We start from the raw sequence: 57671 nt of genomic DNA on the forward strand, positions 1-57671 counted from the left end.
TCCGCGCCCCTCTCGCGGGTTTTTTTCCGCCTTCGTTATATGGGGTTATACCAACGCGTGCGCGAGGGGGGGGGGGCCCCCCCCCCGCCCCCCGCCCCTCTGTGTGTGGGCTGTGTGACCGCGCGCCTAGGCGGTCAGCTTCGCCAGCGCCGCGTCGATACGGGCCAGCGTCTTCTCCTTGCCCAGGATCTCCAGGGACTCGAAGAGCGGCAGGCCGATCGTGCGGCCGGTGACGGCGACGCGGACCGGGGCCTGCGCCTTGCCCAGCTTGAGGCCGTGCTCCTCGCCGGCGGCCAGGACGGCGTCCTTGAGGGAGTCGGGCGAGGACCAGTCGGCCGCGTCCAGCTTCTCGCGGGCCGTACGCAGCAGCGCGTCGCTGCCCTCCTTCATGGCCTTCGTCCAGGACGCCTCGTCGAAGGCCGGCTCCGGCAGGAACAGGAAGTCGACGTTGTCCGTGATCTCGGAGAGGACCTTGAGGCGGGTCTGGGCGTGCGGGGCGATCGCGTCCCACTGGGCCTGGTCGAAGTCCTCGGGCGCCCAGGGCGCGAAGGGGGCCTTCAGCCAGGGGGCGCAGCGCTCGGCGAAGTCCTTCACATCCAGCAGGCGGATGTGGTCGGCGTTGATCGCCTCGGCCTTCTTGAGGTCGAAGCGGGCCGGGTTCGGGTTCACGTCGCTCACGTCGAAGGCCGCGACCATCTCGTCCATCGTGAAGATGTCCTGGTCGGCGGAGAGCGACCAGCCGAGCAGGGAGAGGTAGTTGAGCAGGCCCTCGGGGAGGAAACCGCGCTCCCTGTAGAGGTTCAGCGAGGATGACGGGTCGCGCTTGGAGAGCTTCTTGTTGCCCTCGCCCATCACGTACGGCAGGTGTCCGAAGGCGGGCACCGACTTGGCGATGCCCAGCTCGGCGAGCGCCTTGTAGAGGGCGATCTGGCGCGGGGTGGAGGAGAGCAGGTCCTCGCCGCGCAGGACGTGGGTGATCTCCATCAGGGCGTCGTCGACGGGGTTCACGAGCGTGTAGAGCGGGGCTCCGTTGGCTCGTACGATCCCGTAGTCCGGGACGTTCTCCGGGAGGTACGTGATCTCGCCGCGGACCAGGTCCGTGAAGGTGATCGTCTCGTCGGGCATGCGGAAGCGGACGATGGGGGTGCGGCCCTCGGCCTCGTACGCGGCCTTCTGCTCCGCGGTCAGCTCGCGGCAGTGGCCGTCGTAGCCGGACGGCTTGCCGGCGGCGCGGGCGGCGTCGCGGCGGGCGTCCAGCTCCTCCGTGGAGCAGTAGCAGTGGTAGGCGTGGCCCGCTTCCAGGAGCCTGGCCGCCACATCGCGGTAGATGTCCATCCGCTGTGACTGGCGGTACGGCTCGTGCGGGCCGCCGACCTCGGGGCCCTCGTCCCAGTCGAAGCCCAGCCAGCGCATCGAGTCGAGCAGCTGGCCGTACGACTCCTCGGAGTCGCGGGCCGCGTCGGTGTCCTCGATGCGGAAGACCAGGGTGCCCTCGTTGTGCCGGGCGAACGCCCAGTTGAACAGGGCGGTGCGGACCAGGCCCACGTGGGGGTTGCCGGTCGGGGACGGACAGAAACGTACGCGGACGGTCGCGTTAGCCACGCTTGATCACCTTGTTGGTGAGAGTGCCGATGCCTTCGATGGTGACGGCGACCTCGTCGCCGACGTTCAGAGGGCCGACCCCCGCGGGGGTGCCCGTGAGGATCACGTCGCCGGGGAGCAGCGTCATGGCCTCGGTGATGTTGACGATCAGGTCCTCGACGGAGTAGATCATCTCGCTGGTGCGGCCCAGCTGGCGCTGCTGGCCGTTGACCGTGCACATGATGGTCAGGTCGGACGGGTCGAGGTCCGTCTCCACCCAGGGGCCGAGCGGGCAGGAGGAGTCGAAGCCCTTGGCCCGCGCCCACTGCTTCTCACGCTTCTGGACGTCACGTGCGGTGACGTCGTTGGCGCAGGTGTAGCCGAGGATGACGTCCTTGACCCGCTCGCGCGGCACCTCGCGGCACATCCGGCCGATGACGACGGCCAGCTCGGCCTCGTGGTGCACCTCGTTGGAGAAGGAGGGGTACGCGATCTCGTCGCCGGGGCCGATCACCGAGGTGGACGGCTTGAAGAAGGCGAACGGGGCGTCGGGCACCTCGTTGCCCATCTCCCTGGCGTGCTCCGCGTAGTTGCGGCCGAAGGCCACGACCTTGTTGGGGAGCATGGGCGGCAGGAGCCGGACCTTGTTCAGCGGGACCTTCGTGCCGGAGAGCTCGAAGTCCGTGAACGGGATGCCCTTGATGATGTCGAGCACGAGCCCGTCGGTCGACCCAGGAGGGCTCTCGCCCTCGACCGCGCCGAACGCGACGTTGCCGTCGATGGAGAACCTGGCGATGCGCACGAGATGCCTGCGCCCCTCACTGAGCTGGCTGGAGTCTGAGGCTCCAGGCTAACGCGGGAGAGGGGCGCGACCTCGCGGAACGGCTGTGGGCGGGGCGTGAGAGGGCTACTTCGCCGCCAGGGTGGCGACCGGGGCGTCCACTGCCGGGGCCGCGACCGGGGCGTCCATCAGGATCGTGCGCCGGGGGTTGGCGGTCTGGGTGGGGAGCTCGACGGAGTGCTCCTGCTGCTCCGGCGTACGCAGCTCTTCGGCGTCCTCGAGGTGCGCCAGCGTCGTGCGTCGCGGATTGGCTATGTTGAGGAACATCATCGTCGTCTTCATCTGCGGTTTCGGACCCTGTCGGTACGGGCGCCGGGCGGCTTCAAAAACCGCCGCGCGGGCGCGGGTTGTCGGATTTGCCATCCCTGTAAAGCGCCAGGCTAAACATGCGCTTCCCTGTGGAACGCGTGAAGGCGACGTGATCGTCGTGTGAGTTTCCTCACTCACAGGTAGGCAATCCGGTCAATACGGACTCCCAACCCTCCTCACCGAAACGGACATTGCCTTACTGAAGCCCCTATTCCGCTCCTGATCATGGCGACTGGGACACCACTTACAGGCGAATGACTCGTGCACCTGTGTCCGATATAAACGGAATCGCTTTCCACGTGCCGTAACACCGCCTTCACTAGGTGTCACGATGGTCACAGCATGACCCATGGGCCTTGTTGGAGATCCGGCACTGTGCTGGAATTCCACGGAACCGCCGCGGGATCGAACCGGCGCGCAAGGGGCGCGAACGCAGCGCCGAGTGGCGGCGGGGAGGGGGGCCTGCGCCGGTCACTCACGACCACACCTGGGGGCGCGTTCAGGGCGCTCCCAAGACGCCGACACCGTCTCGCCGTTCACGCGGAGAGGCGCCTGGTCCAGAGGTTGCGACGCTAGTGCAGGGACGTTTCAAGAGGGATGGCAGCGCTTCGGCGGAGCCGGAGCCGCACGGCGGGACCGGCACCGGTTCCTCGCCCCAGCACGCCCAGAACCAAGGACCGGCAGGGGCCGGCGACGGGGGTGACCGCTCCTCGCGCCCCGGTGCGCCCAAGGGCACCCAGGGCAAGGGCGGTCCGAACGCGGTGACCGGTGGCCCCGGTGCACCGCCCGCCGCACCGCCCAAGGCGAACCCCAGTGGCCCCGGCTCACGAATAGCTCTGCGCAACTGGCGCATCTCGACGCGTCTGGTGTCGCTGCTCGCGCTGCCCGTGGTCGCCGCCACCTCGCTGGGTGCCCTGCGCATCAGCGACACGATGGACGAGATCCAGCAGCTCGAGAACATGAAGCTGCTGACCGACATGACCAAGCAGGCGACCCAGCTTGCCGTCGCACTCCAGGAGGAGCGCGACAAGTCGGCCGGTCCGCTCGCCAACGGCACGAAGGCGTCCGACTTCACCGTCAAGGGCGTCCGCGACAAGACCGACCGTGCGCGCGCCGCCTTCATGGACGGCACCCACGAGCTCGACGACGCGGGCGACGGCGAGAACCTCGACGGCGTCCGGGACAACGTGGTGGCCATCGCCACCCAGCTCAACACCCTGAACGGCATCCGCAACAACGCCTTCCAGGACGACAGGAACTCCTCCCAGTCGGTCGAGGCGTACCACCGGCTCATCGACCAGCTGCTCGGCCTCTCCCAGGACATGGCCGAGGCGACCAGCAACCCGGAGATGATCCAGCGCACGCGCGCCCTGGCGGCCTTCTCCACGGCCAAGGAGTACGCGTCCATCCAGCGCGCGGTCATCGCCGCGGCCCTGCCGGCCACCGACGCGACGTACGGCGAACTCTCCGAGAACGACCGGCAGTACGGCCTCTCGGCCTTCGAGAACCAGAAGGCCGAACTCACCAGCTTCGCCAGCATCTACGAGGGCAACGCCGCCAAGCTCACCAAGGCGCTCGACGAGCCGAGCCCGACCATCAAGGAAGCCGACAGCTACGCGGAGCGCGTGCTCACGCGGGAGAACGGTCTCCAGCTGCGCGACAAGCGCTCGTACCTGGACTGGGTGGACGCCGACTCCGCCAGGTACCAGCAGATGTCGAACATCGAGCTCACGCTGCTCAACGAGATGGAGCAGAAGGCCCGCGAGCTGCGCAACGAGGCCGAGCAGGAAGCGATCATCTCCGGTGCGCTGATCCTGCTGGTGCTCGGTGTCTCGCTGGTCGGCGCCTTCGTGGTGGCCCGCTCCATGATCCGCTCGCTGCGCCGCCTCCAGGACACCGCGACGAGGGTCGCCCAGGACCGGCTGCCCGAGCTGGTCAAGCAGCTCTCCGAGTCCGACCCGCAGGACGTCGACACGTCCGTCGAGTCGGTCGGTGTGCACTCCAAGGACGAGATCGGCAAGGTGGCCGCGGCCTTCGACGACGTGCACCGCGAGGCCGTACGACTCGCCGCCGAGCAGGCCCTCCTGCGAGGCAACGTCAACGCGATGTTCACCAACCTCTCGCGCCGCTCCCAGGGCCTCATCCAGCGTCAGCTCTCGCTCATCTCCGAACTGGAGTCCCGCGAGGCCGACCCGGACCAGCTCTCCTCGCTCTTCAAGCTCGACCACCTCGCGACCCGCATGCGCCGTAACGGCGAGAACCTTCTCGTCCTCGCCGGTGAGGAGCCCGGCCGTCGCTGGACCCGTCCGGTCCCGCTGGTCGACGTGCTCCGTGCCGCCGCCTCCGAGGTGGAGCAGTACGAGCGCATCGAACTGTCGGCCGTGCCCACCACCGAGGTCGCCGGCCGCGTGGTCAACGACCTCGTGCACCTGCTCGCCGAGCTGCTGGAGAACGCCACGTCGTTCTCCTCCCCGCAGACCAAGGTCAAGGTCACCGGTCACGCGCTGCCCGACGGCCGCGTACTGATCGAGATCCACGACACCGGTATCGGCCTCTCGCCCGAGGACCTCGCGGCGATCAACGAGCGGCTCGCCTCGCCGCCCACCGTGGACGTCTCGGTCTCCCGCCGCATGGGTCTGTTCGTGGTCGGCCGGCTGTCCCAGCGCCACGGCATCCGCATCCAGCTCCGCCCGTCCGACTCCGGTGGTACGACCGCGCTGGTCATGCTGCCCGTCGATGTCGCCCAGGGCGGCAAGAAGGTTCCGGGCAACAAGCAGGGCCAGGGTGTTCCCAACGGCGGCGGCCCCGCCGCCGCGCAGGCCGCGGCCGGTGTCGCGGCGGCCCGTCGGGGTGGCGCCGGAGGCGGTCCCGCCCTCGGTGCGGGCGCTCCCACCGGCGGCAACGGCGGACGGCTCAACGCCCCACCGCAGCGCGGCCAGGTCGGCGCCGGTACCGGAGCGCGTGCCGCGCTGCCCAGGCCGGACGCGGGCGGTCGCCCGGGCGGACCGGGCGGATCGCGCGGTCCCCAGCAGCCCCCGCAGGGCAGGCCGGCCCCCGCCGGTGCCGGTGCCCCGCAGGCCTTCAACGACTTCGGCGCCAACGACTCCGGTCGGCAGGACGCGTTCGGCGGACGCCAGGACGCGTTCGGCGGCGGTCGCCAGGACACGATGGGCGGCAACAACCGCGGCCCCGTGCCCCCGCAGCCCCAGCAGCGTCCCACCGGTGGCGACCAGGGCCGTCGTCCGCCCCAGCAGCCGCAGCTGCCGCCGCGCGGTGGTCCGCGTGCCGAGCTGCCCGGCGGCAACCCGCAGCCGCGGGTGCCCAGCTGGAGCGACGACAACGCGCAGCCGCCGGTGCCGCGCTCCCCGATGGACGCCCCGCGCGGCCACGAGGAGCCGGACGTCACCTCGCAGATGCCGCGGATCGACGACCGTCAGGGTGCCGGTTCCACGGGCGAGTACCCGCGGCCGGACTACGACGCGCCGCGTTCCGGCGCGGGTACGCCGCAGAGCAACGGACAGTTCGTCCGCCCGGATGTCTTCGGTACGCCGAATCCTTCCGGCGCGGGTCAGAACCCGTCCGCGGGCGGCCAGTACAACCGCCAGGACCCCGCCTCCACCGGCCAGTTCTCGATGCCCGGTTACGACGCTGGTTCCACCGGTCAGTACGCGGCTCCCGGGCAGGACGTTCAGCAGAACCACACCGGTCAGTTCCCCGCTCCCAACCACGGCGAGCGGCAGGGCGGCACCGGTCAGTTCGAGCGTCCCGGTGCCAACGGCACGAACGGCACCAATGGCTCCCGCCCCCAGCGTCCGCAGTCGCGTCGGCGTCCCGCGCTCCCCCAGGAGCCCGAGGCGCTGCCGCCGGCGACGGGTCCCGGTGACGGGCGTACGCCGCTGTACGACACCCTGGAGACCAACTGGTTCAACCAGGCCCAGGCGGCTCAGGCCGGCAACGACGAGCAGGCACCGCAGCAGCCCGTACAGGCTGCCCCCGCGGCCCCGCAGCGTCCCGCGTCGGCACCCGCCGCATCCGGGTCCGCCTCCTGGCGGACCACCCCCAATGACGAACTCGGCCGGCAGGCCGAGCGGGTACGCCAGCCCTCCGCGGGTGGCGTGACCGTCTCGGGTCTGCCGCGCCGGGTCCCCCGCGCGAACCTCGTCGCGGGGACGGCTCAGCAGCAACAGCACCAAACCGGTCCGCAGGTCTCGCGTGCGCCCGATGACGTACGCGGCCGGCTGACCAATCTTCGTAGGGGCATCCAGCAAGGTCGGCAGGCCGGTACCGGCCAGACCGGCAGCTTCCCCAGCCCCACTCACCAGCAGGAGCGTTAGTTGAGCCAGATGAGCCAGGCGGCACAGAACCTCAACTGGTTGATCACCAACTTCGTTGACAACACCCCCGGGGTGTCCCACACCGTCGTCGTTTCCGCCGACGGACTCCTTCTGGCGATGTCCGAGGGCTTTCCGCGCGACCGCGCCGACCAGCTCGCGGCCGTCGCCTCCGGACTCACTTCACTCACAGCCGGTGCCTCCCGGATCTTCGAGGGTGGCACCGTCGCCCAGACGGTCGTCGAGATGGAACGCGGCTTCCTCTTCCTGATGTCGGTCTCGGACGGATCGTCCCTCGCGGTCCTCTCCCACCCGGACTGCGACATCGGCCTTGTCGGATACGAGATGGCTCTGCTCGTCGACCGTGCGGGTGCGGTGCTCACGCCGGATCTGCGGGCCGAACTTCAGGGCAGCCTGCTTCACTAGCCAGGTTTTACGTACGTCCGAATTTCACCGAACGTCCGCACAATCCGTCGGCCGCCCTCCCCCCACCGGCCCCGTCAGACGGCACGACTGACCGACCTGCTGTCCCGCCCGGAGGATCAATGACCCCGCCCACCGCCTCTCATGATCCGTACGCACAGCCGTACGAGGATGAGGGCGACCAGCCGCTGGTACGTCCGTACGCGATGACCGGCGGCCGGACCCGGCCGCGCTACCAGCTCGCCATAGAGGCACTGATCAGCACCACGGCCGACCCGGCGCAGCTGATGGGGCTGCTCCCGGAGCACCAGCGGATCTGCCACCTCTGCCGTGAGGTGAAGTCGGTGGCCGAGGTGTCGGCCCTGCTGTCCATGCCCCTGGGCGTGGCACGGATTCTCGTCGCGGACCTCGCGGAGGCCGGACTCGTCGCGATCCACCAGCCCGGTGGCGACGAGAGCAATGGCGGCGCCCCGGACGTGACACTGCTCGAAAGGGTGCTCAGTGGACTTCGCAAGCTCTGACGGAGGTCGGGCGACCACCTCCGCGAAGATCGTGGTGGCGGGTGGTTTCGGCGTCGGCAAGACCACTTTCGTGGGTGCCGTCTCCGAGATCAACCCGCTGCGCACCGAGGCCGTCATGACGTCCGCCTCGGCGGGTATCGACGACCTCACCCACACCGGGGACAAGACGACGACCACCGTCGCCATGGACTTCGGCCGTATCACCCTGGACCAGGACCTGATCCTGTACCTGTTCGGTACGCCGGGCCAGGACCGTTTCTGGTTCATGTGGGACGACCTGGTACGCGGCGCGATCGGCGCCGTCGTGCTCGTGGACACCCGTCGTCTCGCCGACTGCTTCCCCGCGGTCGACTACTTCGAGAACAGCGGCCTGCCGTTCGTCATAGCCCTGAACGGCTTCGACGGGCACCAGCCGTACACGCCCGACGAGGTCCGCGAGGCTCTGCAGATCGGCCCGGACGCCCCGATCATCACGACGGACGCCCGCCACCGCGCGGACGCCAAGAGTGCGCTGATCACCCTGGTCGAGCACGCCTTGATGGCTCGTCTCCGCTAGGGATCGCCGTGCTTAGGGCCGTGTCCTCGTCGGCTCGGCGTGCCTGGCACACAAGTTGGCAACGCCGTACGGCAGTTGTCGTAGACGCACTGGAGCCGGCTGTGTCGTTTGACACGGTCGGCCTTGGTGTTCATAACGTTTCGACAGAGATATCGAGTGGCACCGACACGCGTCGCGGTCGTCTGATGCCGCTGTGCTCACAAAAGCCCCGCCTTTTGGCGGGGCTCGCTCTTTATGACCGTTTTATCTAGGGCTTACATCACTCGGAATCCTTGGTTCCGAGTGTTTGGACGAGCACACCCTGACGTGCTGGAATGCCAGAACTGCCCAGTAGTAAGGGCCGGAAGACACACGCGGCACGACGAAGGTGCACACGCCGAGAGGTTGTTGGTCGAGTGAGGCGTAGCAAGAACGGTCCCGAGCCGTCGGCACGGGGCAACTTCACCCCGCCGCCGCGCGGAGCGGCACCCGCACATGTGTCCGGCTCGGAGCCGGCGGCCCCACCCCCGAAGAGCGGCGGCCGTCTGTCCCCGCGCAACTGGCGTGTGCCTACCAGGCTGAACGCCATTCTCCTCATACCCGTGATCGTCGGGCTCGTCATGGGCGGCTTCCAGGTGAAGAGCTCCATCGACACCTGGCAGGAGGCCCAGGACGCGGAGAAGGTCGCCAAGATCGTCAACGCGGCCGGGCAGTACGCCGAGGCGCTCCTCAACGAGCGTGACGTCTCCGCCCAGCCGCTGCTGGAGGGCGACCGCGACAACGCGACGGTCAAGCAGGCCCGTGCCTTCACGGACGACAAGCAGGACGCGTTCCACAAGGAAGTCGTCGGGATGCCGGCCGGCCAGGGCCTGGAGCGCCGGCTGAACCTGGTGGAACAGGCCGAGCCGACGCTGACCCAGGTCCGCAAGACCGCCTTCACCACCGCGATGGACCCGACGAAGACCGAAGAGGGCTACGTCACCGTCGAGCACCTCCTCATGGAGTTCTCGAACGAGCTGGGCCTCGGTACGGGCAACATCACGAGCTACGGCCGCACCGTGTACGCCGTCGCCCTGTCGAAGGGCGCCGCCTCGCTGCAGCGCTCGATCGGCATGCACCTCCTGGTGAAGCCCAGCAGCAACGAGAAGGTCTTCAGGCAGCAGGTCACGGCCTTCACCTCTTACGCATACCTCGAGAACGTGGCCGTCCAGGAGTACGTCTCCGGCGGTACGGCGCGGGACGCGGCGCGTCTCAAGCAGGTCATGGCCGAGAAGGAGGCCGAGGGCAAGAAGCTCGGCGCCGAGGCCAAGAGCAAGACCGAGGCAGCCGGCGGCACCTACAAGGCCCCGCCCTCCATGACCGGCATGATCCAGGCCATCGCCACCGGGGCCTCCCCGAGCGACCTGGCCCAGCAGGGCGTCACGCCCGAGACCTGGATGGCGGCCTCCACCCTCAAGTTCGACGGCTACAGCGAGGTCGAGCAGGAGCTCATCAACCGGGCCGTCGCCGACGCGGGCGACATCGCCACCGACGCCCAGCGCGACGCGTTCGTCAACGGCGCCATCGTCATCGTGGCCCTGCTCGCCGCCTTCATCATCGCCGGGCTCATGGCCCGCCAGATGAGCCGCTCGATGCGCCAGCTGCGCAACGCGGCCTTCGGTGTCGCCGAGCAGCGTCTGCCGATGCTGGTCGACCAGCTCTCGCGCACCGACCCGGGCCGTGTCGACACCCGGGTCACCCCCATCCCGATCACCACCACGGACGAGATCGGCGAAGTCGCCCGCGCCTTCGACCAGGTCCACCGCGAGGCCGTACGACTGGCCGCCGAGCAGGCCCTGCTCCGTGGAAACATCAACGCGATCTTCACCAACCTGTCGCGCCGCAACCAGTCCCTGATCGAGGGCCAGCTGACCCTCATCACCGACCTGGAGAACAACGAGGCCGACCCGGACCAGCTGGAGAACCTCTTCCGCCTGGACCACCTCGCGACCCGTATGCGCCGCAACGGCGAGAACCTCCTGGTCCTCGCCGGCGAGGAGCCGGGCCGCCGCTGGGACCAGCCGGTCCCGCTCGTCGACGTGCTGCGCGCCGCCTCCTCCGAGGTGGAGCAGTACGAGCGCATCGAGCTGTCGGGCGTTCCGGAGGCCGAGATCCACGGCCGCGCGGTCACCGACCTCGTGCACCTGCTCGCCGAGCTCCTGGAGAACGCCACCACGTTCTCCTCGCCGCAGACCAAGGTCCGCGTCACCGCGACCCGTCTGCCGGACGGCCGCATCATGGTCGAGATCCACGACAAGGGCATCGGCCTCACCGCCGAGGACTTCGCGGACATCAACCACAAGCTGGCCAACCCGCCGACCGTGGACGCCGCGATCTCGCAGCGCATGGGTCTGTTCGTGGTCGGCCGGCTGTCCGACCGGCACGGCATCCGCGTCCAGCTGCGTCCCTCGGGCGAGCAGGCCGGTACGACCTCGCTCGTCATGCTGCCCGACATCATCACGCACGGTGGCGGCGGCGAGACGGCACCGCAGCGCGACGAGTTCACCGTCTCGCAGATCATCCCGGAGCAGCAGCCCTTCGGCGGCGAGGAGTTCCAGAGCGCCGGCCAGCAGCCGATGCGTACGGCCGCGGAGCTGGGCTTCGACGACAGCCGCTACGCCGAGGTCCCGGACGACATACGCGAGCTGGACCCCGTGGGCCGTTCGCTGATGCGTGAGGAGCGCAGGGCGGCCCTGGAGGCCCAGACGCACGGCGAGCTGGAGGGCGGCGCCCCGTCGTTCAGCGACGAGTTCGACCCGCAGCAGGGCTACGCCAACGGCCAGCAGGCCTTCGACAACGGGGCGGCTGCGTACGACAACGGAGCGGCCGCGTACAGCGAGGCGCCCGCGTACGACCAGCAGACGCCGTACGAGGAGCCGCAGCAGGCGTCGTACGACGAGACGTACTTCCCGGCAGGCGGCGGATACCCGGAAACTCCCTATGCGGAGCCGGTCCAGGAAGAGCCCCAGCCGGCCCACGCTCCCGCGCGGGACAGCTTCTCGGCCTTCGAAGAGCAGTCCTACCAGGACGACTGGCCGAAGCAGGACTCGTACCAGAACGGCTACCGTTCCGAGTACGCTCCCGAAGCGGAGCCCGTGCAGGCCGCTGACGTGGCCGAGCAGGACCGCGTAGGCTTCGAGCGTCCGGGAACGGCCTCTCCCGCCGCCCACGCGCTGACCGACGCCGGGCTTCCGCGCCGCGGATCCACCGACGCCGGGCTTCCCCGTCGCGGCTCCACCGCGGGCGCGGGCGGCCAGCAGACCGTGGGCCAGGAATCGCCGGCTCCCTTCGGCGGCGGCACCGACGGCAACTCGAGCGGCGGCAAGGGCGACTGGCGGTCGAACAACGACCAGATGTGGCAGCGCGCCGAGCAGCTCAAGAAGCCCAAGGCGGGCGGGGTCACCTCCTCCGGCCTGCCGAGGCGTGTACCCAAGGCCAACCTGGTCGAGGGCACCGCGGAATCGACCCCCCAGGGCGGCCCCCAGGTCTCCCGCGCACCCGAGGACGTCCGGGGCAGGCTGAGCAACCTGCGCCGCGGGGTCCAGCGGGGGCGTAACGCAGGAAGCGAAACGAACGGCCAGGGCTTCGGTCCTGACAGCACCTACAACCAGGAGCGTTAGTGTGAGCCCGATGAGCCAGGCGGCACAGAACCTGAACTGGTTGATCACCAACTTCGTGGACAACACCCCCGGGGTGTCGCACACGGTGGTGGTCTCCGCCGACGGACTCCTTCTGGCGATGTCCGAAGGGTTCCCGCGTGACCGTGCCGACCAGCTGGCGGCCGTCGCGTCGGGTCTCACCTCGCTGACCGCGGGCGCGTCCCGCATCTTCGAGGGCGGGAGCGTGAATCAGACGGTTGTGGAGATGGAGCGGGGATTCCTGTTCATCATGTCCATTTCCGATGGATCCTCGCTCGCAGTACTCGCACATCCGGAAGCGGACATCGGTCTCGTCGGGTACGAGATGGCCCTTCTGGTGGACCGTGCCGGTACGGTTCTGACGCCTGATCTGCGTGCGGAGCTCCAGGGGAGCCTTCTCAACTAGCAGACAAGCGATGCGTTTTGGCGTCCCGTGGCCGTAAGGTTTCGGACGCGGCTCCACATTGATGGGCCCGGCACAGTCGGAGGAGGAGAAAGTGGCAACACCCCCAGGCGGTTCGTCTTCGGGCAACTGGTCCTATGGCCCTGGCCAGGGCCAGGGCGGGAACGACTCGCCGAACCGGTACAACTTCCCCTCCGCACCGTCTCCGCGGCGCCAACAGCCCTACGCACCCCAGGGTCCCGGGCCTTCCCCGTACGACCAGCCGCCGGCGCCGCGCATCCAGCCCGTGCAGCCGCAGCGGCGCTCTCCCGAACCGTCGCCCGCGGGGGGCGCCAGCAACCCGCTGGTCCGCCCCTACGCCATGACGGGCGGCCGCACCAGGCCCCGGTACCAGCTCGCCATCGAGGCACTGGTGCACACCACCGCGCAGCCGCACCAGATGCAGGGCCAGCTGCCCGAGCATCAGCGGATCTGCAACCTCTGCCGGGAGATCAAGTCGGTGGCCGAAATCTCGGCCCTCCTGACGATCCCTCTCGGCGTGGCCAGGATCCTCGTCGCCGACTTGGCGGAGGCGGGCCTGGTCGCCATCCATCAGCCCGGCGGCGACGAGAACGCCGGCGGTCAGCCAGACGTGACTTTGCTCGAAAGGGTGCTCAGTGGACTTCGCAAGCTCTAGCGGAGGGCCTTCCCGCTCCACCACGTCCGCGAAGATCGTGGTGGCGGGCGGCTTCGGCGTGGGCAAGACCACGTTCGTCGGGGCCGTCTCGGAGATCAACCCGCTGCGTACCGAGGCCGTGATGACGTCCGCTTCGGCGGGCATCGACGACCTCACCCACACGGGAGACAAGACCACCACCACGGTGGCCATGGACTTCGGCCGTATCACCCTGGACCAGGACCTGATCCTGTACCTGTTCGGTACGCCCGGCCAGGACCGCTTCTGGTTCATGTGGGACGACCTGGTACGCGGCGCGATCGGTGCGATCGTCCTGGTCGACACCCGCCGTCTCGCCGACTGCTTCCCCGCGGTCGACTACTTCGAGAACAGCGGGCTGCCGTTCGTGATCGCCCTGAACGGCTTCGACGGCAACCAGCCGTACAACCCGGACGAGGTCCGGGAGGCGCTCCAGATCGGGCCCGACACCCCGATCATCACCACGGACGCCCGCCACCGCGCGGACGCCAAGTCGGCGCTCATCACGCTGGTGGAGCATGCGTTGATGGCCCGCCTGCGGTAGGCCTGCGGCGCTCAGCCGAACGAAAAGGGGGCCCCTTCCTTTTGGGAGGGGCCCCCTTTTGTGCTGGGTGGGGACTTCTTCGTGTTCGGCTGCGGGTGCGTCGTGGTTGCTCGCGCAGTTCCCCGCGCCCCTTAGGGGCAAAAACTCGCCTGCACCCCCTGCCTTCAAGGGGCGCGGGGAACTGCGCGGCCAGCCCCCACCGGGCCCGCAGACGGCACACACGCGAATGGGCCCCCTCCGCTGTACGGAGGGGGCCCATTCACAAAGGCTCAGTGCCAGCTGTGCGGGGCGCGGAAGCCCGGCTCGCGCTCCAGCCGGCGCCAGCCGGCCTTCGCGCGGCCCCGGTGGGTCGGGGCCGCGGCCGGCGCGGAGGCGGCGCGGGCCAGGAGGATGGCCGTGATGGCGGCGACTTCCTCGGGCTCGGCGTGGCCCTTCTCGACGCGAATATCAGGGATGTCCATGTGTGTGAGTCTCCGTGAGAGAGGGGTCCGCGGGGTTGCCGCGATGGGTCCGCCGAGTTACTACTGCGGCGGGTTTCCGTGCTTGCGGGAGGGCAGGTCGGCGTGCTTCGTACGCAGCATCGCGAGGGAGCGGATGAGTACCTCGCGGGTCTCGGCGGGGTCGATGACGTCGTCGACCAGACCGCGTTCGGCCGCGTAGTAGGGGTGCATCAGCTCGGACTTGTACTCCTTGACCATGCGGACGCGCATCGCCTCGGGGTCCTCGGCCTCGGCGATCTGCCGGCGGAAGATGACGTTCGCGGCGCCCTCGGCGCCCATCACGGCGATCTCGTTGGTGGGCCACGCGTAGGTGAGGTCGGCACCGATGGACTGGCTGTCCATGACGATGTACGCGCCGCCGTAGGCCTTGCGAAGGATCAGTGAGATCCGCGGAACGGTCGCGTTGCAGTAGGCGTAGAGGAGCTTCGCGCCGTGGCGGATGATGCCGCCGTGCTCCTGATCGACACCCGGAAGGAAGCCCGGTACATCCAGCAGCGTGACGATCGGAATGTTAAAAGCGTCGCACATCTGGACGAAACGCGCAGCTTTCTCCGACGCCTCGATGTCCAGCACCCCCGCCAGGCTCTGCGGCTGGTTGGCGACGATGCCCACCACCTGGCCGTCGAGACGGGCGAGCGCGCAGATGATGTTGCGGGCCCAGCGCTCGTGGATCTCCAGGTAGTCGCCGTCGTCGACGAGCTCCTCGATGACCTTGGTCATGTCGTACGGCCGGTTGCCGTCCGCCGGAACCAGGTCGAGGAGCACGTCCGAGCGGCGGTCGGCCTCGTCCTCGGAGTGGGTCACCGGGGGGTTCTCGCGGTTGTTCTGCGGGAGCATCGACAGGAGGTAGCGGACCTCCGCGATGCAGGTCTCCTCGTCGTCGTACGCGAAGTGCGCGACGCCCGAGGTCTCGGCGTGCACGTCGGCGCCGCCCAGGCCGTTCTGGGTGATCTCCTCGCCGGTGACCGCCTTGACGACGTCCGGTCCGGTGATGAACATCTGCGAGGTCTCGCGGACCATGAACACGAAGTCCGTCAGGGCCGGGCTGTACGCCGCGCCGCCCGCGCACGGGCCGAGCATCACGGAGATCTGCGGGATCACGCCCGAGGCGCGGGTGTTGCGCTGGAAGATGCCGCCGTAACCGGCGAGCGCGCTGACGCCCTCCTGGATCCGGGCGCCCGCACCGTCGTTGAGGGAGACCAGCGGGGCACCGGCCGCGATGGCCATGTCCATGATCTTGTGGATCTTCGTGGCGTGGGCCTCGCCCAGCGCGCCGCCGAAGATCCGGAAGTCGTGCGCGTACACGAAGACCGTGCGGCCCTCCACCGTGCCCCAGCCGGTGATCACACCGTCCGTGTACGGCTTCTTGGCATCCAGGCCGAACCCGGTCGCCCGGTGCCGGCGCAACTGCTCGACCTCGTTGAACGAACCGGCGTCCAGCAGAAGCTCGATCCGCTCCCGGGAGGTCAGCTTGCCCTTGGCGTGCTGCGCCGCGGTCGCCTTGTCGCTGGGTCCGCGAAGAGCCTCCGCACGGATCGCGTGCAGTTCGGCCACACGCCCGCGGGCGTCGGTGGGTTCGCCTGCCGAGGATCCGGTCTCGTCCAAAACGGTCATGTAGCGACCTTACGAAGCCCACCAAGGAAAGCGGGCCGTCGACTCCGTACAGTCTCCGGCCCGTTTTACTGGTACCCCTGAACAGAACCATGACCGCATGCAGGCGATCCGACTGCTCAGAGGGCGTGTGGCTTGTAGGGGTTGTACAAAGCCGTCAGCTGAGAGCCACCTCACATTCATGCGTGGCGCATGCCGTCCCCGGAGTGACACGCACCCTCAGACGGCGCCCGGTGGCGAGCACCTCGACCCCGGGACCGGCGCGCACGACCCGGCGTACGGGACGGTCCCAGACGACTTCCAGGGCCTCTCCGGTGCGCGGCGGTTCGCTGACGGAGAGGGTAGCGGTGCGGCCGCTGCGGCGTACGAGCACGCTCGCGGGGGCCGAGGCGGTGAGCGGGCCCGCGCTGCCCGCCCGCCAGAAGTTGGCGGCGGTCAGACCCAGGGAGGGCACGGACACGGCCTGGCGGCCGGAGTCGTTGGCGAGGACCGACAGCCGACGGGGGTCGGCCGCGTGCGCGGCGACCGTGCGGCGCGAGGCTCCGGGCAGGACGGCGTACGCGTACGTGGCGTCCACCGGGTCCGTGCCGTGGTCGAGCCAGAGGGTCTGCCAGCGGCGCGTCCGGGCCTCGGTGGTGCTGGTGGTGTTGATGTCGGACCAGGCGCCCGTGCGGTCCTCGCGGAGGGTGCGCAGGGCGGACCGGTCCAGGACCACCCAGCCGCCGTGGCCTTCGAGGTGCGCCCACCCGGGACCTCGTACGAGGGTCTGGGTGCCGCCCTCCCCCAGGTTGCGGTTGTCGACGACCGTCTCGACCGGGACGCCGTCGGTGGCCGTGATGCCCGCGCCCAGGCAGACGATCGAGTCCGCGAGGCAGAACCAGGACTTGCGTGCCTCCAGGGTCGACCCGAGGCCCAACAGGTGCTGTCCGACGGCCGCGAACTCCCCGTCCGTCACACCGCCGACCCAGCGCGCGGCGGGCTTGGGCTCACCCCACTCGCCGCCCGCCTTGTCCGCGAGCCGCTTGGTGGACACGGTCGTACCGGGGAGCCGGTACCAGTCGACGGTCGGCCAGTACCAGTCCGTGTACTGGTCACTGGGTCCACCGGCCCACCAGTAGAGCATTCCGGCGCCCGTGTGCCAGCCGCGCGGGTTCTCGCCGTTGCCGCACTCGTAGTACGCGATCCGGTCGCTCGCCATGGCGATGTTCGCGGTGAAGCCGGGGCGGCGGTGGACGGCCCGGTCCATGGCGGCGAAGAGGCGGTGGCCGACCGGCTCGGGCGCGGCCTCGACCGCCGAGCCGGCCACCGCGTGCAGCCGGGCCAGGTCGCCGACGCCGAACTGCGGTGCCGTCAGAATCGGTGTGACGGTGTCCCGTTCGATCCAGCCCTTGACGCTCGCGTGCCAGCGCTCGCGTTCCGCCGGGCTCGCGCCCTGGGCGAGGAGCGCGATCGCTGCGATCAGCCCCTGCCCGTGGAAGTGGTCGCTGCGCATGACGTGGCGGTCGTCGCTCCTGAGGTAACCACGGCTGATGGCACGCCCGTTGACGCTGTCCATCATCAGCCCGTCGTGGATCAGGGGCGCGTAGGCACCCTCCACACTGTCGAGGACGATCTGTCTTTTGGCGTCGGTCACCTCCCACGTCGAACCGGCCAGCAGCGCGAAGAGGCGGCCGAGCCCGTCGAGTAGGACCTGCCCGTACGTTCCCGAGTACGCGACCCAGGTGTGCTGGACGAACGACCCGTCGGCGTACAGCCCGTCCCCCTTCGTGACGTACGGGAAGACCGGTGAGAGCGCGTCCCGGGCCAGCGCGGTCTTCTCGGGGGCGCGGCCGAGGATGCCGCGCAGGGCGACGGAGCGGCACAGGTCGACGCGGTTGGCGCCGGTCGAGGTGCCCGAGTAGTCGCGGAGCATCGAGTCGGGGATGAAGTGGTCGACGGCCGCGCAGGCGGCGGCGACCTGGTCCGCGGTGAGTTCGCCGTGGAGGGCGGCCACGATGTCCATGAGGAGGCGGGGGCTGCCGATCTGCCACTCCCACCAGTTGCCGTAGCGGGTGGTGGAGGGGTTGTAGACGGTGGCGGAGAGGTGGTCGAGGCCGCGGAGGATGTCCGTGCTCAGGCCCGCGTCGCCGGTGGAGCCGGTGCCCTCCTGGACGTACGCCTGCGTCATCGTCCACAGCCGGCTGTAGCTCTGGGTGATGCCTGTCGGCGGGTCGTACGGGTACCCGGGCCAGAGCGAGCCGGCGTTCGGGGCCATGGTCTGCCGGAAGCCGCGGGCCAGCTCGCCGGTCTCGGCGAGGCGGGCGGCGTACGGCTCGGCGGCCGGGTCGTAGCCGGCGCCGAGGGCGATCTCCAGCCAGCGAAGGCGGAGGGTGTCGTACTCGTCGTCGCGGACCGCACGGGCGGACGTGGTGGGCATGAGCGCCGGGCTCGCCGTGAGCGCCGCTGCCAGGAGGAACGTACGGCGGGTGGGGGTCATGCCAGGCGATGGTGCCCGAGGTGTCCGTGTGCTCACCAGGGGTGCAACGGGTGATCTTAGGAGTAGACCAATGGCAACCGGGTGTATTCGGCGCGACACGCCGCGCGTTCTGTTGAAACCCGTAAGGAATAGGTCTATGGTCGATGTCGTTGAACGTTAAACAGCTTCGGCACAGGGCCGCGGCTCGTCCCCAAGGAGTTAGTCATGGGCCTCTTCGGCAGCAAGGAAAAGACCGACAGCACCACCGCGGCGCCCTCCGCCGTGAACCCCGACCTTGCCGCTCTCACGGGCGAGTACACGATCGACCCGTCCCACACGACGATCGGCTTCGTCGCCCGTCACGCCATGGTGACGAACGTCAAGGGCGGTTTCCAGGACTTCTCCGGCAGCCTGCACCTCGACGGCGCCGACCCGTCGCAGTCGACGGCTTCCCTCGACGTCAAGATGGAGAGCATCGACACCGGTTCCGCCGACCGTGACGGTCACCTGAAGAGCGCGGACTTCTTCAAGACCGACGAGTTCCCGACGATGACGTTCCGCTCCACCAAGGCGGAGGCCCTCGGTGGCGACGACTACCGCATCACCGGTGACCTGACGATCCTCGGCACCACCCAGCAGCTCGCCATCGACCTGGAGTTCAACGGCTCCGCGAAGGACCCGTTCGGCAACGAGCGCGTCGGTTTCGAGGGCAAGGCCGAGATCCTGCGCTCCGAGTGGGGCCTCACCTGGAACGCGGCGCTGGAGACCGGTGGCGTGCTCGTCTCCGACAAGATCAAGCTGAACTTCGACATCTCGGCGATCAAGAACGCCGCCTGATCGGATTCTGTTTCGGGTTCGGGTTCGGGTTCTTTCCCGCAACTGACCGACCTACGGTTGCCCTCTGAGCGCGCCCGTCGTCCGGCTCCCCTGGATTTCCTGGGAGTGGGAGGCGGGCGCTCGGGTGTGTGGGCGCGTGTCGGTGGTATCCGGCAGGCCCCATGGCCTGTCGGCACGTCACCGCGCCCGTCGGCCCGACTCCAGACCGGCGATCGCCTTCTCCAGACGGGCCGCCCTCACCTCCGGCGTCCTCGCCTTCAGCAGGCCCAGGACGACCAGGTACTGGTCCGTCCTGCCGAGCCCCTCGAAGAAGGCCTTCGCGCGCGGGCTGCGGTTCAGGGCGGCGGACAGGTCGTCCGGGACCGTGGTGTTCCGCTGGGACTCGTACGCAGCCTCCCAGCGGCCGTCCGCCTTCGCCGCCGCGACCTCCGCCAGCCCCGGGGGCCGCATCCGGCCGGCCGCGGTGAGGGCCTCGACCTTGCGCACGTTGACCATCGACCAGAGGCTGCCGGGCCTGCGCGGGGTGTATTTCTGCAGGTAGTACGAGTCGTCGAGCCCCCGCCGCTGACCGTCGATCCAGCCGTGACAGAGGGCCACGTCGAGGGCCTCCGTGATGGTGATCGACGGCAGGCCGGAACCCTTCTTGGCGATCTTCAGCCAGACGCCGGCGCGGAGCCCGGGACGGGTGGACATCCAGGCTTCGAGGTCCGCCGCGTCCGTGAAGGTCCTGATCTCCGCGCCGCCGAGGGTGTCGGGGGCTTCGGGGGTACCGGAGGTCTCGTTCATGGGAAGACCGTAGGACGGAACTAGGACAGCTTCCGTCCTACAGGGACGGGTTGGCCGTACGGGACTCTGACGTTACTGTGCGCCGGTGTCCGCGTTCATACAGCAACTCCCCGCCCTGATAGGCGTGGTCGTCGGTGCCCTCGGCTCGTATCTGGCGATCGTGCGCGGGGACAAGGTCCGGTTCCGGCGCGAGCAGACGGCTCGGTGGGAGGAACGGCGCCTCACCGTGTACTCCGACTACGCCCGCGTCCTGAAGAAGAGCGTCACCCTGACCTACCGGGTCTCCGCCCACCTCGGCAACGACCCGCACCCGCATCCCCTCTCCCCCGAGGAGGCGGCGCCCCAGCCGGCCTCGGCCCTCGAAGCCCGGTCGGCCCTGCCGGCCCGTCAGTGGGCGGCCCGGGAGCGGTACTACTCCGCGGTGCGCGACGATCTGGCCCTTCCGCCGGGGCACTCGGGGCGGTGGATCTTCGACGAGTCGGCTTCGGCGGGGGCGTGAGGAGGACTCATGAACGAGCGAGGACACATGAACGAGCACGGTCGTGATCCGCACATCCATGTCGAGGCGAAGGTGGCCCGGGGTGACGCCGCCGTCCGCAATGTGCTGGCGTCCACGTTCGGTCTGGCCGGTGATCTGCCGAGTGTGGCCGACACGGGGTGCGGGCTGCGGGTGCCGTACGCGATGACCTCTCCTCGTCCGGACAGCGTCACGTGCCTCGCCTGCCGTGAGCACGCGCGGCGTGAGCATCTGCGGCTCGCGGAGATGGTCGAACGGCTGGGCCTCATGCCCGGATCGGCCATCAGCGGCGCTGAGGCGAAGCAGGCCGCGGACCGGCATCGCGACCTCGCGGAGCGGTTCTCCGGCAATTGAGTGGACCGGGGAAGCCGGGCGTCACTAGCCTGCCCCCATGTCCAGCCCCGAGGCGTCAAGACTCCGGCCACCGGCTTTCCGGTGGCTGCTCGGGATGTCCGGCTGAAGCGTCGCGGTCAAGCGCGTACACGCTCCTGCCGTAGTCACTGTCGTCACAGTGACAGTCACCGTCACCGTGCCCGTCACCGGAACGCCGTGCAGCCTGTCATGTTCGTTTTCGGGTGTACGGAGTTCTGTCATGCCGTTCGGGCTGTATCTGTTGGGGCTCGCTGTCTTCGCTCAGGGGACCTCCGAGTTCATGTTGTCCGGGCTGGTGCCGGACATCGCACGGGAGATGGGGGTGTCGGTACCGGCGGCCGGGTCGCTGACCTCGGCGTTCGCCGTCGGGATGGTAGTGGGGGCGCCGCTCATGGCCGTGTTGGCGCGGCGCTGGTCCCGGCGTGCGGCGCTGCTCGGGTTTCTCGGCGCCTTCCTGGTGGTTCATGTCGTCGGTGCGGTCACCGACAGCTTCGCCGTGCTGCTGGTCACGCGGGTCGTGGGCGCGCTCGCCAACGCCGGGTTCCTCGCGGTCGCCGTCGTGACGGCCGTGGCGATGGTCGACGCCGATGCCAAGGGCCGGGCCATGTCCGTACTGCTCGGCGGGGTCACCGTCGCCTGTGTGGCGGGGGTGCCGGGCGGTGCCGTCCTCGGGCAGCTGTGGGGCTGGCGGGCCGCCTTCTGGGCCGTGGTCGTGCTGTCCGTGCCCGCCCTCTTCGCGATCGTGCGGTCGGTGCCGGGCGGGGTGCCCGAGGCCGCTCGCGCCAGTGTGCGCGGCGAGGTGCGGGCGCTTCGCGCACCCCAGCTCCAAGTGGCCCTGCTTCTGGGGGCGTTGGTGAACGGCGCCACCTTCTGCACCTTCACCTATCTCGCACCGATCGTCACCTCGGTCAGCGGGCTGGGAGAGGCCTGGGTGCCTCTCGTGCTCGCGCTCTTCGGGTGCGGGTCGTTCGTCGGGGTCGCCGTAGCCGGGCGGATCGCCGACGCCCGGCCCGGCCGGGTCCTCGTCGGGGGCGGAGTGGCCCTGCTCGTCGGGTGGGGCCTCCTCGGCCTGACCGCCGGGAACCCGGTGGCGGCGGTCGTACTCGCCTTCGTACAGGGCGTGTTGTCGTTCGGGGTCGGGTCAACGCTGATCTCCCGGGTGCTGTACGAGGCGGCCGGCGCGCCCACCCTGGCGGGCGGTTTCGCCACGGCCGCGTTCAACGTGGGCGGGGCGCTCGGGCCGTGGCTGGGCGGGCTCGCGATCGGGGCGGGTCTTGGGTACCGCTCGCCGGTGTGGGTGAGTGCCGTGCTGGTGGGGCTCGCCCTGGTGGCGGGAGGGGCCGCGTGGCGAACAGGGGCCCTCACGGTTCGCGGGAGCATCGACGGCAACGTGGACGGTCTTCGCGCCAATGACGGCGGGCGTCCCCTCGGACAGCCCACGGAATAACCCGGTGCGGGTCGGCGGGCGGGCGGTTAGCCTCCTGGGATGACCTGGCTGCCCGCTGACTTCGTCCATCCGCTGCGCGTCGACGTGCCCGGTGGGCATCATCTGCGGCCCATCACCGGGGGCGACGCCGCGATCGACTACCCGACGGTGATGGGGTCCCGGGAGCGGCTCTGGTCCATCTTCGGGGAGGCCTGGGGGTGGCCCGCCGCCACGATCACGTACGAGGCAAACCTGGCGGACCTGGAGCGGCACGAGGCCGAGATCGCCGCTCACGAGTCGTTCAACTACGTGCTGTTCGACGAGGCGGAGAGCGTCGAGTACGGGTGCGTGTACATCGATCCGCCGGAGAAGGCCGGGGCCGATGCGGAGATCTCCTGGTGGGTCGTCGACGAGCAGGTGGGGGCCGGACTGGAGCGGGATCTCGACGCGTTCGTGCCGCGGTGGATCGGTGAGGTGTGGCCCTTCGAGCGGCCGCGGTTCATCGGGCGGGACCTGTCCTGGAAGGAATGGCTGGCCCTGCCGGATCTGGCTCGCTGAGCGGTTGGGGGCCATTCGTATGTGTGTCGGCTGCGGGTGCATCGTGGTTGCTCGCGCAGTTCCCCGCGCCCCTTAAAAGCACGGGTGCACGCGAGCTTTTGCCTTTCAGGGGCGCGGGGAACTGCGCGACCAGCCCCCACCCACCCGCAGCCGACACACATACGAATGGGCCCCTCCCAAAGGGAAGGGGGCCCTACGCGTCCCGCAGCCTGAAGGCCGCGCCCGCGACCAGCAGCAACCCGAGCGCGTACGCCGCCAGTACGCCGAGGCCCGGCCAGGGGCCGATCGGGAGGCGGGAGAGGTCCCGCGTGGCCTGGATGGCCAGCCCCGCCGGCATCGGGGCCCAGCGTTCGAGACGGTCCCGCCAGCTCGGGTCGCCCAGGACGCCGGCCAGGAGCGGGACCGCGTACAGCAGGCCCAGGCCCGTCGTGATGGCGCCCGTGCTGTCCCGGAGCAGGGCCGCGAGGCCGAGGCCGAGCAGGGCTGCCAGGGTCAGGCAGAGGACCGAGCCGAAGGCGGCGCGGAGCGTGGGGCCGTCGGCCAGGGACGGGAGCGGGTAGCCGGCTTCCGGAGTGAAGCCGTTGCCGGGGAGGATCAGCCGGCCCGCGTAGAGGGAACCCAGAATCGCCACCGTTCCCGCCACCGCCGTCATGGCTGCCAGGACCACGGCCTTCGAGACCAGCAGCGGCACCCGGTGCGGCATCGCCGTCAGGGTCGTGCGGATCGTGCCCGTGCCGTACTCCGCCCCCATCGACAGCGCGCCGAGGACGAGGGCCGTCGCCTGGCCCAGCCAGACGCCCGTCAGGCTCAGTTTCACCGTGTCCTCGTGGCAGGCGGCCGCCGACGGGCACGCGCCGGTGCCGACGGCGGACACCGCGGCCGCGCCGACCGTGACCGTGAGGACCGCGGTCGCCGCCAGCAGCCACCAACTGCTGTGCAGCGTACGGAGTTTCGTCCACTCGGCGTGCAGCGGCCGCAGTGCCGTCAGGCGGGCGTGCGGCGGCCGCGGAGCCCCCAAGCTGCTCACGCGTCCCTCCTGCGCAGGCGCCAGAGCGCGAGGGCCAGCGCCACCGCCGCGTAAACACCCAGCACCGCCAGGCCGTTCCAGGGGGCCATCGGGTAACAGCCGCTCTCCGGCAGGCAGTTGTGGTCCACCTGGGGGTAATAGGTGACCCCCTGCTGGATCGCGAAGGCCGCCGCCGGGGTCAGCCGCAGCAGCCACTCGGCGGCCGGCAGCGGGAGGGCGAACGCCAGGATCTGCGGCAGGATCACCAGGACCACCACCACCGTGATCGCGCCCGCGCTGCTGCGGAGCAGCGTGCCCACGGCCAGGGCGAGTACCGCCACCAGGGACAGCAGGAGCGCGCTGCCGACGACCGCCCGCGGGACCGCCCCCTCCAGCATCGACAGATCCGGGAAGGCGGGCGGTTCGAAGCCGTTGGAGCGCAGCGTGTCCTGGGCGAGCGAGAAGGCCAGGGCCGCCGCGACGAGCCCCGCCGCGAACGTCACTCCCCCGATCACCAGGACCTTCGCCGCCAGCACCTGTCCCCGGCGCGGACTCGCCGTGAACGTCGTACGGATCATGCCGCGCCTGTACTCGGCGGTGATGAACAGCGCGCCGAGCGCCACCATGAACAGGACGCCCACCCAGACGCCCTGGAAGCTCATCTGGACGGTGTCGCCGCCGGTCTGGTCCGGGGCGATGTCGCCCTGGCCGGTGAGCGTGAAGGCGTCGGCGCCGGTGACCTTCGTGCTGCCGGGGATCGGCCGGGCCGGGCCCGACTGCGGGAGGTTCGGGTCGTCGGGGTCGGGGGCGCCCACGTCGGTGCTGGTCCAGGAGGGGCGCGCGCTGTCGCCGCGCAGTTCCACGTGGTCGAAGGCGGCCGTCGCGGTGGCGATTCCCGCGGTCGCGGAGGTGCCGCCGAAGGAGCGGCGCAGGGTGGTGTGCGCCGGGGTGGTGACGAAGAGTCCCGCCCGGGCCGTCTTCGGCAGGTCCGCAGGGCGGACAGTCGCGATCTTCGTCCACTCGCGGCCGTCCGGCGACTCGTAGCCCGTCATCTCCTGGCCGGAGCGGGTCAGCCGGAGCCAGCGTGCGCCGGCGGACGAGCCCTGCTCGTCGTGGGTGAAGTCCCACTGCATACGGACGCCGTGGTCCGGGGTCACCATCAGGGCCACGTACGAACTGCCGGGCTTCGTACTCGACTTGACGATGACGCCGGCCTTCGCCCAGGGCTCCGGAGTCCTGCCCTCGCGTCCCTCGATGCCGGAGACGTGGACGGTGACGCTGCCGTCCCCGGTGAGTGGCCGGTGGACGAAGCGGAAGGTGTCGTTCACACGGGTGCCGTCGGGGGCGGAGACGATACGGACATCGTCGTTGGAGCCGTTGACGGCGCCGCTCGCGCCGAGTTGCGAGATCACGACCGTGGCGGCGGCGGCCAGCACGAGGACCAGCAGCCAGCTCCGTACGGTCCAGAACTTGCTCCACTCCGCGCGCAGCAGCCGCCCGAACCCGGCCCGGCCCGACCGGAGTTGGGACTTGTACGGGGTGCCCGTCACGCGTGTCGGAGGTGTCGGGGGAGTGAGCGAGGGAGGTGTCGAGGAGGTCGTCATCGCGCGGCCTCGCCGTCCACCGCGGAGACGAACTCCGTGGAGTCCCGGGTCAGTTCCATGTACGCCTCTTCCAGGGTGGCCCGGTGTGAGCCCACCTCCGCGAACGCGATCCCGGCCTCGGTGAGGAGCGCCACGATCCGTTCCGGCGGCAGACCGGTGACGGTGAGGGTGTCGCGGCCGGTCACCGCGACCGTGCCGCCCTTGTGGGCGAGCAGTTCCATCGCCTCCGTACGAGCACTCGTGCGCAAGGCCACACGGTCGCCGGACGCGGCGGCCAGCAGGTCGGCGACGGCCGTGTCGGCGATCAGGCGCCCACGGCCGATGACGACCAAGTGGTCGGCGGTGTCCTCCAGTTCGCTCATGAGATGGCTGGACACCAGGACGGCCCGGCCCTCGGCGGCCAAGTGCCGCAGCAGACCGCGGATCCACTGGATGCCCTCGGGGTCGAGGCCGTTGACCGGTTCGTCGAGGAGGAGCACGGGCGGGTCGCCGAGGAGCGCGGCGGCGATACCGAGGCGCTGGCGCATGCCGAGCGAGTAGCCGCCCGCCCTGCGCCGGGCCGGCTGCTCCATGCCGACCTGTTCGAGGACCTCGTCGACCCGGCGCATGGGCAGGCCGTGCGAGTGGGCCAGCCAGCGCAGGTGGTCACGGCCGCGGCGGGCCGGGTGCAGCGCGGCGGCGTCGAGGAGCGCGCCGACCTCCAACAGCGGGGTGCGCAGGGCGTGGTAGGGGCGCCCGCCGATGTGGGCGTGCCCCGCGTCGGGGGCGTCCAGGCCGAGCACGGTCCGCATGGTCGTCGACTTGCCTGCCCCGTTGGGGCCGACGAAGCCGGTGACCTGGCCCGGTTCGACCGTGAAGGAGAGCCCGTCCACGGCGACGGTCTGCCCGAACCTCTTGCGGAGGTCCCGGACTTCGATGGTTGCGTCCATGTCAGCGAGGCTAGGGACCGCGGCGCACGGAGTCGTCCCGCCCGGGAGCAGTCTTCGCCGCCCCTGGCCCGGGGGACGGCATCCCCCACGCGAGGGACACGGCACTGCTGACCTGGGGGACGCGGTCCGGCGCGGACGGCGGCAGAATGGCGGACGTGGACGAGGTGGCGGAGGCGGACGAGGGGACGACAGGGCGGGCGGTCCCTCCGCCCGCGGAACGCCCCTGGCTGCCTTGGCAGTTGGGGATGCGCCGAGCCTGGCCGTCGGGGCTGCGCCCATCCTGGCCGTCGGGGCTGCGCGGGTTCCGGCAGTTGGGGCTGCGCGGGCCGTGGCAGTCGGGGTTGCGCGAGCCCTGGCAGTCGAGGCTGCGCCGGGCCGCCGCCTCCCGCGACACGCGCTCGCGCAACCGCGGCACGGTCGCCGACGGGCACGGCGCAGGCACCGGCGGCCATGACGTACGTACCCCCGGCCGTGGCGCACACGCTCTCGGCCGTGGCGTAGACGCTCTCGGCCGGGCGGTGCGCTCCCTCTCCCCCGCGGCGCGGCCCGGCTCCCCGGCCCTGCTCTCCGCCCGTGCCGCCGGTACCGCCCGCACCGCCCGCACCGCCCGTATCGCCCGTATCGCCCGTATCGGCGGTGCCCCTGGTGCCGCCGGTGCAAGGCCCCACTCCCCCGTCGTGCTCTCCGTCGGTCTCGCGGGCCTCGCGGCCGTCGAGATCCTGGTCCGCGCGGCCGGGCTGCGCGGGAATCTCGCGCTGGCCGTGCTGCTCGCGCTGTGCACCACGCTGCCCGTGGGGTTCGTCCTAGCTCCGGAGCGCGGGGCGCCGATCCGCGGCACCGCGGCGATCGCACTCACGACCGCCTGTGTCCTGGCCCTGGAGCCCTTCCGCGCCCTCACCCTCGCGGGGGCGGCGGCCCAGCTGATCACCGTCCATGCGCTGGGCCGGGCGGGGGCACCCCTGCTCAGCGGTCTGCTCGTGCTGCCGTACGTCGGTCTCGCGCTGGCCGCGGCAGGCGACCCCGGCGACTCCACCGTCCGTGTCGTGGCCGTCCTGGTCGCCACGCTCGCCTCCGCCGCGGCGGCCACGGGCATCACCCGGCATGTCCGGACGGCCGCGCAGGCGCACAGCGCCACGGAACGGGCCTTCGCCGACACCCTGCTCGAACACGCGGCACGGGGTGAACGGGCCCGCATAGCAAGGGAGTTGCACGATGTCGTCGCCCATCACATCTCGATGATCGCCGTACAGGCCGAGACCGCCCGGCTGACCACCCAGGGGCTGCCCGCCGACGGCGCCACCCGGCTGCTCGCCATCGGGGACACCGCACGGGCAGCGCTGACGGAGATGCGGCGGCTGCTCGGAGTGCTGCGCGAGGACGCGGACGTGGGGGTCACCAGGCGCCCCCAGCCGGGCCTGCGCCAGCTGATCGAGCTGGTCGACGACTCCCGGGACGCCGCGGGCTCCCGTACCCGGCTGATCGTCAGCGGCACGGTCGCCCCGCTCGACCCGGGCATCGAGGTCACCGCCTACCGCATCGTCCAGGAGGCCCTGACGAACGCCCGCCGGCACGCTCCGGGCGCCGCCGTCGACGTGGAACTCCGGTATGGGAAAGACGACTTGGAGCTACGCGTGCGCGACAACGGCCCCGGGCCCGGCCCCAGCCCCGGACCTGGCTCCGGTTCGGGCCCCGCGCACCCCGAACCCCCGGCAGACCCCGCGAACCCGGCCCACCGCGGCCACGCCGGACACGGCCTCCTCGGCATGCGTGAGCGCGCGGCAACCGTGGGCGGCACCCTGCGCACCGGCCCCGCACCCGGCGGCGGCTTCCTGGTCGAGGCACGCCTCCCGGTACGGGCGGAGGCCCTCGCATGACGACCCCCGAGGCCGCCCCCGAAGCCCGCCCCGTCCGCATAGTCGTCGCCGACGACCACGAGGTCGTCCGCGCCGGATACGCCGGACTCCTCGCCACCCAGCCGGACTTCACGGTCGTGGGCACCGCGCGGGACGGCGCGGAGGCGGTCCGGGTGTGCCGCGAGCAGCGGCCCGACGTGGTGCTGATGGACGTACGGATGCCGGTGTCGGACGGCATCCAGGCGACCGCGGAGCTGATGGGCGACGCCGGGCCCGCACACCCGCCCCGCGTGCTGATCCTCACCACCTTCGACCTCGACGAGCATGTGTACGACGCCCTCATCGCCGGAGCGAGCGGGTTCCTCCTCAAGGACGTCACCGCGGAGCGGCTCTTCGACGCCGTACGTGTGGTCGCGGCCGGGGAGGCCCTGCTGGCGCCCGGGGTCACACGCCGGCTGATCGCCGAGTTCGCCCGGCTGAAGCCCAGGGCGCCGCGCCGGGACGCGCTCGCGGTCCTCACTCCACGCGAGTCGGAAGTGCTGCGGCTGCTCGCCGAGGGGCTGTCGAATCCGGAGCTCGCCGGGCGTCTGCACGTCGGCGAGGAGACGGTGAAGACGCACGTCAGCCGGGTGCTCTCGAAGCTCGGGCTGCGCGACCGGACCCAGGCGGTGGTCATGGCGTACGAGACGGGTCTGGTCGTGCCGGGGGCGGGGCACTCGGCCTGACCGCAGCACGGACCTCGGCCTGACCGGATAGGGGCGGCCGAATTTCACCCCTTGTGGCGGCGCTCACAGCGTTCACATAATCCCTCAACAGAAATTGACCGGCTCATGCCAGCAAACGCGAGTATTTGTCGCATTCCTTGGCATGTGCCTGCCATTTCTGTCGCATCCGCATCGGTTCCACCAGCTCGTATGTCAACCCCCCACGGAAGGCATCACGTTGAAGAACCTCATCAAGGCCCTCAAGAGATGCGCGGTCGCCGGTGCGGCCGCCCTCGCGGTCGTCAGCCTTCAGCCCGTCTCCAACGCCCAGGCCGCCCCCGCGCCCGTGGTCGGCGGAACCCGCGCCGCCCAGGGCGAGTTCCCGTTCATGGTCCGGCTCTCCATGGGCTGTGGCGGCTCGCTCCTCACCCAGCAGATCGTCCTCACCGCCGCGCACTGTGTGGGCGCCACCGGCAGCAACACCAGCATCACCGCCACCGCCGGCGTCGTGGACCTCCAGTCCACCACCGGCCGGGTCCAGGTCAGGTCCACGTACGTGTACCGGGCCCCGGGCTACAACGGCAACGGCAAGGACTGGGCGCTCATCAAGCTCGCCTCGCCCATCACCACCCAGGCCACGCTGAAGATCGCCACCACCACGCAGTACAACACCGGCACCTTCACCGTCGCCGGCTGGGGCTCGGCCTCCGAGGGCGGCGCCCAGCAGCGCTACATGCTCAAGGCGACGGTGCCGTTCGTCAGCGACGCCACCTGCCGCACCTACAGCGGCTACAGCGGCCTCATCGCGGGCGACGAGATCTGCGCCGGCTACGCGGCCGGCGGTGTCGACACCTGCCAGGGCGACTCCGGCGGCCCGATGTTCCGCCGGGACAGCGCCAACGCGTGGATCCAGGTCGGCATCGTGAGCTGGGGCATCGGCTGTGCCCGGCCCAACGCGCCCGGCGTCTACTCCGAGGTCTCGACCTTCGCGTCGGCCATCACGGCAGCGGCAGCGACTCTCTGACACCTGCCCATCACTCGTACGACGTCCACGGGCCCGGCGCTACTCCGCGCCGGGCCCGTGCCCGCACCTCGAATGCCTCCGCACCACCGAAGGATCCGCACCGACGAAGGATCCGCACCACAGAACGACGAACGACTCGGCCGTGAGCCGGAGTTGAGCCGGAACTCAGAAACCCCCGCCGAAGTCCCCGCCGCCCCCGAAGTCACCGCCTCCGAAGCCGCCGCCGAAGTTCCCGTAGCCGGAGCCGTAGTCGGCCGCGTACGACGGGCTGGCCATCATGGAGCCGAGCAGGGTGCCGACGAGGAGGCCGGGCAGGATGCCGCCGCCGAAGTAGCCGCCCGCCCAGGGGCCGTACGCCGGGCCCGCCTCCCAGTAGGGGCGGCGGCCGTAGTCCGTGTCGACCTCGCGGACGGCGGGGTCGTGGCCCTCGGCGAGGCGGACCTGGTCGGCGGCGCAGACCGGCACCTCGCGGGATGCCCCGCCCGACGGCGTCCAGGTGGCGTCGGCGACCGACGGGCCGTGGCGCGGATCGAAGAAGCAGGGGGCGCGGCGCTCGGGGACGGGCCGGTGCTCGCGGCGCGCGGCGAGCACGGCGAGCGAGAAGCGCCCGTCCTCCAGGGACTGGGTGACGGCCCGTACCTCCTCGGGGCGGGTGGCCGCGGCCATGAAGGACTTCGCCTTGTCGTAGGAGTCGAGGGCGCGCTCGTAGTCGGCGCGCATCGCGTCGTCCGCGCCCGCCTCCGCGGGGTGGAAGTCGAGCCGGTCGAGCTCCTCGCCGAAGGCGGTGATGTCCTCGTCGACGACGACGCGCAGCTTGTCGAGCGCGGCCTGCCGCTCGGCCTCCTTCTTGCGGCGGTTGCGGCGCACGAGGGTGTACGCGCCGGCGCCGCCCGCCACGATCACCGCGCCGGCCCCGATCAGGGCGCCCGTGTCCACGCCGCCCCCGCCCTCGCTCCAGCCGCTGGGCGCGGAGCCGCCGACGTTGGCGAGGGCCCGGTCGGTGAAGTCGCCGAGCTGGGTCTTCGTGTCCTCGCCCCGGACGCTGGTGACGAGGTTCCGCACAGCGTCCTGCGACAGGACCGAGGAGTCGGCCTTCGCGTCGAACTGGTCGCCGAGCCGGATCGCGTACAGGCCGGTGATACCGGTCGCGGTACGCAGGTTCGGGAAGAGGTCCTGCTTCGGGAAGTCGGCGGGGAGCACGGCGACGAAGACCGGCTTGTCGGCCTTCTCGATCTGCTCGGCGAGAGCGTCGGCGTCGGCCGACGACAGCTGCCCGGACATCGACGGGTCGACGTACACGGGGCTCTTCTTCAGGGCGTCGGCGACCGTCGAGACGTCCGTCGCCGCGTGGGCGCCCGTGGCCCCGACGGAGAGCACCGCCAAGGCCGCGAACGCGATCAGGAGTACGGAGAGTCCTCGGCTGAGGGTCTGTGCGGCCTTCATACCTTCGAAGCTACTCCTGCGTGACCGAAAACGAACCTCAGGTCCGGTGGGCGGCTCACTCGCCGCCCACCGGACCTGACATGTACGGCCCAGCGGGGTCAGGCGGCCCGGTACGCCGCCGTCAGCTTCGCCACCGCCTGCCCGTAGCGTCCGGTCAGCAGCAGGTGATCGGCGTCGGCGAAGGGCTTCGCGCTCGCCGCCGTGATCGTCTGCCCCATCTTCTGCTGGACGAGCAGCCGCGCCTTGGTGACGATCGCGCGCCCTGCCGTCTCCGACCCGGCCTTCTCGGCCACGGCGGCCGCGACGGCGAGGGCCTTCAGGGCACCGGTGCCACCGCCCGGCACGGAGGTCAGCGTGGTCAGCCCCCATCCGTACGGGAACTGCGGATCGTACGAGGAGTCGCCGACGTTGATCGGCAGCTGGGCCTCCGACTTCGGCCAGGTGAGGGGGAGCTGACCGGTGAAGGCCCGCTTCCCGTACAGCACGTCCGCGACGCCGTCGCCTTCCGTGCCCGGCAGCCAGGACGCGACCAGCGCGTCGATGTCGCCGAGCTGGTCGCCGATGAGCTGCGGCCGCCCGGAGACGATCAGCACCGCGCACTTCATGGCGCCGCACACCTTGTCGACGGCGGCCCGGTCGGCGGCGGAGAACACCAGGTCGTTGCCGTTGCCGACATCGCCGATGCCCTCGGCGTACGGGGTCTCGCCGACGACCACGACCCCCACGTCATGGCCGTCCGTCGGCGCCGACGCATCCTTGGAGTAGGTGACCTCGCCCCCGGACGCCTTCCGCATGCCCTCCAGGATCGTCGTCCCGTCCGTGATCTTCCCGGACGAGCCCTGCCAGGTGATGGTCCAGCCGCCGGCCTGGTTGCCGATGTCGTCGGCGTTGGAGCCGGCGACGTACACCTTCTGCGACTTCTTCAGCGGCAGCACGCCGCCCGCGTTCTTCAGCAGGACCTGGGACTCGGCCGCCGCCTCGCGGGCCACGGCCCGGTGCTTCGCCGAGCCGATCTCCGAGGCCCCGCTCGTGTCGGCGAACGGCTTCTCGAAGAGGCCCAGCTTGAACTTCTGGGTGAGGATGCGGGACACCGCGTCGTCGATCCGCTTCCCGGAGATCCGGCCGGCGGTCACCTCGTCCGACAGCGTCCTGTGGAAGTCCTTGTACGCGTACGGGACCATGATCATGTCGAGGCCCGCGTTGACCGACGTACGGACGTCGCTCGCGTAGTCGCCGGGGATCTGGTCGATGGCCTGCCAGTCGCTGATCACGAAGCCGTCGAAGCCCATGCGGTCCTTGAGCACGCCGTTGATCATCGCGGCGTCCGCGTGCATCTTCACCGGGCCCTCGGAGTCGCCGAGGATGTCGAGCGAGGAGTACGAGGGCATGACCGTGCCGACGCCCCGGTCCACGGCGTCCTGGTAGGGCGCGAGGTGGACGGCTTCGAGCTCCTGCCGGGTGACCTTGGTGATGCCCTGGTCGATGGTGTACGTGCCGGTCGTGGACGAGCCGTACTCGGTGCCGCCGTCGGCGACGAAGTGCTTGGCGGTGGCGAGGACCTTGTCGTTCCGCTTCAAGTCCTTGCCGCTGGGCGCTCCTTGGAGGCCCTGGATGACGGTCTCCATGGACTCGACGAGCGCCGGGTCCTCACCGAACGACTCGTAGGTCCGTCCCCAGCGCTCGTCGCGCGTCACGCACAGGCAGGGTGCGAAGTCCCACGGGATGCCGGTGGCCCGGACCTCGGCGGCGGTCACCTTGCCCGTCTCGTAGGCGAGTTGGGGATCGCGGGTGGCGCCGATGCCGATGTTGTGCGGCATGATCGTGGCGCCGACGAGGTTGTTGTGGCCGTGCACCGCGTCCACGCCGTAGATGAGCGGGATCTGGAACCGTGTTGCCTGCGCCCGGAGTTGGAAGCCGTCGATCATCTTCGCCCAGGCCTCGGGCGTGTTCGGCGTAGGCGTGGAACCGCCGCCGGAGAGCAGCGAGCCGAGGTCGTACGCGGCGATGTCACCCGGCGTGGTGAGCGCGCCGCGCTCGGCCTGGGTCATCTGGCCGGCCTTCTCCGCGAGGGACATCCGGGAGAGCAGATCGGCGACCCGCTTCTTCACCGGCAGCTTCGGGTCCAGGTACGGGAGTCCGTGGGCGTCGATCACGACCTGCGGGTTCTCGGCGGGCGCCTTCGCGCCGGTGACCGTCAGCTTCAGCGGTACGGTCTCGGCGTTCTCGCCCGCCTTGTCGCGCAGGGTCGGCACGGTGACGGTCCGGGAGGTCCCGGAGGCCGTGCCCGCGGGGAAGGTCAGCTCGCCCCGGACCGGGGTGTAGTCCTTGCCGGACTCACCGGTGCCGCCGGCCGTCTCGTATGCGACGGTGACCGGGTCCTCGATCGGCGCGGAGCCGGTGGTGGCGACCGTGATCTTCACGGCGGCCGAGCGGCCCTCCTTCACGGGGTACACGGCCGCGTCGGTGACGACGTTGGCGCGCAGGGCCTGGTCGGCCTTGCCGTACAACTCCACGCCGTCCATGGCGAACCGGTCCTGGACGCCGACCGGGAGCGTGAGCGCGTAGCCCCACATCTCGGTGAGGCCGAGGACCTGGTCGATGCCTCCGACGGGCTGGTAGTCCGTGCGGTAGGTGAAGGCGGTGAAGGGGATCTCCAGCTGTTTCCAGCCGGTCCAGTCGTCGGTGAAGGACGTGGTCCACAGCTCGGAGGCCTCGCCGTTGGCGCCGCCGTCCTTGAGCTCGAAGTTGACCTTCTTGCCGTTGTTCCGGCCGTCCCACCAGAAGCGGATGCCCTTGCTCGCCGACCAGTCGTGGGCCGGCTTGTCGAAGGCGAAGTCGTGCGTGAAACCGCCGTAGCCGCTGATGTCGTACGTACCGGAGAGGACCTTCTCGCCCTGCGGCGCGTCGTCCCGGGCGGCGAGCTCCAGCGTGGGCGGGTCGTCGGTGTCGCTGCCCCAGGTGAAGATGCCCTCGGCGGGCGGGGTCGCGAACGGGATCTCGCCCTCGAAGTTGTCGACGGGCACGGGGGCGGGATCGTCCGCCCCGGAGGCGGGGCCCGCCACGGCGAACGGGAGCAGCCCGGTCAGCAGGGTGGCGGAGACGAGCAGGGCGGTTCTTCGCATGGACCTTCCCTCGGCTCTGGTGCGGCTGTTATGACTTGACCTCTCGTGACTTACCTCACGGCGTGAGTTAACTGACGCCCCGCCTAGCCGTCAAGACTTCACACCAGAAGCGGTACAGACCCAAATCCCGGCCGGATCAGGGCCGTTGCTCCTTCAGAAACTGAACGCGCACCCCCTTGACGCGCGTTCGAAGCCGTCATTTACTCACGCCTCGCACGCCCACATCCCCCACCTCCAGAAGGGCGGCGCACCATGAGCACCCCCAGAAGACCCCTCCGGGTGGCCCGGCTCCTCCTCGCCGGGCTGCTCACCACCGCGGGGCTGACCACCGTCGGCGCCACGCCCGCGCAGGCCGCGGGCGAGCAGGTCACGGCCTGGCTCACCACGACGAACGACTCCGGCGGCCGGAATGTCGTGCGGGGTCTGCAGGCGCAGACCCCCTTCGCGTTCCAGGCCGGCAGCGGCGGCAGCGGCGAGAACATCTCCGTGGACGAGAACACGCGCTACCAGTCCTTCTCCGGCGGCGGCGCGTCCTTCACGGACACCGCCGCCTGGCTGATGGACGGCAGCGGCGCCCTGACCCAGGCGACCCGTGACGCGACCATGCGCAAGCTGTTCTCCCCGACCGAGGGCATCGGGCTCTCCCTGCTCCGCAACCCGATGGGCGGCTCCGACCTGGCCCGTTTCGGCTACACGTACGACGACGTGCCGGCCGGACAGACCGACCCGGACCTCTCCGAGTTCTCGATCGCCCACGACCTCCAGGACGTGCTGCCGCTCACCCGGCAGGCCAGACAGCTCAACCCGTCCCTCACACTGATGGCGTCCCCGTGGACCGCGCCCGCCTGGATGAAGGACAACGGGCAGCTCAACGGCGGCTGGCTGAAGGCCGAGAACTACGGGGCGTACGCCGACTACTTCGTGAAGTACCTCCAGGCGTGGCGCGACCAGGGCGTCCCCGTCAACTACGTCACCGCCCAGAACGAGCCGACCTGCTGCGCCAGCTACCCCTCCATGAGCTGGAACGGCTCCGGCCTCGCGTACTTCACCAAGAGCGAGCTGCTGCCCAAGCTCCAGGGCGCTGGCCTGGCCACGAAGGTGCTGGCGCACGACTGGAACTGGGACACGTACGACGCGTACGCCGCCCAGACCGTCGACGACGCGGCGGTGCGCTCGCATCCGAACTTCGGCGGGATCGCCTGGCACGGCTACGGCGGCGACGTCGCCAAGCAGACCACCGTGCACAACCAGTATCCGCAGCTGGACGCCTTCGGTACCGAGCACTCGGGCGGCACCTGGATCGCCAACCAGCAGCGCGAGGACATGATGAACATCATCGACTACACCCGTAACTGGGCGAAGTCGGTGACCAAGTGGTCGCTGGCCGTGGACCAGAACCGCGGCCCGCACAACGGCGGCTGCGGCACCTGCGACGGCCTGATCACCGTGCACAACGGGGACTCCCGGCACGGCCAGGTCGACTACACCGTCGAGTACTACACGATGGGCCACCTGACGAAGTTCGTACGTCCCGGAGCCCAGCGCATCGCGTCCACGGCGAGTTCGTCCGTGCCGAACGTGGCGTGGCGCAACACGGACGGCTCGAAGGCGCTGATCGCGTACAACGACGCGAGCGCGGCGAAGACCGTGACGATCAACTGGGGCTCGCAGCACGCCACTTACTCGCTCCCCGGCAAGACGTCGGCGACCTTCACCTGGTCCGGCAACCAGTCGGGCGGCGGCGAGCAGGCCGGGGCTCTCGTGGGGCTCGCGGGCAAGTGCCTGGACGTGGCGGGCGGTTCGTCGGCCAACGGCACGGCGGTCCAGCTCTACGACTGCAACGGCTCGACCGCGCAGAACTGGACGGTCGCCGCGGACGGTTCGGTCCGGGCTCTGGGGAAGTGCCTCGACGTCACCGGCGCGTCCGTCTCCGACGGGGCGAAGGTCCAGCTCTACGACTGCAACGGCTCTGGTGCGCAGCGCTGGTCGTACAACGCCTCGACCGGTGACGTCGTCAACACGGCCGCGAACAAGTGCCTGGACGTGAGCGACAACTCGTCCGCGAACGGGGCGCGGGCGCAGATCTGGTCCTGCACGGGCGCCACCAACCAGAAGTGGCAGCTCCGGTAGGGGCCCGCAGGACCTTTTTTCGCCCCCGCCGCCCCTACCCATTCCCGTCCCTTACTCGGGGGCTCCGCCCCCGAACCCCCAAAAGATTGCGCAGTTCCCCGCGCCCCTGGGTATTTCAGCCTCTCCGGCGTTTGAGGAGCGGGGGTTCGGGGGCTGGCCCCCGAGTAGTGACGGGAATGGGTAGGGGCGGCGGGGGCGAGAAAACCCCCGGTCGGCTACGCCGCCGGTTCCACGCCCGCGCGCAGCAACCCATACGTGTAGGCGTCCTCAAGGGCCTGCCAGGACGCCGCGATCACGTTCTCGGCGACGCCCACCGTCGACCACTCGCCCGTGCCGTCGGAGGTGGAGATGAGGACCCGGGTCGTGGACTGGGTGCCGTGCTTGCCCTCCAGGATGCGGACCTTGTAGTCGACGAGCTCCAGCTTGGCGAGCTGGGGGTAGATCTTCTCCAGGGCCACGCGCAGGGCACGGTCGAGGGCGTTGACCGGCCCGTTGCCCTCGGCCGTGGCGACGATGCGCTCGCCCTTGGCGAAGAGCTTGACCGTGGCCTCGTTGGCGTGGCTGCCGTCGGGCCGGTCCTCGACGATGGCACGCCAGGACTCGACCTCGAAGTACTTGCGGGCCTTGCCCTCGACCTCCTCCCGGAGCATCAGCTCGAAGGAGGCGTCCGCGGCTTCGTACGTGTAGCCCTGCAGCTCGCGGGCCTTGACCCGCTCGACGACCCGGCCGATCAGCTCGCGGTCGCCGCCCAGGTCCACCCCGAGTTCCTTGCCCTTGAGCTCGATCGAGGCGCGCCCGGCCATGTCCGACACCAGCATCCGCATGGTGTTGCCGACCTGCTCGGGGTCGATGTGCTGGTACAGCGCCGGGTCGACCTTGATGGCCGACGCGTGCAGGCCGCCCTTGTGGGCGAAGGCCGAGACACCGACGTACGGCTGGTGCGTGGACGGGGTCAGGTTCACGACCTCGGCGATCGCGTGCGAGATGCGGGTCATCTCGGACAGCGCGCCCTCGGGGAGGACCTTCATGCCGTACTTGAGCTCAAGCGCGGCGACCACGGGGAAGAGGTTGGAGTTGCCGACGCGCTCGCCGTAGCCGTTCGCCGTGCACTGGACGTGGGTCGCGCCCGCGTCGACGGCGGCGAGGGTGTTGGCGACGGCGCAGCCGGTGTCGTCCTGGGCGTGGATGCCCAGGCGTGCGCCGGTGTCGGCGAGGACGGTGGCGACGACGGCCTGGACCTGGGCGGGCAGCATGCCGCCGTTGGTGTCGCACAGCACCACCACGTCGGCGCCGGCCTCCGAGGCGGCCCGGACGACGGCCTTCGCGTACTGCGGGTTCGCGCGGTAGCCGTCGAAGAAGTGCTCGCAGTCGACGAAGACGCGCCGGTCCTGGGAGCGGAGGTAGGAGACGGTGTCGCGGACCATCTCCAGGTTCTCTTCGAGGGTCGTGCGCAGCGCCAGCTCGACATGCCGGTCGTGGGCCTTGGCGACGAGCGTGACGACGGGCGCGCCGGACGCGACGAGTGCCTTGACCTGCGCGTCCTCGCTCGCCTTGCCGCCCGCCCGGCGGGTGGCGCCGAAGGCGACCAGCTGGGCGTGCCTGAAGTCGATCTCCTGCTGGGCGCGGGCGAAGAACTCGGTGTCGCGCGGGTTGGCCCCCGGCCAGCCGCCCTCGATGAAGCCCACCCCGAAGTCGTCCAGGTGCCGTGCGATGGCCAGCTTGTCCGCGACGGTGAGGTTGATGCCCTCTCGCTGCGCACCGTCGCGCAGCGTCGTGTCGAAGACGTGGAAGGCGTCGTCGACTCGGGAGGGGCCGCGACGGGAGGAGTCGCGATTCTCGTCGGTTGCGTCCGTCATCTCTTGAGGCTCCTGTATCGGATTCGGTCTACCGGAATGACCGGCTCCACCGTCCATGATCTCTCGCGCTCCGGTCCCGGCTGAAGGTGGGCCAGGAAACAGAAAAACCTCTCGCGGGTGCGAGAGGTCTGCGCGCGGGTCAGGACGACGGTGGCCGCCCGTACTTGGTCGTACGGTGCGGTCACTGCGGACCGGCGCGCCTGCTGCCAATAATCGTGGCGAACGAGAGCACGAAGGCAGTCTGGCACATACCGCCCCCGTGCTCACCGTCCGTCTCAGGATGCGAGCACTCGGTTGATCACCGCAGGTGGCGTACGAACACGTGCCGGCTGTCCCAGGTGTCGTCCGGCACCAGATCGGCCGAGTAGGAGTCGAAGGCGACGCTCCGGCCCTGCGCGTCGATCACCGGGCTGGTCGCGGACTCGTCGTTCCCCTCCCCGGCGGTGTCGACGCTGGCGAGCTTGGTGGCGCCGGTGCGCAGGTCTCGTACGTACACCCGCTGTGTGTGGTTGGGGTCCCCCGGGTCGACCACACCGAAGGCCAGGTGGCGGTTGTCGGCGCTGAGCGCGCCGGACACGGTGTACGCGGCCGGGTCGGCGGCGTCGATCCGGCGGATCGATCCGGTCTTCAGATCGCGGATGAACATGTTCTGGCCGTTGTTGGTGTCGCCCGGGGTGAGCTTGGAGTCGAGCGAGCGGAAGAGGACGTAACGGCCGTCGGCGCTGACACTCGGGTACTCGGACTGGGCGTCCGGGACGGCTCCGTCCGGTGCCTTGTCCGCCTGCCACAGCTCGCCGCCGGGTACGTCACGGACGTAGATGTCGCTCCAGTCCCCGCTCGTCGGGAACGGGACGAAGAACTGGTAGCCGACGCGTGTGCCGTCCGCGCTGATCGACAGGTTCGTGACCGATCGCCACCGCCCCGGATCGGGCGCCTGGCTGACCCGGACGGCAGTGCCGGTCCTGCGGTCGACGCGGTAGACCCGGGCGTGCTGGTCGTGCTCCGAGGAGCCCTCCGAGCGGCTCGCGGCGAAGGCGACATAGCGGCCGTCCGCACTGATCGCGGGCTGGCGCCCGGTGTCGTAACCGGGAGCCTGCTCGTCGTCGAGACGCTCGACGGCCCCGGTACGGAGGTCCTTCACATAGACGTGCCGGCGACCGCCGGTGTCTCCGGGCACCAGGTTGGTCGCGGTCGAACTGAACGCCAGATAGCGGCCGTCGGCGCTCAGCGAGACGTCTTCGACGGCTCCGTCGCCCTGGCTTCCGTCGGCGGCGGTGCTGACCCTGCTGGTGACGCCGGTCCTGAGGTCGCGCACAAAGGCGTCGGTCGTGCCGTTGGTGTCACCGGCCACGAGGTTGGCGGCCTGCGAGTGGAAGGCGACATAGCGGCCGTTCGCGCTCAGGCCGCTGACGCCCGACCCCCGGTCGCCGTCGGCCCCGTCGGGCGCCACGCTGACCTTCTCGGTGCCCGGAACGGGCGGTGCGGCGGACGCGGTGGACGGCAGTGCCACGCCGGTCAGTGCGGCGGCCAGGGCGGCGCAGAGCGCGAGTCTCCTTGCATTGGTCATGGTTCCCCCGTGTGTCCCGTTGGTCGCATCTCCCCCGGCCCGATGCCAGGGGCCCACAGGGATACAAGCTCACCACCGACACGGGGTCAATCCGCCGAATTGAGTACAACCTGGACGGGTGCTCAGGTGTCCGAGCGCGCCAGTGCCTCGTCCAGGAACTCCCGTACGTGGCCGAGGATCTGACCCCGGTCCGTGCCCCGCAGTCCGATGGCCACGTGGATGGAGAAGCCGTCGAGGAGGGCGCGGAGGCGGGCGGCGAAACGGTCGGGGTCGACGGGGCGGAAGTCGCCGTGCGAGATGCCTTCTGCCAGCAGCGCCACCAGGTCGCGGTGCCAGGCGCCCTCGATCGCGGCCTGTCGCTCGCGGGCGTCCTCGTCCGCGTTCTGCGAGCGGTTCCAGACCTCCAGCCAGAGGGTCCAGTGCGGGTCGCGGTGGCCGTCGGGCACGTACAGGTCGACGTACGCGTCGAGGCGCTCGCGCGCCGGAGCCGCCCGCGCGAGCAGCCGGCCGCGCTCCGCGCCGAGCCGCCCCTCGCTCCACTCCAGGGTGCGCAGCAGCAGCTCGTCCTTGGAGTGGAAGTAGTAGAGGAGGTGACCGCTGCTCATGCCGACCTCGCGGCCGAGCGCCGCCATGGTGAGCTTCTCCAGACCGCTTTCGGCGATCATGTCCATCGCCACGGCGAGGACGTCCTCGCGGGGCGGGGCGGTGTTGCGCCGACGGGTCGTCACGCGACGCCCTCCACACGGACGGCATCCGGAACCAGCCGGGTCTCGTAGCCACCCGAGCAGTCACTGGCCGCGACAGCGATCTCGGCGCCGCAGGAGCAGACGCGGTTGACGCCCCCGAAGGGGCTCGCGCCGCAGCAGCCGCCCAGGCGGGACATGTCGGGGTGGAAGTCCAGCTCGACGACGTCGAGCGGGTGCAGGACGTAGGTGCCGCGCGGCCCGGCGGACACGAGCGAGCCTCGCTCGTCGGACATCCACATCCCGCCGGGCACGATCCCGTCGTACGCGTCCTCGTCTCCCTCGTACGGTTCGAAGGGCGCCCCGAACGGCCGCGGATCGACCACATACGTGCCGCGCGGGACGCTCGCCGGACCGTGCCGCCGGCCCTCCGCGTCGGGCCTGCCGTCCCAGCCGGGGTACTCGGGCATCTCGTCGAGCGGCCGGACGGGCTCGGTCAGCCGGCGCCCGCAGGCGGCACAAGACAGTACGTTCACCCGTACGTTCTACCTGACCGTTCCCAAGGACAGAGCGGGAGTGGGTCCTGTTGCCGGAACCCGTGCTCCTGTCGCCATCAGGCCCTCGGCTGCTGTTGCGTGATGCAGTGGATGCCGCCGCCGCCCGAGAAGATCGCCCGCGCGTCCACCAGCGTCACCGTCCGCTCGGGGAACAGCCGCCGGAAGATCCCGGCCGCGATCTCGTCGCGCGGGTCGTCGAAGCCGCAGAGCACGACTCCGCCGTTGCAGAGGTAGTGGTTGATGTAGGAGTAGTCGGCCCAGTGGCCGTCCGCCTCCAGGACCGTCGGGGCGGGGACCTCGACGACCTCGATCCGACGGCCTCGGGCGTCGGTCTGCGCCCCGAGCAGCCCGATGATCTCCTTCGACACCTCGTGGTCGGGGTGCGCCGGGTCCGGCTGGGAGTGCGCGACGACGACTCCGGGCCGGGCGAAGGCGGCGACGATGTCGACATGGCCGAGCGTCCCGTATCCGTGCGGGGGATAGTCGCCGGTCAGTCCGCGCGGCAGCCAGATGGCCCGGCGGGTGCCGAGCTGGGCGTGGATCTCCGCCTCCACCTGCTCCCTCGTCCAGTCCGGGTTGCGCTCGGGGCCGAGCTGCACGGTCTCGGTGAGCAGCACCGTGCCCTCGCCGTCCACGTGGATCGCGCCGCCCTCGTTGACGAGCTTCGAGGTGTACGTCCGTGCCCCGGCCAGGTCCGACACGTACGCCGCAATCTTGGCGTCGTGTTCCCAGCGGGCCCAGCCCTGGGCGCCCCAGCCGTTGAACGTCCAGTCCACGGCGGCGAGTTCGCCCTTCCCGTCGGTGAGGAAGGTGGGGCCGATGTCACGCATCCAGGCGTCGTCGAGTTCCCGCTCGACGGTGTCGATGCCCGGGCCGAGGAGCTCCCGGGCCGCCGCGGACTGTCCCGGACCGCACACCACGGTCACGGGTTCGAAGCGCCGGACCGTACGGGCCACCGCCGCCCACGCCGCGCGCGACCCGGCGAGGTCGTCCGGGTCGTCGAAGGTGTGGTTGGGGCCCGGCCACGCCATCCAGGTGCGCTCGTGCGGGGTCCACTCGGCGGGCATGCGGAAGCCGTCGGCGGCAGCCTTGTTCATCGGGGTCCTCATCGGGTCCTCGTCGGTCCTCATCGGGTCCTCATCGGGTCCTCATCGGGTTTCTCACAGGAAGTACAGGCGGTTGAGGGAGACCGAGTCGGCCGGCTCGGAGCGCAACGGGTCGCCGTCGAGGGTGACCAGGCCGGTGCGCTGGTCCACATCGACCGTTCCGGTACGGGAGTTGAGGCGCAGGTCGGCCGGACCGATGCCGCGGGTGCCGCGAACCGCCACGCGGCGGCGGCGCGTCGGCATGCCGTCGTTGCCCTGGTCGAGCGCGGCCCGCGCCACGAAGGCGACGGAGAGGTCCGCGGGTGTGGTGCCGTGCGCCCCGAACTGCGGTCCGAGGACCAGGGGTTCGCAGGTGTCGGTCGCCGCGTTCGGGTCGCCCACGACTCCGTACGCCGGGAAGCCGGACTTGAGCACGAGCTGCGGTTTCGCGCCGAAGAACTCGGGGCGCCACAGCACGATGTCGGCGAGCTTGCCGGTCTCGATGGAGCCGACCTCGTGGGAGAGGCCGTGTGCGATGGCGGGGTTGATGGTGAGCTTGGCGATATAGCGCAGGACGCGCGCGTTGTCGTCGCCCGAGCGGTCCTCTTCGATCGGCCCCAGCTCCGCCTTCATCTTCCCGGCCATCGCGAACGTCCGGCGCACGGTCTCCCCCGCGCGCCCCATCCCCTGCGCATCCGACGAGGTGATGCCGATCGCGCCCAGGTCGTGCAGGACGTCCTCGGCGCCCATCGTCCCGGCCCGTATCCGGTCGCGGGCCATCGCCGCGTCGCCGGGCAGGTCGGTCTTGAGGTCATGGACGGAGACGATCATCCCGTAGTGCTCGGCGACCGCGTCCCGGCCGAAGGGCAGGGTGGGGTTGGTGGAGGAGCCGATGACGTTCGGAACTCCCGCCATTTTCAACACGTTCGGCACATGACCGCCGCCGCAGCCCTCGATGTGGAAGGCGTGGATGGTGCGGCCTTCGAGGACGCGCAGGGTGTCCTCGACGGACAGGCACTCGTTCAACCCGTCGCTGTGCAGGGCAACTTGGACGTCGTACTCCTCGGCGACCCGGAGGGCCGTGTCGAGCGCGCGGGTGTGGGCGCCCATGTCCTCGTGGACCTTGAAGCCGGAGGCTCCGCCCTCGGCCAGGGCCTCGACGAGCGGCGCCTCGTGGGAGGACGAACCCCGGCCCAGGAAGCCGATGTTGACCGGCCACGCGTCGAAGGCGTTGAACGCGTGCCGCAGCGCCCAGGGCGAGTTGACGCCGACGCCCCACACCGGCCCGAACTCCTGCCCGATGATCGTCGTCACGCCGGACGCGAGCGAGGCCTCCATGACCCGCGGCGAGAGCAGGTGGACGTGCGTGTCGACGGCTCCGGCGGTGGCGATCAGCCCCTCCCCGGAGACGATGGACGTACCGGTGCCGACCACGACGTCGACGCCGTCGAGGGTGTCGGGGTTCCCGGCCCGGCCGATGGAACAGATCCGCCCCTCGCGGATGCCGATGGAGACCTTCCGGATCCCCTGCGCCGCGTCGATCACCACCACGTTGCTGATGACGACGTCACAGGTCTCGCGGACAGCGGCGGCCTTGAGGTGCAGCCCGTCGCGCGCGGTCTTGCCGAACCCGGCGAGGAACTCGTCGCCGGACTTCTGGGCGTCGGACTCGACGCGGATCGTGAGCCCCGAGTCACCGAGGCGGACGCGGTCGCCGGCCCGGGGGCCGTGGGTGGCGGCGTACTCGTACGGATTCATCGTGTCGCTCCCCGGCCCTCTGGCTCGCCCTCGGGAGCCGCGGCTCCCAGATATCCGCAGGCCGCTGCCCTGTGCAGGGCCTCTTCCTTCGCGCCCGGCGCGTCCAGCGGGCCGTCCACGAGCCCGGCGAACCCGATCGCGATCCGCTCGCCCCCGACCGGCAGGAGCCCGACCTCGACGCGCTCGCCAGGACCGAACCGCACCGACGATCCCGCGGGCACGGCGAGCCGCATCCCGTAGGCGTCCGCGCGGGGGAAGTCGAGCCGCGGGTTGGCCTCGAAGAAGTGGAAGTGGGAGGTGACGGAGACGGGCACGGTGGCGGTGTTGGTGACCGCGAGCCGCACGACCGCCTCGGGCTCGGCGTGCACGGGCCCGGGCAGCAGCGCCCCGGGGGCCCGCTCCCCCAGCCCGCCGCCGATGGGGTCGGCCACGACCGCGAGCCGCGAGCCGTCGTCGAAGACGGCCTCGACATGGACCTCGGTCACGATGTCGGCGACACCCGGCAGCACGTCGTCGGGGCCGAGCACCGCCCGGGCCGCCTCGATGGCCTCGGCGAGCCGCCGCCCGTCGCGCGCGGCCTCGCAGACGGTGTCCGCGATGAGCGCGGTCGCCTCCGGCACGTTGAGCCTGAGGCCGCGCGCCCGGCGGGCACGGGCCAGCTCGGCGGCCCCGAACAGGAGCAGCCGGTCACGTTCCGTGGGGGTCAGTCTCACGCCGCGACACCTCCTTGCGTCACACGATTTAGAGCATCACTCTAACCATGAGCTTCATGGAACGGAACCATTGACGGGCGACGACGAACCCGTCACATTGAACGTCGCTCTAAAGTGCGGGGCGCAAGGGGCCGATCGAAGGGGACCTGCCAATGCCGGTGGAACAACACGGAGTCGACACCATCCCGGAGGAGGAGCGGACGAGCGGTCCCCGGGACCTGGTCTCGATCCTGCTCGGCTCGAACCTCTGCCTCGGCGTGATCATCTTCGGCTGGCTGCCGCCGTCGTTCGGCCTCGACTGGTGGTCGTCCGTCACGTCGGTCGTCGTGGGCACGCTGGTCGGCACGGCCCTCACGGCCCCGCTCGCGCTGGTCTCCCTGCGCACGGCGACGAACCTCTCGACGTCGTCCGGCGCCCAGTTCGGCGTCCGCGGCCGGCTCGTCGGCTCGGTCGTCGGCATGCTGCTCGCCCTCGGCTACACGGCCCTGACCGTGTGGATCGGCGGCGACGTGATGGTGGGCGTACTGCACCGCCTGTTCGGACTGCCGGCCTCGGACCTCTCGTACGCGCTGGTCTACGCCCTGCTCTCGGCGGCCACCGTGGCGGGCGCCGTGTACGGCTACCGCGTGCTGCTTCGCATGTCCCGGATCCTGGCGGTGGGCATGACGGCCCTGCTGGTCCTCGGGGTGTTCGCGTACGCGCCGCACTTCACGACCTCCGCGCTGCCGGAGGCGGGCGGCCATCTGCTCGGCGGCTTCTGGCCGACGTGGCTGCTGGCGGCGGTGGCCGCGGGCCTCTCGGGCCCGGTCGCGTTCATCACGCTGCTCGGCGACTACACGCGCTACATCTCACCCGCCCGGCACTCCTCCCGCACGGTCCTGCGCGCGACCTGGCTGGGCCTGACCGCCGGGCTCCTGGTCCCCCAGCTCTTCGGCACCTTCACGGCGTACGCGGCCGGTGCGGCCCTCGACTACGCGGGCCCGCTGGTCTCCGCCGCCCCCGGCTGGTACCTGGTCCCGCTCCTGCTCGCCGCCTCAGCCGGATCCGTCGGCAACGCGGGTCTGATGCTGTACTCAATGGGCCTCGACCTGGACGCGATCCTCCCGCGTGCCTCCCGTACCCGGGCCACGTACACGGTCGCCGTCGTCGCCACGGCCTGTGTCTTCGTCGGCCACTACGCGTCGAGCGCCCAGGACGCGATGACGTCCTTCGTACTACTGCTGACCGCGGTCGGCACCCCATGGGCGGTCATCACACTCATCGGCTTCGTACGCTGCCGCGGTGTGTACGACCCGGACGCCCTCCAGGTCTTCAACCGCCGTTCCCGGGGCGGGATCTACTGGTACTCGGCCGGCTGGAACATCCCGGCCACCCTGTCGTGGACCCTGGGCGCCGCCACCGGACTGCTCGCGGTGTCCCTCCCGTCGTACGAGGGCCCGCTGCTGGCGCTGACCGGCGGGGTGGACTGCAGTTTCCTGCTGTCGGGGCTGGTCGGCGGCACCGCGTACCTGGCTCTGACGGCACGGTCGCCTCGGACGCCGGTGTCCTCGGAGGGCTCGGAGGTCTCGGGGACAGAGACCCGTCGGGCCTCGGTCTCCTCGTAGCGCGGAAGGCCCGCCCCCGATGCAGGGAGCGGGCCTCACGCAACGTAACCACTGAGTCCAGACGGCAACGTAACCGCCGGGCCGGAGCCTCAGCCCAGGTTGTGCATCCAGCCGTGCTGGTCCTTCGTCACGCCCCGCTGGATGTCGAGGAGGCCCTGGCGGAGCTTGAGGGTGACCTCGCCGGGCTCGCCGCCGGACTGCTGCCACTCGGCGGAGGAGCGCTTGACGGTGCCGACGGGGGTGATGACGGCCGCCGTGCCGCAGGCGAAGACCTCGGTCAGGCTGCCGTTCTCGGCGTCGCGCTGCCACTGGTCGATGGAGACGCGGGCCTCCTCGGACTCGTAGCCGAGGTCACGGGCGACCGAGAGGAGCGAGTCGCGGGTGACGCCCTCCAGGATGGAGCCCGTCAGCGTGGGCGTGACGATCTTGTCGCCGTACACGAAGTACAGGTTCATGCCGCCCAGTTCCTCGACCCACTTGTGCTCGACGGCGTCGAGGTAGCAGACCTGGTCGCAGCCCTTCGAGGCGGCCTCGGCCTGGGCGAGCAGGGACGCGGCGTAGTTGCCGCCGGTCTTGGCGTCGCCCATGCCGCCGGGGACGGCGCGCACGCGGTCCTCGGAGAGCCAGATCGAGACGGGCTTCACACCGCCCGGGAAGTACGCGCCGGCGGGGGACGCGATGACCAGGAAGAGGTACTCGTTGGCGGGCTTCACGCCCAGGCCGACCTCACTCGCGATCATGAACGGGCGCAGGTAGAGCGACTCCTCGCCGCCGTGCGCGGGCACCCATGCCTTGTCCTGCTGGACCAGCGCGTCGCAGGCCTCGATGAACGTCTCGACGGGCAGCTCGGGCATGGCCAGGCGACGGGCGGAGGACTGGAAGCGCAGGGCGTTGCGGTCCGGGCGGAAGGTGGCCACGGAACCGTCGGGCTGCCGGTAGGCCTTCAGGCCCTCGAAGATCTCCTGCGCGTAGTGCAGGACGTTGGTCGCCGGGTCCAGGGAGAGCGGACCGTACGGCGTGAGCTGGCCGTCGTGCCAGCCGCGGCCCTCCGTCCACTTGATCGTCACCATGTGGTCGGTGAAGTGGCGGCCGAACCCGGGGCTGGCGAGGATGGCCTCGCGCTCCGCGCCGGAGAGTGGCGAGGCCGAGGGCTTGAGCTCGATCGTGGGCGTCGTCATGAGTAGGTGTCCTTCACCGGTTTCGTGTGTGACGGGCCGCGCTCACGCCTGTACCTGCCAGTGGCCGGTGTTAGGACGTCCGAGCATTCCCTCATTCCGCGGCTCCGCGTTCGATTATCGCGCGTGCGGGGCCATGGACGAAAAGGGCGTGAATGCGACCCAGAGGATGATGGTGACACCCGGCGGGGACATAGAAAAGCCGCCGGGTGCTTGAGAGACCCGGCGGCTTCGAGAGTTTCGAGTGGCAGCGCTGGGGGTCCCCCCGCGCTCTTAAAGCTGTGGGGGAGGTCAGCCGGCTACTCGTACGGCGAGCGCGTCGCCGATTTCCTCGGTGCTGCGGGCGGGCTTGCCGACGCGCTCCGCGAGGTCTGCGGAGACGGCGTCCTCGATGCGCGCGGCCTCGGACTCGTGGCCGAGGTGGCGCAGCAGGAGGGCGACGGACAGGACGGTGGCGCTGGGGTCGGCCTTGCCCTGGCCTGCGATGTCCGGGGCCGAGCCGTGCACGGGCTCGAACATCGACGGGAACTCGCCGGAGGGGTTGATGTTCCCGCTCGCGGCGACGCCGATGCCGCCGGAGACGGCCGCGGCGAGGTCGGTGATGATGTCGCCGAAGAGGTTGTCGGTGACGATCACGTCGAAGCGGGCGGGGTCCGTGACGAGGTAGATCGTCGCGGCGTCCACGTGGATGTAGTCCGTGGTGACCTCGGGGAACTCCTCGGCCACCTTGTTGAAGACGTTCGTCCACAGGTGACCCGCGAAGGTCAGCACGTTGTTCTTGTGGACCAGCGTGAGCTTCTTGCGCGGGCGGGCCTGGGCGCGGGCGAAGGCGTCACGGACGACGCGCTCCACACCGAAGGCCGTGTTCACGGAGACCTCGGTGGCGACCTCGTGCTCGGTGCCCTTGCGGATGGTGCCGCCGTTGCCCGTGTACGGGCCCTCGGTGCCCTCGCGGACCACGACGAAGTCGATCTCCGGCTGGCCGGCGAGCGGGGTGGCGACACCCGGAAGGAGCTTCGACGGACGCAGGTTGACGTGGTGGTCGAAGGCGAAGCGGAGCTTCAGCAGGAAGCCGCGCTCCAGGACACCGGACGGCACGCTCGGGTCACCGATCGCGCCGAGCAGGATGGCGTCGTGCTTCTTCAGGGCGTCCAGGTCGGCCTCGGTGAGGGTCTCACCGGTCGCGTGGTAGCGCTTGGCGCCGAAGTCGAACTCCTTGGTCTCCAGCTTCACATCCTGCGGAAGGACGGCCGAGAGGACCTTCAGGCCTTGGGCCACGACTTCCTGGCCGATGCCGTCACCGGGGATCACTGCGAGATTGAGGCTGCGAGACATGTCGGCACCCTACTCCTCGTCCCACGGGATGACATGGGGAGTCCGCGATACGGACACCACCTGAGGGCCGCGCATCAATCTGTCGGCTCCCGTTCACCCGTACGTATGGCGGTTGTTGGGACACGCTGGGAAGTTCACCACCATGGACACTCCCGACGTCGGCATCCCGCCGCAGCTCGCACGCCGGATGAGCATGGCGGAGCAGTACGAGTACCTGCGGACGAAGTACTCGCGGCGCCGCGCCCTGGTGACCGCGGGAGCGGTGGCCGGCGGGCTGCTGACCGGCTGCTCGGGCTCGGGCTCCGGCACGGACACGGCGAGCCGGACGGCCTCGCCCCTGTCCGCCACGTCCACGCCCACCGGCACCCGTGGGGTGAACGGCTCGGTCGTCGCCCCCTTCGGCCGCCACCTCGCCTTCGGCGCGGACCCGAAGACGCAGATGCGGATCTCGTGGCAGGTGCCGCTCCCGGTGAAGAAGCCGTACGTGCGTGTGGGGCTGAAGCCGTGGGAGCTGAGCCGGAAGATCGAGGCCGAGGTCCGCGATCTGCACACCCCGGAGGTGGAGGGGCAGCGGCTCGCGGTGGAGCAGTACTACCTGCACGCGGCGCTCGACGGCCTGCGCCCCGGCACGACGTACTACTACGGCGTCGGCCACGAGGGCTTCGACCCGGCGTCCAAGGAGCGGCATTCCACGGTCGGCTCGTTCACCACGGCGCCCGCCCGCCCCGAGACGTTCGTGTTCACCGCGTTCGGCGACCAGGGTGTCACTCCGGACGCGCTCGCCAGCGACCGGCTGATCCTCGGCCGGGAGCCGTCCTTCCATCTGCACGCGGGGGACATCTGCTACGCCGACGACACGGGACACGGCAAGAAGTCGGACTACTACGCCCCCACCACCTGGGACCTGTTCCTCAAGCAGACCGAGCCGGTGGCCAGGTCCGTCCCGTGGATGGTGACGACCGGCAACCACGACATGGAGGCCTGGTACTCCCCGAACGGGTACGGCGGGCAGTCCGCGCGCTGGGCCCTCCCGGACAACGGCTTCGACGCGAAGAACTCCCCGGGCGTCTACTCGTTCACGTACGGCAACGTCGGGGTGGTGGCGCTGGACGCGAACGACGTGTCGTACGAGATCCCCGCCAACAAGGGCTATTCGGACGGCAAGCAGACGGCATGGCTCGACACCCGGCTCGGTGAACTGCGCAAGCAGGTCGACTTCATCGTGGTCTTCTTCCACCACTGCACGTACTCGACGTCGACCCACGCCTCGGACGGCGGCGTACGCGACGCCTGGCTGCCGCTGCTCACCAAGCACCAGGTGGACCTGGTGATCAACGGGCACAACCACGTGTACGAGCGGACCGACGCCATCAAGGGCGGCAAGGTGGGCAGGCGGGTGCCCGTCGGCGCGTCGACCGATCCGAGGAAGGACGGGATCGTGTACGTCACGGCGGGCGGGGCGGGCAAGAGCCTCTACCACTTCCCCGCCGGGGTGAAGGACAGCTACGAGGGGAAGATCGCCGACCGCGAGTCCGTGCAGACGTACCACTGGACGAAGTCGAAGGACCAGAACCCCGACACCGTGGAGTGGTCGAGGGTGCGGTACACCGGCTACTCCTTCCTCTCTGTGGAGGCGGAGGCGGGAGCGGCCCCGAAGCTCAAGGTGTCGGCGCTGGCGCAGAGCGGAAAGCGCATCGACTACTTCGAGGTGCGACGCGGGGCGTGAGGCCCCGCGCCGCACCTCGTGCGGGCGCGGCTCCCGGCTTGTTTCGGTGAAGCTGTGTTCGGTGAGGCAGGACCGGGCTCAGTGCCCGGTCGAGCCGCCGTTGTCCCTGCGGTCGAGGGCGCGCTGGAGCGCTGCGGCGGCGTTCTTGCGGTCGGACTCGCTCGAACGGGAGACGTGACGGACTCGGCGGGCGGTCGTCTCGGCCATGATGAATCGACTCCTTGCCTCCGGCAGCGGCCGCCGGAAGTGCGGTGAGGGATTTACGAGACGCCGGGTGGGGCGGGGAGCGGTGCCGCAGGGGTTGCCTGCAAAGGGCTCCGGCTCACAACCGCCATTCGCTTGGTCTAGCGAGACGTTCGGCTCCTACAAAGCTAAGTGAGGACCGCGCATCTGTCTCCACAGTTAGTCGGACTTCCTACTATCTGAGACGGCGGATCGGGTCGGACCGCGCTGACCTGCGCTTTTTACATTTGCCTCTCTAGAGGGCAGCTCCAAGGGCAGCCCTAAAGGACATCGCCGTCGCGCCAGTCGAAGGTCAGCTCGCAGGACGGGCCGAGGGCGGCGCGGAGTTCGGCGGGGGTGAGGTCCGCCGTGTGGGCGGTGCGCAGCCGGATGATCATCGCATCAGTATCGGACGGCCATCGCCTCAGCCTTGCGAAGTGAACCTCCGTACCGTCCCGAGTGATCCTCCCCTACTGAATGACGCATCAGCAATCCGATGTCTGATGCTGTCAGATTCCTTGACATGCCACAAAGCCCCCTCCACTCTCGCATTTATCGACCAGTCATCGGATGACTGCGACAGGAGGGGTTCCACATGGCGGTCCAACCCCGGGCCCGCACCATCGTGTTGACGCTCTGTTCCGCACTCCTCGCCACCACCGCGGCGACGCTTCCGGCCCGTGCCGAGGCGCCCGCCCGCCCCGCGTCCTGGGAGGTGCGCGGTCCGCACGGCTCCCCCACGGCCGTGGTCTCCCTCGACCCGGCCGACGGCAGCCCGGCCCTGGCGGTCAGACGGGCCGGCCGTACGGTCCTCGAACCGTCCCCCGTCGGCCTCGTCACCGAACAGGCCGACTTCTCCCGGAACTTGACCCTCACCGGCCGCTCCGACCGCACGATCTCGGAGCGCTACACCGTCCCGACGGGCAAGTCGCACAAGCGGGTTGTCCGGATGACCGAGTCCCGTTTCCGCTTCCGTACGGCGGACGGCGCGCGTATCGACCTGCTGACCCGCGTCGCCGCGGACGGTGTCGCCTATCGCTACGTCCTGCCGGACGATCACGGCGATGTCGTACGCGAGGCATCCGCGTTCACCTTCCCCGCCACCGCCGAGCCCGTCATCAGCGCCTACCGCCGGGACAACGAACTCCCCTTCGTCCGCTACCCGTCGGCGGCCGCGGTACCGGCGGGCTCGTACTCGATGCAGGCCCTCTTCAAGACGGACGGCGGCTACGCCCTGGTCGCCGAGTCGGACCTGACCGGGAGCTACGCCGGATCCCATCTCACGCACACCGCAGGCTCGCCCACGTTCGGCGTGAGCCCGTGGAACGACGAGCCGATCAAGGTGTCCGGCGGGCTCACCACGCCCTGGCGCGCGCTGGTCACCGGCGATCTTTCGACGGTCACGGAGTCGACGTTCACCGACGACCTCGCCCCCAGGTCCCGTGTCCGCGACACCTCCTGGATCAAGCCGGGCCCGGCCCTGTGGACCTGGCTCGCCGGCGGCAAGGAGGCCGGGCAGAGCCTGGAGGCGCAGAAGAAGTACGTCGACTACGCGGCCCAGCGCGACTGGCCGTACGAGGTCGTCGACGCGGGCTGGTACTACAAGCCCGGCGAGTGGGACGTCATCGACCCCGACTGGCAGACGAACAACTGGATGCCGGAGCTGGTGCGTTACGGCAAGGAGCGCGGCGTCGGGATCCAGGTCTGGCTCCACTACTCGCTCCTCGTCGACCCCGTCGAACGGGAGAAGTGGCTCTCCACGCTGGAGCGTTGGGGCGTCAAGGGCGTGAAGATCGACTTCATGGACTCCGAGTCCCAGGAGCGGATGGCCTGGTACGACGAGATCCTGCCGGCCACCGCGAAGCACCACCTGATGGTCAACTTCCATGGCTCCACGATCCCCAAGGGCATCCAGCGCACCTGGCCGCACGTGATGACGCTGGAGGGCGTCGGCGGCGAGGAGAAGCGCAACAACACGCCCGAGCAGCTGGCCGCGCTCCCCTACACCCGCAACGTCATCGGCTCCATGGACTTCACGCCGGGCGCCTTCCACCGCCCCTTCCGCCCCAACGTCGGCTCCGACGCGGGTGAGTTGGGCCTGACCGTCCTCTACGAGTCCGGCATCCAGAACCTCGCCGGCACCCCTGAGTCGTACGAGGCCCGCCCGGAGGCCCGCCGCTATCTGGAGCAACTGCCCAGCGGCTGGGAGGAGACCAGGCTGCTGACCGGCGATCCCGGCCGCTCCGCGGTCTTGGCCCGCCGTGCGCCCGACGGCCGCTGGTTCATCGGCGGCACGTTCGCGGGGGCGGCCCACAGCGTGGACGTACCCATGCGGTTGGGCGCGGGCAAATGGCTCGTCGAGACCGTGACCGACGGCCCGGCGGGCCTGGTCCGCGAACCGCACGTCGTCCGCGGCGGCGCCTCGCTCACCGTGCCCGTCGTGACGGACGGCGGCTTCGCCGCGCTGGCCTGCCGCTGGTACCCGGGCCGGACGAGCTGCGACCGCTGACACCGCACGTCAGAGACGTGGACCGTGGCCCTGTCTCCGCGCGGAGACAGGGCCACGGTCCGTCGGCACGACGCACGCCGCCCCCGGCCCGGAGGGGTGCGTCCGGGGCGGGGGGCGGTTCAGTGAGACGCCGGCCCGTGTACGGGGACGCCTCGGCTCGTGGGCGCGTACGGGACCAGGCCCGTGCGCGGGTACGGGCTCAGCCCATGTGCGGGTACGGGTAGTCGGTCGGCGGGACCAGGGTCTCCTTGATGGCGCGGGTCAGCGTCCAGCGCATCAGGTTCTGCGGGGCGCCCGCCTTGTCGTTGGTGCCGGACGCGCGGCCGCCGCCGAAGGGCTGCTGGCCGACGACGGCACCGGTCGACTTGTCGTTGATGTAGAAGTTGCCCGCGGCGTAGCGGAGCTTCTCCATCGTGTACGCGGCGGCCGCGCGGTCGCCCGCGATGACCGAGCCGGTGAGCGCGTAGTCCGACACCGACTCCATCTGGGCCAGCATCTCGTCGTACTGGTCGTCCTCGTACACGTGCACCGCGAGGAACGGGCCGAAGTACTCCGTCGTGAAGACCTCGTTGGCCGGGTCGGAGCACTCGACGACGGTCGGGCGGACGAAGTAGCCGACGGAGTCGTCGTAGGTGCCGCCCGCGACGACCGTGCAGGTCGGGTCGGCGTGCGCCCGGTCGATCGCCGCCTTGTTCTTGGCGAAGGAGCGCTCGTCGATGACGGCGCCGATGAAGTTCGACAGGTCGGTGACGTCACCCATCGTGATGCCGTCGATCTCGGCCGCGAACTCCTCCTTGAAGCCGGAGTTCCAGATGGAGGCCGGGACGTACGCACGCGAGGAGGCCGAGCACTTCTGGCCCTGGTACTCGAAGGAGCCGCGGGTCAGGGCCGTCTTCAGGACCGCGCGGTCGGCGCTCGGGTGCGCGACGACGAAGTCCTTGCCGCCGGTCTCGCCGACCATGCGGGGGTAGGTGCGGTACTTCTCGATGTTGTTGCCGACCGTCTTCCACAGGTACTGGAAGGTCTTGGTCGAACCGGTGAAGTGGATGCCGGCGAGATCGCGGTGCTCCAGGGCGACCTCGGAGACCTCGATGCCGTCACCGGTGACGAGGTTGATGACGCCCTTGGGCAGACCCGCCTCCTCCAGCAGCTGCATGAGCAGGACGGCCGCGTGGGTCTGCGTCGGCGACGGCTTCCACACGACCACGTTGCCCATCAGCGCGGGCGCGGTCGGCAGGTTGCCCGCGATCGCCGTGAAGTTGAAGGGCGTGATCGCGTAGACGAAGCCTTCGAGCGGGCGGTGGTCGAGGCGGTTCCAGACGCCCGGCGAGTTGGCCGGGGGCTGCTCGGCGAGCAGGTCACGGGCGTACTTGACGTTGAAGCGCCAGAAGTCGACCAGCTCGCAGGGACAGTCGATCTCGGCCTGCTGGGCGGTCTTCGACTGGCCGAGCATCGTCGAGGCGGCGAGCGTCTCGCGCCACGGTCCTGCCAGCAGCTCGGCGGCGCGCAGGATGATCGCGGCGCGGTCGTCGAAGGACATCGCGCGCCAGGCGGGCGCGGCGGCGAGGGCCGCGTCGATCGCGTCCTGGGCGTCCTGCTGGGTGGCGTTCGCGTACGTGCCGAGGCGCGCCTTGTGGTTGTGCGGCTGTACGACGTCGAAGCGGTCGCCGCCGCCCATCCGCTTCTCGCCGCCGATGGTCATCGGCAGGTCGACGGGGTTCTCGGCGAGTTCCTTGAGCCTGGACTCCAGGCGGGCGCGCTCGGGAGAGCCGGGGGCATAGCCGTGCACCGGCTCGTTGACGGGGGTGGGGACCTGGGTGACGGCGTCCATGGTGTCCGTAACTCCTTAGTGAGCGGTGTGGTTGGCGTCAGCTCTTGGTGAGGATCGAGCGGCCGAAGAAGAGGAGGTTGGCCGGCTTCTCCGCGAGGCGCCGCATGAAGTACCCGTACCAGTCGGTGCCGTACGCGGTGTAGACGCGCATCCGGTGTCCTTCGGCGGCGAGCCGCAGATGCTCGTCGCTCCTGATCCCGTACAGCATCTGGAACTCGTACTCGTCGGGCTTGCGGCCGGCGCGCCGGGCCAGCTCCTGCGCGATGGAGATCAGGCGCGGGTCGTGGGACCCGATCATCGGGTACCCCTCGCCCTCCATCAGGATGCGCAGGATGCGGACGTACGCCTTGTCGGTCTCGGCCTTCTGCTGGTACGCGACCTCGGCGGGCTCCTTGTAGGCGCCCTTCACGAGCCGTACGCGGCTGCCGCTGTCGGCGAGACGGCGGGCGTCGGCCTCGGTGCGGAAGAGGTAGGCCTGGATGACGCAGCCGGTCTGCGGGAAGTCCTTCCGCAGCTCCTCGTGGATGGCGAACATCGAGTCGAGGGTGGTGTGGTCCTCGGCGTCGAGCGTGACGGTCGTACCGATGGCGGCGGCGGCCTCGACGACCGGGCGGACGTTGGCGAGGGCGAGCTCGTGGCCACCGGGGAGCGCCTGCCCGAAGAGGGACAGCTTCACCGACATCTCGGCGCGCTCCCCGAGCTCCAGCCGCTTGAGGCGGTCGATCAGCTCCAGGTACGCGTCACGGGCGAGTGTGGCCTGCTCCGGCGTGGTGATGTCCTCGCCGACCACGTCCATGGTGACCTCCAGGCCCTTGGCCGTGAGGTCCTGGATGATCGGTACGACCTGGTCGACGGACTCGCCGGGGATGAAGCGGTCGACGACCGGCTTGGTCACCGGGGCCGCCGAGATCAGACGACGCATCCGGTCGCTGCGCGAAGCGGCGAGAATCACGGGACCCAGCACGGGGCACCTCCACAACAAGGCCGGCGGAAGGCCGTACCCGCCGCCGCCCGGCGGCGTTCCGGTACGACACGGAGAACCACCGTGAAACCTAAGGATCCCTCCGATCGTCGGCCATCGACAGCTGTCACGCATCCGTGCCCCGGATCTCATACAGATGTCTGAAGGCGGCGCGGGAATGCGCGAGAATGGCCGAATGAGCCAGGCCAGCGGCGACCACCACGGCGACTACCAGGAACTGGTGGACGACATCTCGGAGCTTCTCGGCGCCCCCGCGACGCTGGAGAACCGCGACTTCGAGCTGCTCGCGTTCGGTGCGTACGACAGCGAGGGCGAGCTGGACGCGTCCGCGCTGGACCCGGTCCGGGCGCGCTCGATCCTCACCCGGCGCTCCACACCGACCGTCCGCTCGTGGTTCGAGGGCTTCGGCATCACCCGCGCGAGCGGCCCGGTCCGTATCCCGCCCACTCCGGAGGCGGGGGTGTACCGGGGACGGATCTGTCTCCCCGTACGCCATCGGGCGGTCGTGCTGGGGTACGTCTGGCTCCTCGACGACGATCCGGGCCCCTCGGCGGAGCAGCTGACGGCGGCCATGGAGGTGACGGCACGGATCGGCGCGCTGCTGGCGGACGAGGCACAGGCGGGGGCCGACCTGACCCGGGAGTTCCGCGCGGTGCTGACCGCCGAGCGCGGCTGGCAGCGGGACATGGCGGTGGCCGCGCTGCGTACGGCCCTGGGCGCGCGGGGAGAGGGCCCGCACGCGGTGGTGTGCGTGGCGCCCTGGCCGTCGGCGGATCCGGACGACGCCCCGTCGGCGCGTACGGTGCCGCATGCCACGGCGGTGTGCACGGTGCCGTGGGGCACGGAGGCCCAGAGTCTGGCGCTGCTGATCCGGCTGCGCGCGACGGACGTGCCCGCCCCGGCGCTGACGGCTGCGGGGCGGCTCCTGAAGGAGACGAAGAGCGCGGTCGCGGCCGGCGTCGGCGCACCGCGCACCGGCCTCGCCGGTCTGGGCGCCGCCTGGCAGGAGGCGTCGGCGGCGGCACGGGCGGCGGCAGCGGAACCCGGGCTCGGCCCGGTCGCGGAGTGGCGGTCGATCGGCCCCTACCGCCTCCTGACGGCGCTTCCCCCGGAGTCGGCCGACGACCCGGCGGTCGCCCCCCTGCTTGCCCCCGCCCACCGCGAACTGGCCCGCACGGCCGAGACGTATCTCGACTGTGCGGGCCAGGCGACGCGTACGGCGGCGGCGCTGGGCATCCACCGGCAGACCCTGTACTACCGGCTCTCCCGGGTCGAACAGCTCACGGGGCTGGATCTGGACGACGGGGAGGACCGGTTGTTGCTGCACATGGT

45 protein-coding genes (1 of these 45 only partly in view) are annotated in these 57671 nt (G+C 70.5%); 21 read left to right on the top strand and 24 right to left on the bottom strand.

Features of this window, described 5'->3' with window-relative positions:
* Positions 1-126 precede the first annotated feature (126 nt).
* The 3 genes from gltX to ACFWXQ_RS42465 all read right to left on the bottom strand — a co-directional run bounded on the left by gltX (position 127) and on the right by ACFWXQ_RS42465 (position 2704).
* Complete coding sequence (gene gltX, locus ACFWXQ_RS42455) at positions 127-1602, bottom strand: glutamate--tRNA ligase (protein ID WP_383945869.1); 1476 nt, start codon at positions 1600-1602, stop codon at positions 127-129.
* Positions 1595-2383 (bottom strand): fumarylacetoacetate hydrolase family protein, encoded by a 789-nt coding sequence (locus tag ACFWXQ_RS42460; RefSeq protein ID WP_383945866.1) that lies wholly within the window; start codon positions 2381-2383, stop codon positions 1595-1597. The genes gltX and ACFWXQ_RS42460 overlap by 8 nt, the downstream gene beginning before the upstream one ends.
* 105 nt (positions 2384-2488) lie before the next feature.
* On the bottom strand, positions 2489-2704 hold the full coding sequence (locus ACFWXQ_RS42465; protein ID WP_383945863.1) for a hypothetical protein: 216 nt from the start codon (positions 2702-2704) through the stop codon (positions 2489-2491).
* A gap of 602 nt (positions 2705-3306) precedes the next feature.
* On the opposite strand from ACFWXQ_RS42465, the gene ACFWXQ_RS42470 reads away from it, so the two are divergent.
* From ACFWXQ_RS42470 to ACFWXQ_RS42505, 8 genes are all read left to right on the top strand, one after another.
* On the top strand, positions 3307-7065 hold the full coding sequence (locus ACFWXQ_RS42470; RefSeq protein ID WP_386270313.1) for a nitrate- and nitrite sensing domain-containing protein: 3759 nt from the start codon (positions 3307-3309) through the stop codon (positions 7063-7065).
* A 9-nt stretch (positions 7066-7074) separates the two neighbouring features.
* Positions 7075-7488 (top strand): roadblock/LC7 domain-containing protein, encoded by a 414-nt coding sequence (locus ACFWXQ_RS42475; RefSeq protein WP_044471908.1) that lies wholly within the window; start codon positions 7075-7077, stop codon positions 7486-7488.
* A 119-nt stretch (positions 7489-7607) separates the two neighbouring features.
* Positions 7608-8006, top strand: a complete 399-nt coding sequence (locus ACFWXQ_RS42480; RefSeq protein WP_055614003.1) for a DUF742 domain-containing protein — start codon at positions 7608-7610, stop codon at positions 8004-8006.
* A complete protein-coding gene (locus ACFWXQ_RS42485; protein ID WP_055614002.1) occupies positions 7987-8562 on the top strand; it encodes an ATP/GTP-binding protein in 576 nt (191 codons plus the stop codon). Before ACFWXQ_RS42480 ends, ACFWXQ_RS42485 begins: the two co-directional genes overlap by 20 nt.
* A 395-nt stretch (positions 8563-8957) precedes the next feature.
* Positions 8958-12200 (top strand): nitrate- and nitrite sensing domain-containing protein, encoded by a 3243-nt coding sequence (locus ACFWXQ_RS42490; RefSeq protein ID WP_383945858.1) that lies wholly within the window; start codon positions 8958-8960, stop codon positions 12198-12200.
* A 10-nt stretch (positions 12201-12210) separates the two neighbouring features.
* Complete coding sequence (locus ACFWXQ_RS42495) at positions 12211-12624, top strand: roadblock/LC7 domain-containing protein (protein ID WP_033321188.1); 414 nt, start codon at positions 12211-12213, stop codon at positions 12622-12624.
* 91 nt (positions 12625-12715) lie between these two features.
* Positions 12716-13297, top strand: a complete 582-nt coding sequence (locus ACFWXQ_RS42500; protein ID WP_055614001.1) for a DUF742 domain-containing protein — start codon at positions 12716-12718, stop codon at positions 13295-13297.
* Entirely contained in the window at positions 13278-13859 is a 582-nt protein-coding gene (locus tag ACFWXQ_RS42505; RefSeq protein WP_026248371.1) for an ATP/GTP-binding protein, read from the top strand. The genes ACFWXQ_RS42500 and ACFWXQ_RS42505 overlap by 20 nt, the downstream gene beginning before the upstream one ends.
* A gap of 269 nt (positions 13860-14128) precedes the next feature.
* On the opposite strand, the gene ACFWXQ_RS42510 is transcribed toward ACFWXQ_RS42505, so the two are convergent.
* From ACFWXQ_RS42510 to ACFWXQ_RS42520, 3 genes are all read right to left on the bottom strand, one after another.
* Positions 14129-14320, bottom strand: a complete 192-nt coding sequence (locus ACFWXQ_RS42510) for an acyl-CoA carboxylase subunit epsilon (RefSeq protein ID WP_055614000.1) — start codon at positions 14318-14320, stop codon at positions 14129-14131.
* 60 nt (positions 14321-14380) lie between these two features.
* A complete protein-coding gene (locus tag ACFWXQ_RS42515) occupies positions 14381-15973 on the bottom strand; it encodes an acyl-CoA carboxylase subunit beta (RefSeq protein WP_383945854.1) in 1593 nt (530 codons plus the stop codon).
* Between the two features lie 154 nt (positions 15974-16127).
* Complete coding sequence (locus tag ACFWXQ_RS42520) at positions 16128-18446, bottom strand: polysaccharide lyase 8 family protein (RefSeq protein ID WP_383945851.1); 2319 nt, start codon at positions 18444-18446, stop codon at positions 16128-16130.
* 204 nt (positions 18447-18650) lie between these two features.
* On the opposite strand from ACFWXQ_RS42520, the gene ACFWXQ_RS42525 reads away from it, so the two are divergent.
* Complete coding sequence (locus ACFWXQ_RS42525) at positions 18651-19262, top strand: YceI family protein (protein ID WP_383945848.1); 612 nt, start codon at positions 18651-18653, stop codon at positions 19260-19262.
* 177 nt (positions 19263-19439) lie between these two features.
* Here ACFWXQ_RS42525 and ACFWXQ_RS42530 read toward each other — a convergent pair whose 3' ends face one another.
* Positions 19440-20048 carry a YdeI family protein gene (locus ACFWXQ_RS42530; RefSeq protein WP_383945845.1) on the bottom strand — a complete coding sequence of 203 codons (609 nt, stop codon included), beginning with the start codon at positions 20046-20048 and terminating at the stop codon, positions 19440-19442.
* Positions 20049-20133: 85 nt separating this feature from the next.
* Between ACFWXQ_RS42530 and ACFWXQ_RS42535 the strand changes: the two genes are divergently transcribed.
* The 4 genes from ACFWXQ_RS42535 (at position 20134) to ACFWXQ_RS42550 (ending at position 22921) form a co-directional block, all read left to right on the top strand.
* Positions 20134-20547, top strand: a complete 414-nt coding sequence (locus ACFWXQ_RS42535; protein ID WP_383945841.1) for a hypothetical protein — start codon at positions 20134-20136, stop codon at positions 20545-20547.
* 9 nt (positions 20548-20556) lie between these two features.
* Positions 20557-20919, top strand: coding sequence for a hypothetical protein (locus ACFWXQ_RS42540; protein WP_383945838.1), 363 nt, complete (start codon positions 20557-20559; stop codon positions 20917-20919).
* 238 nt (positions 20920-21157) lie between these two features.
* Positions 21158-22384, top strand: a complete 1227-nt coding sequence (locus ACFWXQ_RS42545) for a Cmx/CmrA family chloramphenicol efflux MFS transporter (protein WP_383945835.1) — start codon at positions 21158-21160, stop codon at positions 22382-22384.
* 39 nt (positions 22385-22423) lie between these two features.
* Positions 22424-22921, top strand: a complete 498-nt coding sequence (locus ACFWXQ_RS42550; RefSeq protein WP_383945832.1) for an N-acetyltransferase — start codon at positions 22424-22426, stop codon at positions 22919-22921.
* Positions 22922-23114: 193 nt separating this feature from the next.
* Here ACFWXQ_RS42550 and ACFWXQ_RS42555 read toward each other — a convergent pair whose 3' ends face one another.
* The 3 genes from ACFWXQ_RS42555 to ACFWXQ_RS42565 are packed head-to-tail and all read right to left on the bottom strand — an operon-like array spanning position 23115 to position 26460.
* Positions 23115-23948 carry an ABC transporter permease subunit gene (locus ACFWXQ_RS42555; protein ID WP_383955001.1) on the bottom strand — a complete coding sequence of 278 codons (834 nt, stop codon included), beginning with the start codon at positions 23946-23948 and terminating at the stop codon, positions 23115-23117.
* Positions 23945-25477, bottom strand: coding sequence for an ABC transporter permease subunit (locus ACFWXQ_RS42560; RefSeq protein WP_383955003.1), 1533 nt, complete (start codon positions 25475-25477; stop codon positions 23945-23947). Before ACFWXQ_RS42560 ends, ACFWXQ_RS42555 begins: the two co-directional genes overlap by 4 nt.
* A 50-nt stretch (positions 25478-25527) precedes the next feature.
* Complete coding sequence (locus ACFWXQ_RS42565) at positions 25528-26460, bottom strand: ABC transporter ATP-binding protein (protein WP_383955005.1); 933 nt, start codon at positions 26458-26460, stop codon at positions 25528-25530.
* A gap of 155 nt (positions 26461-26615) precedes the next feature.
* On the opposite strand from ACFWXQ_RS42565, the gene ACFWXQ_RS42570 reads away from it, so the two are divergent.
* The 3 genes from ACFWXQ_RS42570 to ACFWXQ_RS42580 all read left to right on the top strand — a co-directional run bounded on the left by ACFWXQ_RS42570 (position 26616) and on the right by ACFWXQ_RS42580 (position 30041).
* Positions 26616-28334, top strand: a complete 1719-nt coding sequence (locus ACFWXQ_RS42570) for a sensor histidine kinase (RefSeq protein ID WP_383955007.1) — start codon at positions 26616-26618, stop codon at positions 28332-28334.
* Complete coding sequence (locus tag ACFWXQ_RS42575; protein WP_383955009.1) at positions 28331-29038, top strand: response regulator; 708 nt, start codon at positions 28331-28333, stop codon at positions 29036-29038. Before ACFWXQ_RS42570 ends, ACFWXQ_RS42575 begins: the two co-directional genes overlap by 4 nt.
* Positions 29039-29255: 217 nt before the next feature.
* Entirely contained in the window at positions 29256-30041 is a 786-nt protein-coding gene (locus ACFWXQ_RS42580; RefSeq protein ID WP_383955011.1) for a S1 family peptidase, read from the top strand.
* A 165-nt stretch (positions 30042-30206) separates the two neighbouring features.
* Here ACFWXQ_RS42580 and ACFWXQ_RS42585 read toward each other — a convergent pair whose 3' ends face one another.
* Both ACFWXQ_RS42585 and ACFWXQ_RS42590 read right to left on the bottom strand, forming a co-directional pair.
* A complete protein-coding gene (locus ACFWXQ_RS42585; protein ID WP_383955013.1) occupies positions 30207-31484 on the bottom strand; it encodes a hypothetical protein in 1278 nt (425 codons plus the stop codon).
* Positions 31485-31582: 98 nt separating this feature from the next.
* The gene (locus ACFWXQ_RS42590) at positions 31583-34606 is read right to left on the bottom strand and encodes a glycoside hydrolase family 3 N-terminal domain-containing protein (RefSeq protein WP_383956407.1); all 3024 of its coding nucleotides are present in this window, start codon (positions 34604-34606) and stop codon (positions 31583-31585) included.
* 252 nt (positions 34607-34858) lie between these two features.
* On the opposite strand from ACFWXQ_RS42590, the gene ACFWXQ_RS42595 reads away from it, so the two are divergent.
* The gene (locus tag ACFWXQ_RS42595; protein ID WP_383956410.1) at positions 34859-36736 is read left to right on the top strand and encodes a ricin-type beta-trefoil lectin domain protein; all 1878 of its coding nucleotides are present in this window, start codon (positions 34859-34861) and stop codon (positions 36734-36736) included.
* Positions 36737-36951: 215 nt separating this feature from the next.
* Here the strand turns inward: ACFWXQ_RS42595 and cimA are convergent, their stop codons facing one another.
* From cimA to ureA, 7 genes are all read right to left on the bottom strand, one after another.
* A complete protein-coding gene (gene cimA / locus ACFWXQ_RS42600) occupies positions 36952-38592 on the bottom strand; it encodes a citramalate synthase (protein ID WP_383952268.1) in 1641 nt (546 codons plus the stop codon).
* Positions 38593-38890: 298 nt separating this feature from the next.
* The gene (locus tag ACFWXQ_RS42605; RefSeq protein ID WP_383952266.1) at positions 38891-40159 is read right to left on the bottom strand and encodes a hypothetical protein; all 1269 of its coding nucleotides are present in this window, start codon (positions 40157-40159) and stop codon (positions 38891-38893) included.
* A gap of 122 nt (positions 40160-40281) precedes the next feature.
* A complete protein-coding gene (locus tag ACFWXQ_RS42610; RefSeq protein ID WP_383952272.1) occupies positions 40282-40830 on the bottom strand; it encodes a TetR/AcrR family transcriptional regulator in 549 nt (182 codons plus the stop codon).
* A 53-nt stretch (positions 40831-40883) separates the two neighbouring features.
* A complete protein-coding gene (locus tag ACFWXQ_RS42615) occupies positions 40884-41378 on the bottom strand; it encodes a hypothetical protein (RefSeq protein ID WP_383952264.1) in 495 nt (164 codons plus the stop codon).
* Between the two features lie 77 nt (positions 41379-41455).
* Positions 41456-42496: an agmatine/peptidylarginine deiminase gene (locus ACFWXQ_RS42620; RefSeq protein WP_383952270.1), complete on the bottom strand. Its 1041-nt coding sequence runs from the start codon at positions 42494-42496 to the stop codon at positions 41456-41458.
* 63 nt (positions 42497-42559) lie between these two features.
* Positions 42560-44242: an urease subunit alpha gene (locus ACFWXQ_RS42625; protein ID WP_383952262.1), complete on the bottom strand. Its 1683-nt coding sequence runs from the start codon at positions 44240-44242 to the stop codon at positions 42560-42562.
* Positions 44239-44955: an urease subunit gamma gene (gene ureA / locus ACFWXQ_RS42630; protein ID WP_383952260.1), complete on the bottom strand. Its 717-nt coding sequence runs from the start codon at positions 44953-44955 to the stop codon at positions 44239-44241. The genes ACFWXQ_RS42625 and ureA overlap by 4 nt, the downstream gene beginning before the upstream one ends.
* Positions 44956-45107: 152 nt before the next feature.
* On the opposite strand from ureA, the gene ACFWXQ_RS42635 reads away from it, so the two are divergent.
* The gene (locus ACFWXQ_RS42635) at positions 45108-46559 is read left to right on the top strand and encodes a cytosine permease (protein ID WP_383952258.1); all 1452 of its coding nucleotides are present in this window, start codon (positions 45108-45110) and stop codon (positions 46557-46559) included.
* A gap of 89 nt (positions 46560-46648) precedes the next feature.
* Here ACFWXQ_RS42635 and ACFWXQ_RS42640 read toward each other — a convergent pair whose 3' ends face one another.
* Both ACFWXQ_RS42640 and ACFWXQ_RS42645 read right to left on the bottom strand, forming a co-directional pair.
* A complete protein-coding gene (locus ACFWXQ_RS42640; protein WP_383952256.1) occupies positions 46649-47737 on the bottom strand; it encodes a branched-chain amino acid aminotransferase in 1089 nt (362 codons plus the stop codon).
* 288 nt (positions 47738-48025) lie between these two features.
* Positions 48026-49069 carry a 3-isopropylmalate dehydrogenase gene (locus ACFWXQ_RS42645; protein ID WP_189843633.1) on the bottom strand — a complete coding sequence of 348 codons (1044 nt, stop codon included), beginning with the start codon at positions 49067-49069 and terminating at the stop codon, positions 48026-48028.
* Between the two features lie 142 nt (positions 49070-49211).
* Between ACFWXQ_RS42645 and ACFWXQ_RS42650 the strand changes: the two genes are divergently transcribed.
* Positions 49212-50795 (top strand): purple acid phosphatase family protein, encoded by a 1584-nt coding sequence (locus tag ACFWXQ_RS42650; RefSeq protein WP_383952254.1) that lies wholly within the window; start codon positions 49212-49214, stop codon positions 50793-50795.
* Between the two features lie 78 nt (positions 50796-50873).
* Here ACFWXQ_RS42650 and ACFWXQ_RS42655 read toward each other — a convergent pair whose 3' ends face one another.
* Complete coding sequence (locus ACFWXQ_RS42655) at positions 50874-51002, bottom strand: hypothetical protein (protein WP_260695433.1); 129 nt, start codon at positions 51000-51002, stop codon at positions 50874-50876.
* 610 nt (positions 51003-51612) lie between these two features.
* Between ACFWXQ_RS42655 and ACFWXQ_RS42660 the strand changes: the two genes are divergently transcribed.
* Positions 51613-53526 carry a glycoside hydrolase family 97 catalytic domain-containing protein gene (locus ACFWXQ_RS42660; protein WP_383952252.1) on the top strand — a complete coding sequence of 638 codons (1914 nt, stop codon included), beginning with the start codon at positions 51613-51615 and terminating at the stop codon, positions 53524-53526.
* A gap of 199 nt (positions 53527-53725) precedes the next feature.
* Here the strand turns inward: ACFWXQ_RS42660 and pruA are convergent, their stop codons facing one another.
* Both pruA and ACFWXQ_RS42670 read right to left on the bottom strand, forming a co-directional pair.
* Positions 53726-55357 (bottom strand): L-glutamate gamma-semialdehyde dehydrogenase, encoded by a 1632-nt coding sequence (gene pruA, locus ACFWXQ_RS42665; RefSeq protein ID WP_383949993.1) that lies wholly within the window; start codon positions 55355-55357, stop codon positions 53726-53728.
* A gap of 37 nt (positions 55358-55394) precedes the next feature.
* On the bottom strand, positions 55395-56321 hold the full coding sequence (locus ACFWXQ_RS42670; RefSeq protein WP_383949990.1) for a proline dehydrogenase family protein: 927 nt from the start codon (positions 56319-56321) through the stop codon (positions 55395-55397).
* Between the two features lie 193 nt (positions 56322-56514).
* On the opposite strand from ACFWXQ_RS42670, the gene ACFWXQ_RS42675 reads away from it, so the two are divergent.
* A protein-coding gene (locus ACFWXQ_RS42675) for a PucR family transcriptional regulator (protein WP_383949987.1) crosses the window boundary here: on the top strand, positions 56515-57671 show its 5' portion. The gene runs 22 nt beyond the window's last position; 1157 of the gene's 1179 nt are visible here — the first part of the coding sequence; the start codon lies at positions 56515-56517; its stop codon lies off the right edge, out of view.

Source organism: Streptomyces sp. NPDC058697, from assembly GCF_042715345.1.
In the GTDB taxonomy this organism is placed as follows: Bacteria; Actinomycetota; Actinomycetes; order Streptomycetales; family Streptomycetaceae; genus Streptomyces; species Streptomyces liliifuscus.

Coding starts and splice junctions, on each gene's coding strand:
- ACFWXQ_RS42465 (WP_383945863.1), bottom strand. CDS start 2,704: ATGAAGACGACGATGATGTTCCTCAACATAGCCAATCCGCGACGCACG.
- ACFWXQ_RS42475 (WP_044471908.1), top strand. CDS start 7,075: ATGAGCCAGGCGGCACAGAACCTCAACTGGTTGATCACCAACTTCGTT.
- ACFWXQ_RS42480 (WP_055614003.1), top strand. CDS start 7,608: ATGACCCCGCCCACCGCCTCTCATGATCCGTACGCACAGCCGTACGAG.
- ACFWXQ_RS42495 (WP_033321188.1), top strand. CDS start 12,211: ATGAGCCAGGCGGCACAGAACCTGAACTGGTTGATCACCAACTTCGTG.
- ACFWXQ_RS42510 (WP_055614000.1), bottom strand. CDS start 14,320: ATGGACATCCCTGATATTCGCGTCGAGAAGGGCCACGCCGAGCCCGAG.
- ACFWXQ_RS42515 (WP_383945854.1), bottom strand. CDS start 15,973: ATGACCGTTTTGGACGAGACCGGATCCTCGGCAGGCGAACCCACCGAC.
- ACFWXQ_RS42520 (WP_383945851.1), bottom strand. CDS start 18,446: ATGACCCCCACCCGCCGTACGTTCCTCCTGGCAGCGGCGCTCACGGCG.
- ACFWXQ_RS42525 (WP_383945848.1), top strand. CDS start 18,651: ATGGGCCTCTTCGGCAGCAAGGAAAAGACCGACAGCACCACCGCGGCG.
- ACFWXQ_RS42530 (WP_383945845.1), bottom strand. CDS start 20,048: ATGAACGAGACCTCCGGTACCCCCGAAGCCCCCGACACCCTCGGCGGC.
- ACFWXQ_RS42540 (WP_383945838.1), top strand. CDS start 20,557: ATGAACGAGCGAGGACACATGAACGAGCACGGTCGTGATCCGCACATC.
- ACFWXQ_RS42545 (WP_383945835.1), top strand. CDS start 21,158: ATGCCGTTCGGGCTGTATCTGTTGGGGCTCGCTGTCTTCGCTCAGGGG.
- ACFWXQ_RS42550 (WP_383945832.1), top strand. CDS start 22,424: ATGACCTGGCTGCCCGCTGACTTCGTCCATCCGCTGCGCGTCGACGTG.
- ACFWXQ_RS42565 (WP_383955005.1), bottom strand. CDS start 26,460: ATGGACGCAACCATCGAAGTCCGGGACCTCCGCAAGAGGTTCGGGCAG.
- ACFWXQ_RS42575 (WP_383955009.1), top strand. CDS start 28,331: ATGACGACCCCCGAGGCCGCCCCCGAAGCCCGCCCCGTCCGCATAGTC.
- ACFWXQ_RS42585 (WP_383955013.1), bottom strand. CDS start 31,484: ATGAAGGCCGCACAGACCCTCAGCCGAGGACTCTCCGTACTCCTGATC.
- ACFWXQ_RS42590 (WP_383956407.1), bottom strand. CDS start 34,606: ATGCGAAGAACCGCCCTGCTCGTCTCCGCCACCCTGCTGACCGGGCTG.
- ACFWXQ_RS42595 (WP_383956410.1), top strand. CDS start 34,859: ATGAGCACCCCCAGAAGACCCCTCCGGGTGGCCCGGCTCCTCCTCGCC.
- cimA (WP_383952268.1), bottom strand. CDS start 38,592: ATGACGGACGCAACCGACGAGAATCGCGACTCCTCCCGTCGCGGCCCC.
- ACFWXQ_RS42605 (WP_383952266.1), bottom strand. CDS start 40,159: ATGACCAATGCAAGGAGACTCGCGCTCTGCGCCGCCCTGGCCGCCGCA.
- ACFWXQ_RS42610 (WP_383952272.1), bottom strand. CDS start 40,830: ATGGACATGATCGCCGAAAGCGGTCTGGAGAAGCTCACCATGGCGGCG.
- ACFWXQ_RS42620 (WP_383952270.1), bottom strand. CDS start 42,496: ATGAACAAGGCTGCCGCCGACGGCTTCCGCATGCCCGCCGAGTGGACC.
- ACFWXQ_RS42625 (WP_383952262.1), bottom strand. CDS start 44,242: ATGAATCCGTACGAGTACGCCGCCACCCACGGCCCCCGGGCCGGCGAC.
- ACFWXQ_RS42635 (WP_383952258.1), top strand. CDS start 45,108: ATGCCGGTGGAACAACACGGAGTCGACACCATCCCGGAGGAGGAGCGG.
- ACFWXQ_RS42640 (WP_383952256.1), bottom strand. CDS start 47,737: ATGACGACGCCCACGATCGAGCTCAAGCCCTCGGCCTCGCCACTCTCC.
- ACFWXQ_RS42645 (WP_189843633.1), bottom strand. CDS start 49,069: ATGTCTCGCAGCCTCAATCTCGCAGTGATCCCCGGTGACGGCATCGGC.
- ACFWXQ_RS42650 (WP_383952254.1), top strand. CDS start 49,212: ATGGACACTCCCGACGTCGGCATCCCGCCGCAGCTCGCACGCCGGATG.
- ACFWXQ_RS42655 (WP_260695433.1), bottom strand. CDS start 51,002: ATGGCCGAGACGACCGCCCGCCGAGTCCGTCACGTCTCCCGTTCGAGC.
- ACFWXQ_RS42660 (WP_383952252.1), top strand. CDS start 51,613: ATGGCGGTCCAACCCCGGGCCCGCACCATCGTGTTGACGCTCTGTTCC.
- pruA (WP_383949993.1), bottom strand. CDS start 55,357: ATGGACGCCGTCACCCAGGTCCCCACCCCCGTCAACGAGCCGGTGCAC.